This is a genomic window from Stappia sp. TSB10GB4 (assembly GCF_900185745.1).
GTDB lineage: Bacteria > Pseudomonadota > Alphaproteobacteria > Rhizobiales > Stappiaceae > Stappia.
Genome location: NZ_FYAV01000061.1, coordinates 1 through 55,954, shown reverse-complemented (window position 1 = coordinate 55,954; position 55,954 = coordinate 1). Strand labels below are relative to the sequence as shown.

The window sequence follows — 55,954 nt, the reverse complement described above, 5'->3', positions numbered from 1 at the left end:
CCGCGCGGCGATGTTCGCCGGCGAGCCGATCAACGCGACGGAGGCCCGCGCGGTCCTGCATATCGCCCTGCGCAGCCGGGGCGAGGCGCCCGTTCTCCTCGACGGCCGCGACGTCATGCCGAGCGTCCGCACGACGCTGGCGCAGATGGAGGCCTTCGCCCGCGGCATCCGCGACGGCTCGATTCTCTCCGCCGCCGGCCGGCCCTTCACCGACGTCGTCAACATCGGTATCGGCGGGTCAGATCTCGGCCCGGCGATGGTGACGGCGGCCCTCGCTCCCTTCGCCGACGGTCCGCGCCTGCATTACGTCTCGAATGTCGACGGCGCCCATATCGCCGACACGCTGAAGGGGCTCGATCCCCGCACCACCCTGGCCATCGTCGCGTCCAAGACCTTCACCACCATCGAGACGATGACCAACGCCCGCACCGCGCGGCAGTGGATCGTCAAGGCGCTGGGGGAAGACGCCGTCGGCGCGCATTTCGCCGCCGTCTCGACGGCTCTCGACAAGGTCGGCGCCTTCGGCATCGACGCGGCGCGGGTCTTCGGCTTCTGGGACTGGGTGGGCGGGCGCTATTCCGTGTGGTCGGCCATCGGCCTGCCGGTGATGATCGCCATCGGCGCGGAGAATTTCGCGAGCTTCCTGGAGGGCGCGCATGCGCTCGACCGCCATTTCCGCGAGGCGGAGGCGATGGAAAACCTGCCGGTGCTGCTCGCCCTTGCCGGCATCTGGCACCGCAATGTCTGCGGCTTTCCCGCCCGCGCCATCCTTCCCTACGACCAGCGCCTCGCCCGCCTGCCCGCCTATCTGCAACAGCTCGACATGGAGTCCAACGGCAAGCGCGTGACGCTGGCCGGCGAGCCGGTCGACTGCGCCACCGGGCCGCTGGTCTGGGGCGAGCCGGGCACCAACGGTCAGCACGCCTTCTACCAGCTCCTGCATCAGGGCACGGATGTGATTCCCTGCGAGTTCATCGTCGCCGCAAACGGGCACGAACCGGACCTTGCCCATCACCACGCCCTGCTGGTGGCAAACTGTCTCGCCCAGTCGGAAGCTTTGATGAACGGGCGCACGCGCGAAGAGGCCGAGGCGCTGCTGATCGCCGAGGGCAAGTCGGTGGCGGAAGTCGCCCGCCTTGCCCCGCACAAGGAGTTTCCCGGCAACCGGCCGTCGCTGACCATCGTCCACGACCGGCTGACGCCGCGCGCCCTCGGCCGGCTCATTGCCCTTTACGAGCACCGGGTCTTCGTCGAAGGCGCCGTCTGGAACATCAACTCCTTCGACCAGTGGGGCGTCGAACTCGGCAAGGTGCTGGCCAACGAGTTGCTGCCGATGCTGGACGGACGGGAGCCGGCGACGGGGCGCGACAGCTCGACCCTCGGCCTCCTTACCCGGCTGCGAAGGCAATGATGCCGCTCCGTTAACCGCAGGTGGAAAAGAACCGCCGTCCAATGATCTACGTCACAGCTTCGCCTCAGCCTGGCGCTAGACTGATCCCGGTTTTGATGCTCAGATAGGCAGCAACGCAAGGGAGACTCCGACCCTCCCTGCTGAAGGGCCTGTCGGGAGGCGACAGTCGCCGGAACCTTTGGACATGTGAGGAGTTGAAAAATGGTCAGGATTGTTCTCGTGGGTGCAACGGCCCTTCTGCTGGCGGCGTGCCAGTCCGACAGCCAGCGTGACCGCGCGCTGGTCGGTGGCGGCCTCGGTGCCGCGACCGGCGCGGTGATCGGCGCGGCGGCGACCGGCGATGTCGGCGGCGCACTGGTCGGCGGTGTCATCGGCGGTGTCGGCGGTGCCATGGTCGGCTCGGCCACCACGCCGAAGAACTGCATCGCGACCGACCGCTACGGCCGTCGCTACCGGGTTGCCTGCCCGTAAGAGGCGACCTCGCCCGCCCGAGAGGGACATGCCTGACCGCCGCAACGCAAGCTTCGGCCGACCGTTGCGGTGGTGCATGCGTTTCTCGCGAAACGCAGTCCGGCCAACCAATCGGAGGCGAATTTGATGAATAAGATCGTGATCGTTACGGCGGCGACCCTGCTGATTGCCGCCTGTCAGGCCGACAGCCAGCGTGACCGCGCGCTGGTCGGCGGCGGCCTCGGCGCCGCCACCGGCGCTGCCATCGGAGCCGCCGCAACGGGCGATGTCGGCGGTGCACTCGTGGGCGGTGCCATTGGCGGCGCCAGCGGCGCGGTGATCGGCTCGGCCACCACACCCCGCAACTGCGTCACCACCGACCGCTACGGCCGTCGCCACTATGTGGCCTGCCCCTAGGTCGCGGTTCCAAAAGTTCGCACACAAGCAAGGCCGGCCAGGGATCCTGGCCGGCCTTCAGACTGCTGACAAACCTCGGAGGCACTCCGAAACGCCTGAGATTCACGGAACGTCACAGATTCAGACCGTGAACATATCGGAATCAAAACCCCTCGTTTTCGAGTCTCATGAAAAAACGAGGGGTTTGTAAGCAAACTGAAGGCCGGCCAGGGATCCTGGCCGGCCTTGCTGCGTTCAGCCCTGCGGCCGCGATCAGGCGGCGGCGGAGATGCCGCTGGCCAGCGCCTTGGCCGGCGCGACATAGTCGTAGCCGAGCGCCGTCGCCACCGCCTCGCAGGTCACATGACCGGCGTGGACGTTCAGCCCGTTCATCAGATGCGGGTTGTCCGCCAGCGCCTTGGCGTAGCCGTTGTTGGCGAGCGCCAGGGTGAAGGGCAGCGTCGCGTTGTTGAGCGCATAGGTCGAGGTGCGCGGCACCGCGCCCGGCATGTTCGCGACACAGTAATGCACCACCCCGTCGACCACATAGGTCGGCTCGGCATGGGTGGTGGCATGCGAGGTCTCAAAGCAGCCGCCCTGGTCGATGGCGACATCCACCAGCACCGAACCGGCCTTCATCCGCCGCACATGGTCGGCGGTGACGAGCTTCGGCGCCGCCGCTCCCGGCACCAGCACCGCGCCGATCACCAGATCCGCCTCCAGCACATATTGCTCCACCGCCGAGCGGGTCGAATAGACCGTGCGCAGCGCAGCGCCGAAGCGCGCCGAGAGGCTGCCCAGCACGTCGATGGACCGGTCGAGGACGGTCACGTCGGCGCCAAGGCCGAGCGCCATGGTGATCGCATGGGCGCCGACGACGCCGCCGCCGATCACCACCACCTTGGCCGGCGCCACGCCCGGCACGCCGCCGAGTAGCACGCCGGCGCCGCCATGCGCCCGCTCCAGCGCGGTCGCGCCCGCCTGCACCGACAGCCGGCCGGCGACCTGCGACATCGGCGCCAGCAGCGGCAGCCCGCCGCGCCCGTCGGTGACGGTCTCATAGGCGATGCAGGTGGCGCCCGACTTGACGAGATCGGCGGTCTGCGCCGCATCCGGCGCCAGATGCAGATAGGTGAAGAGCAGGTGGTCCGGCCGCAGCATCGCCCGCTCGGCCGCCTGCGGCTCCTTCACCTTGACGATCATCGTCGAGGCCTCGAAGACCTCGGCCGCGGTCGCGGCGATCCCCGCGCCGGCGGCCTGATAATCGGCATCGTCCGCGCCGATGCCCTGCCCCGCCCCGGTCTCGACCAGCACCTCATGGCCATTGGCCACCAGTTCCCGGACGCTGTCAGGGGTCAGGCCGACGCGATATTCGTGGTTCTTGATTTCCTTCGGCACACCGATGCGCATTGTTGTACCTCCTCCGTGCTCGACCGCGCGGCGGTCGGGATGATCGGGAATGTTACGCGAAAACGCCTCGAATTTGCTTGCGTTGTCGGCCTTGCCTTCGCAATCTGCGCAAGATCGCAGCGTGAAAGTCAGTATTGATGAAACATTATTCGAAGGAAGTCGCAAAGCTGGATCGGATCGACCGGCATATCCTTGCCCTGCTGCAGCTCGACGGGCGCATCGCCAATGCCGACCTTGCGGACGCTGTCGGCCTGTCCGCCTCCGCCTGCCTGCGCCGGGTAAGGATGCTGGAGGACAGCGGCGTCATCGACCGCTATGTCGCCCTGCTCGACCAGACCCGCATCGGGCGGCGGATGAACATCTTCGTGGAAATCTCGCTCACCTCACAGTCGAACGAGGTGCTGACCCGCTTCGAGCAGGCCGTCGCCCGCTCGCCGGAAATCATGGAATGCCACCTGATGGCGGGCGACGCCGACTATCTGCTACGCATCACCGCCGCCGATCCGATCGACTTCGAGCGCATCCACCGCGACCATCTCGCCCGCCTGCCGGGCGTCTCGCGCATGCGCTCCTCCTTCGCGATTCGCACCATTTCCCGCAGCACCGCCTATCCGCTGCCGGAAGACGACGACAGGTAACGCCGCCGCCCGACCGCCGACCCGGCCAGAAGGTCGCAGGCCGACCTTCTGGTACCCTGTCTAATTTACTGATAGACTGATTAAGCGCTCGGGATTTTTCGCGAGGCCCAGCCTTGGCGGTCCAGGTATGAAGGCAGCAGGTATATCCAGGGGCCTATCCGGCTTGACGCTCCTGATCGTCGACGACGATCCGGACGACCTGTGGATGTTCGGCCATCTGCTGCAGCGCGCCTGTCCCGAACCCGAAACGCTCTCGCTCGTCACCGCCGCCGACGGCGCTACCGCCCTTGCCGAGATCGACCGGACGATCTCGGCCGGCCTTCCCCTGCCCGACGCCATCCTGCTCGACATGAACATGCCGGGCCTGACCGGGCTCGACGTGCTCGCCGCCCTGCGCGCCCGGCGCTGCCTCGATGCCACGCCGATCATCATCCTGTCGACGACCGAAAGTGCCCGCACCGCCGAACTGGCCCTGCGCGCCGGCGCCGACGCGGTCGTCACCAAGCCCGACAGCATGGCCAGCATCCAGCGGCTTGCGGCCGATCTTCTCCGCGACACCCTGGCCACCCGCCATCCGCCGCGCGCCTGCGCCAGGGCGCGCGCCTGAGGCCGCGCTTTTCCCCGGCCCCAATCCTTTTGCCGCAAGACGCTTGATCGCGCGCCCGCCTCGTCCGACAACGGGGGACCGTTTTCAGGACGATCCCCGAGGAGGACTCATGGCCCACACGATTTCCCGTCTCAGCGACACCCGCTGCGAGCTTGCCGAGGGCCCGACCTGGGACGAGCGCACCGGGCGCCTCTACTGGTGCGACATCCTCGGCAAGCGCATCCACGCGCGCGACTGGCAGAGCCGGGCAGAGCGCCACTGGGACCTGCCGGACGTGGTCGGTTCGCTCGGCCTGACTGAGGACGACGACCGCCTCATTGTCGCCCTGCGCAACCGCGTCGTGCTCTTCACCCTGTCGACCGGCGCCATCGAGACCCTGGCCGAGATCGAGGCCGGCGATCCGCGCACCCGCCTCAATGACGGCAAGGTCGGCCCGGACGGCGCCTTCTATGTCGGCACCATGGACGACCGACCCGACCGCCAGCCGATCGGCGCGCTCTACCGGATCGCCCGCGACGGCACCACCGCCCGCCTCGTCGAGGGCGTGACCGTCTCCAACGGTCTTGCCTGGTCGCCCGACGGGACGGTGCTCTATCATGCCGACAGCCGGCCGGGGCACATCGAGGCCTGGGATTTCGACGCGGCAACCGGCGCGATCTCCGGGCGGCGCCTCTTCGCCCAGCTCACCAACGAGACCGGACGTCCGGACGGCGGCACGGTGGACGCCAAGGGGCGCTACTGGTCGGCGGGCGTCTCCGCCGGCCTGCTCAACTGGTTCGCCCCCGACGGCACGCTTATCGAGGCGATCCCGATGCCGGTGCCGCGCCCGACCATGCCCTGCTTCTGCGGCCCCGCGCTGGACGAGATGGTGGTGACCAGCCTGCGCCCGCCCAACGCCCCCGACCTGTTGGCGGCGTTTCCGGACTCCGGCTGCCTGTTCCTGCTGAAGCCCGGCGCGACCGGCCTGCCGGCCTGCCGCTTCAGCCTTTAGCCGCATCCTCGCGCGCCGCAACCGCGATGTCGCGCGGCAGCACGGGCAGCGCCTCGTCCGGGGCGTTGCGGCCCCAGGTCGGGCGCAGATCGTGGTCGACGGCGATCCGCTCGTCGAAGACGAAACAGTCGCCGCGCCACAGGCTCTCCGCCTGCGGCACCTTTTCCAGATAGTTCAGGACGCCGCCTTCGAGGTGATAGACCTCCTCGAAGCCTTGCGAGAGCAGCAGCGCGCTCGCCTTCTCGCAGCGGATGCCGCCGGTGCAGAACATCGCCACCTTGCGCGGCCCCGACGCCTGCTCCTGTTGCTGCCGCCGCCGCAGCCATTCGGGGAAGGTGCGGAACGAGCGGGTATCGGGCGAACAGGCGCCCTCGAACGTGCCGAAGGCCACCTCGTAGTCGTTGCGCGTATCCACGACGAGCACATCCGGATCGCTGATCAGCGCGTTCCAGTCCTGCGGCGGCACATAGGTACCGACCTCGCGGGTCGGGTCGATGCCGGCAACGCCGAGGCTGACGATCTCCCGCTTCAGCCGCACCTTCAGCCGGGCGAAGGGAAGGCGCTCGGCCCAGGAGGCCTTTTCCTGGAGGCCGGAAAGACGGCAATCGCTTCGCAGCCAGGCCAGCACCTGCGCAACGCCCTCCTCGCTTCCGGCGATCGTGCCGTTGACGCCCTCACTCGCCAGCAGGATCGACCCGCGTATGCCGGCCGCCTCGGCTGTCTCCAGCAGCGGCTGGCGCAGGGCCTCGAAGTCCGGCAGGGACGCGAAGTGATAGAAGGCGGAAATCCGGATGTCGGTCATGTCTGCGTTGGGGCTCGTCGGCTAAGGTGTCGGCCTGCCGAGCCTTCTACACGTCCCCCTTCCCCGCTGGCAACAGGTGGCCGACGGCCCTACCAGGGCAGCCTTTCGCCGTCATGGGAGAAAAACGCGCCGCTGTCCTCGCGCCCCGCACCGTCGATCACCGACAGCAGCCGGCGTGCCGCCTCGTCCGGCGTGCGCACCGTCAGCCCGGCGCGGGCGAAGGGGCGAGACAGTCCCGTATCCACGGTGCCCGGATGCAGCGCCAGCAGCACCAGCTCCGGCTGGCGCCGGGCAAGCTCGATCGACGCGGTGCGCAGGATCTGGTTCAGCGCCGCCTTGGAGGCCCGGTAGCTGATCCAGCCGCCGAGGCGGTTGTCGCTGATGCTGCCGACCTTGGCCGACAGGGTCGCCAGCACGCCCCTGCCCTCTCGCGGAAACAGCGGCGCGAAATGCTTGATGAGCAGCGCCGGCCCGATGGCGTTGATGCGGAACGAGCGCTCCATGGCCACCGGGTCGATCTGGCGCAGCGCCTTTTCCGGTTGCATCTGCGCATCGCTCAAGAGGCCGGTCGCATCGACGAACAAGCGCAGCGGCCCCATCGCGCCGATCCGCCGGGCCGCGGCGGCGATGCTGTCCTCGTCCTCCAGGTCGAAGCCCGGCGCAAGGCTGCGCGCGAGCCGCTCCACGGCATCGAAGCGCCCGCTTGCCTCGATCCGGCGGGCCAAGGCGGAGCCGATGCCGCCTGTTGCGCCGGCAACCACGGCAATGCCGCCCCGGGTGAAACTGGTGAGATCCTCGGTCATGCCGGGTCATACGCTGCGGCAGGGTCGGCGGTTTTGTCGAAACCCGAGCAGTTAACGAAGCGTTAGCCTGGCAACGAGCCCCGCCCCACTGGCCGGTTGGCAAGCGGCGCCCGACCATGCCACAGTCTCGCCCGTCGTCGGCTCCGTCGGCGCAACCCGAAGTCCGGCAAGGCGAAACGCCGCCGCCGCCCAGCAGGGAACCTCACGATGCCCCGACGCTTCTTTGTCCTCGACGTGTTCACCAATCAGGCGCTTGCGGGCAATCCCCTGGCTGTCGTGCTGGACGCGGAAGGGCTGTCGGATGCCCGCATGCAGGCCATCGCCCGCGAATTCAACCTCTCGGAAACGGTCTTCGTGCTGCCGCCGGACAATCCGGCCCATTCGGCCAGGCTGCGCATCTTCACCCCGGCGCGCGAACTGCCCTTTGCCGGCCACCCGACCGTCGGCACCGCGATCCTGCTTGCCAAGGAGCGGTTCGGCGACATCGAGTCCGATGCCGATCACAATGCCATGGTGGTGCTGGAGGAAGGTGTCGGCAACGTGCGCTGCGGCGTCGTGCTGAAGAACGGGGCGGCGGGCTTTGCGGAATTCGATGTGCCGCGCCTGTCCCGGCCCTGCGATCCCCTGGGCGACCGGGAGATCATTGCCGCCGCCGTCGGCCTGGAGCCGAGCGAGATCGGCTTCGAGAACCACCGGCCCTGCGCCTTCGAGGCGGGCGTCCCCTTCGCTTTCGTTCCGGTGGCGAACCTTGCCGCCCTGTCGCGGGTCACCCCGGTGCATCGCTATTGGGTGGACGCCTTCGGCCATGGCGGCGAGATCGGCGCCTATCTCTATTGCCGCCAGACCAATTCCCAAGACAGCACCTTCTCCGCCCGCATGTTCGCCCCCCATATGGGCATCGGCGAGGATCCGGCGACCGGCGCCGCCGCGGCCGCCTTCGCCGGGGTCGTGCGCCATTTCGACAGGTTGACGGACGGAACCCACTACCTGCGCATCGAGCAGGGCTGCGACATGGGCCGCCCCTCCCTGATCGATCTGGAAGTGGACATATCGGCCGGGGCGCTCAACGCCGTGCGCATCGGCGGCCAGGCCGTCATCGTCTCGAGCGGCGAACTCTTCCTCTGACGCCAGGCCGGGAAGGCCCGCAAGGCGCGGCTGCGGTCAGTGCAGCCGTTCCCGTTCCCGCTCGCGGTCGAGAATGCGCGGACTGTCGAGCGAGGAGATCGGTGTCGAAAGATCGCGCGGAATGTCGCCGCTCAGTTGCAGCGCCAGATAGCGCCCGCAGCAGACCCGCAGGAACGAGGCGAAATTGCCGAGATCATGGCCCGCCTCGATGGATTCGTGATGGAGCCTTGTGATCAGTTGCACCAGGGTCATGCCGTCGCGGGTGGCGATCTCCTCCAGCACCGTCCAGAAGAAGGCTTCCAGCCGCACGCTGGTCGCCATCCTGTCGATCCTCAGCGACTTCGTAGCGCTTTCCCACAAGGCCGGATCGGCCTCGATGAACAATTTGCACATGCGCATCCTCCCTGCGGCAGTCGTTCGAGAGCTTGCGGCCGTCCGTCGGCGGCCGCAAGCCTTGTCCGAGCAAGCGAGGGAGCGGCTCAGGCCGCGAGCACGGTCATGAACTGCGACAGCCAGGCCGGATGCGCCGGCCAGGCGGGTGCGGTGACCAGATTGCCGTCGGTGACGGCGCCGTCGATGGCGATCTCCGCATAGGTGCCGCCGGCCAGTTCCACCTCCGGGCGGCAGGCCGGATAGGCCGAGACCGTGCGCCCCTCGATCACCCGCGCCGCCGCCAGCAGTTGCGCCCCGTGGCAGATCGCGGCGACCGGTTTCCCGGCCTCGAAGAAATGCTTCACGGCGGCGATCACATCCGCGTCGAGCCGCAGATATTCGGGCGCCCGTCCGCCGGGGATCACCAGCGCGTCGTAATCGGCGGGATCGACCTCGGCGAAGGTGGCGTTGAGCGCGAAATTGTGGCCGCGCTTTTCGCTATAGGTCTGGTCGCCCTCGAAATCATGGATGGACGTGGCCACCGTCTGCCCCGCCTTCTTGCCCGGACACACCGCATGCACCTGGTGCCCGACCGCAAGCAGGGTCTGGAACGGAACCATCGTCTCGTAGTCCTCGGTGAAGTCACCGGTGATCATCAGGATCTTCTTCGCGGCCATGCTGCTGTCCTCCCTGGCAGTGTGACGACCGGTCCGCGGCACCCGTGAAGGCACTGCCCGCCGGTCTTTCGACCGCCACAACCCTAGCAAGCCGGCCCGCAGCGCGGGTATTAGCGCGCTACTACAGACCCCCGATCTGCAAGCCCCGATCGGCAAGTCCCCGATCGCCAAGCCCCCGCACGACGAACGGGCCACGCCCCGGCGCGGCCCGTCCCGCCCTCACCGATCACTGGACCGATCGCCAAACCATCGATCACTGTGCCGTGCTCGGAGGATTGGCCGGATCGACCGTCATCGGCCGGTCTGCCCCCATCTCCCGCTGGGCGCGGATGGCTTCCTCTTCCTGCCGCTTCTGCACCAGCGTCTTGAAGTCCGGCGCCGCCTCGATCTCCTCGGCGGTGGTCGCCAGGATCAACTGGTGGTCCCCCGGCTCGCTGGTGATGTGCTCGACCGCCTCGAACGGCACGGCGATCTGCCTTGCGCCAAGGCCGAGGAAGCCGCCCACGGTCATCACCAGCGAGGTCACCTGGCCCTCGGGGCCGATTTCCAGAGCCGCGACCTGGCCGATGGAGTCGCCGTCCGGAGTGAGCACGTTCCGGCCGATCAGGTTGCTGGTCAGCCAGTGGCCTTCCTGCTGCTCGGCGAGGAAACTCGCGGCGCCCGCCTGCGGCAGGCCGGCCTGCGGAACAACGGTCTCCGGCACCTGGTCGGCAGGCATGGCCGCGCCCGGCGTCGTTTCCTCGATGAGAGGTTCATCGACCTGCGGCTCCGTCGCCGACTGGGCCCAGGCCGCCCCCATCGAAAGAACTGCGAGCGTTGCGGTCGTGGCAAGTAGCGTCTTCATCGTCGTCTCCCTGGTCGCGTCCTCTGGCCGCGCCGCCGGAATGGCGCCGGGCGGGACAGTCAGACATAGACTAAGGAACGATCGTGATCTTTTTCCGGCCCCTCACCGAGGCGGCAGGACCTTTGAAAACAGGCGTTTAATATTTTTGAAAAACGCGCTCATACACCACAATCCTGGCAAGAGGATGGCCCGTATCAGCGCGCGGGAGGACCATAAAGCCATTGCACGCCGGAAATGTCCGCCGCCTGAAGACCTTGGAAAATTTCACTATACTTGAAATGCATGATCGACGGCCCCTGCAAGTGATGGTCGAGGCCGATGGCATGGCCGATCTCATGCGCGAACGTGTAGCGCAGGTCATAGGCCGCAAGGTTGCCGTCGAATCCGATCTTCCAGTCGTGCCGGGGGTTCAGGCAGATGGCCGAGCGGGTGATCGAAGCCACCCAGGCAGCCACCGGCGCGGTCTTGCCCTCGCCCGTCTCACTCGCGACCGGCAGGCTCAGCCCGCGCCCGTCCGAGCCACCGGCCTCGATCAGGCCGGACCCATCCTGCCGGGCGAAATCGACATTGGTGAAGGCGTATCCCCTCGGCATCGCCTGGGCGCCGAGCAGAATGTTCGCCGCCTCCTCGCTCGCCGCTTCCTCGAAGACGAGGCCGCTCGCCTCGCCCCACATGCGGAAGGCGGCAACGGCTTCGGCGCGCACGGCCGCGGGCGCCTCGCCGGAGGCATCCGCCAGAGTGTCGAAGTCCTGCATCTGCCGGCAGTTGCGCGCCTCCGGCCGGTTCACCGGACCGCTGGCGAAGGCATAGGTCACCCGCGCCGGCGTGCCGACCTGCGGCGCGCCCCATTTGAGGATCGCTCCCTCCAGCCGCAACGGCGTGAACAGCCGCGCCAGCGGCAGGCGGGCCCTGTCCGGCGAGGCCGGCTGCAATGCCCTGGCGCCAACGGCAGGCGCCTGCGGGGCCGCCGCCACGGCAACGCTCCCCGGCAGGGCCAGGGCCGATGCGAGCATCAGGACACGGAGCGAAGAGGAGAAAGCGACGTAGGTCAACGCAAGGCGTATCCGCTAACCGGAGTTTTACCGAAGATCATGCGGGTCCTCGCTCTCGCTGGCCGGCCTCATGCCGGTCGCCATCCAATGCCGGATGTCGGGACCCCCCATCTGCGGTTGGGGACCCTAGCGCAAAACCGCTGCGCCTCGAAGCCCGCTTTCGCGAGGACTCCCAAAACACCCATGTCAGGACTACCAGCCTGCGCCCGATTCCCCTGCGTCGGCAAGGACAAGTCGTCACCCCTGCGGCAGATCGTCCGGCCCGCGTGTTTTCCGTGCAACGCCGGACGGCAGCCAACCTCGGCGACGGCGCGTCTTGGGTCGCCGTGCCCATCCCCTCCCGCCGCCGCCGACCGCCACCGCGCGACGACAGCCGTTTTCCCCTTGACGCGTCCGCGCATCCGCGCGAGTGTGCCCGCCGAACCGTACCGTACGGTACCAAGCTTTTCTCACACCGGATCCGCCAGGCGTCCACCTGAACGGTCCACTCCCGAAGCCTGGTCCCGAAGCCCGGTCCCGAAGCCCACTTCCGAACCCCGGTCCCGACGCCTCGCTCTCCGCAACCGACGATCGCACAGCCGCCATGCCCCCCGTCCCCGACAGCGATTTCACGCCGCGCCAGAACGAGGTCCTCGCCTCGGCGCTGCGCCTTGTCGTCGACGGCGGCGAGAAGGCGCTGACCACGGCGGCGGTGGCGCGTGCGGCGAACTGCTCCAAGGAGAGCCTCTATCGCTGGTTCGGCGACCGCGACGGGTTGCTCGCCGCCATCGTCGCGCATCAGGCCGCCAAGGTCCGGGTGCCGAGCGAAAGCGCCGGCGCCCTCGACCTTGCCGAGTTCCGCGGCCGGCTCGCCACCTTCGCCGAGGACCTGCTGACGGTGCTGGCCGGCGACACCTCGCTGGCGCTCAACCGCATCGCCATCGCCCATGCCAGCCGCCACGGAGCGCCGCTCGGCCGCCTGCTGCTGGAGCGCGGCCGCGAGCGCATCGCCACCCGCGCCCGCACCCTGCTGGAGGCCGGCCGCGACCAGGGTCATGTCGATTTCGACGATGCGACGGAGGCCTATCGCACGCTGTATGGCCTCATCATTCGCGATGCCCATGGCCGCTGGCTGCTCGGCCAGCCGCCGCTCGGCGAGGATGCCGACTTCGCCGGTCAGGCGCGCCGCGCTGTCGACCAGTTCATTGCCCTTCATCCGCCCCTGCCGCGCAACAGCGCGCGGCAGGGGCGGAGCTGACCCCGGCCGGGAACGGTTCCCGGCCCAATCCAAACGCCAAACGGGAGACACCAGATGCGCGTTTATTATGATCGCGATGCCGACCTCAACCTGATCAAGTCCAAGAAGGTCGCCGTCATCGGCTATGGCAGCCAGGGCCGCGCCCATGCGCTGAACCTCAAGGATTCCGGCGTCAAGGAGATCGTCGTCGCCCTGCGTCCCGGCTCCACCACCGCCAAGAAGGTCGAGGCCGACGGCCTCACGGTCATGAGCGTCGCCGAGGCGGCCGGCTGGGCCGACCTGATGATGATGGCCACCCCGGACGAGCTGCAGGCCGACATCTATCGCGACCATATCGCCGGCAACATCCGCGACGGCGCGGCCATCGCCTTCGCCCACGGCCTCAACGTGCATTTCGGCCTGATCGAGGCCAAGCCCACCGTCGACGTCCTCATGGTCGCGCCGAAGGGCCCGGGCCACACCGTGCGCGGCGAATACGAGAAGGGCGGCGGCGTGCCGTGCCTCGTCGCCGTCCATCAGGACGCCTCGGGCAACGCCCTCGACCTCGGCCTGGCCTATGCCTGCGGCGTCGGCGGCGGCCGTTCGGGCATCATCGAGACCACCTTCAAGGAAGAGTGCGAGACCGACCTGTTCGGCGAGCAGGCGGTGCTCTGCGGCGGCCTGGTCGAGCTGATCCGCGCCGGCTTCGAGACGCTGGTCGAGGCCGGCTACGCCCCGGAAATGGCCTATTTCGAGTGCCTGCACGAGGTGAAGCTGATCGTCGACCTGATCTACGAGGGCGGCATCGCCAACATGAACTACTCGATCTCCAACACCGCTGAGTGGGGCGAGTACATGTCCGGCCCGCGCGTCATCACGCCGGAGACCAAGGCCGAGATGAAGCGCATCCTGACCGACATCCAGACCGGCAAGTTCACCTCGCAGTGGATGCAGGAATGCAAGGCCGGCCAGGCCCGCTTCAAGGCGACCCGCCGCCTCAACGACGCTCACCAGATCGAGGAAGTCGGCGAGAAGCTGCGCGGCATGATGCCGTGGATCAAGAAGGGCGCCCTGGTCGACAAGGAGCGCAACTGATCCGCACGCGCTTTCCCGCGCGTTCTGAGCAAAACGGAGACGGCCCGCACCCGCGGGCCGTTTTCATTTGAGGGCGAGGGCGCTACTACAGGCGCCGACGACCACCCGCCAGGAGCCGGACATGACCGCATCCGCAAGACCCGAGATCGTGCTCGTCGCCGCCGTCGGCGAGAACGACGTGATCGGCGCGGACGGCGACATGCCCTGGAAGCTCTCCACCGACCTGAAGCATTTCAAGCGCCTCACCCTCGGCCATCCCATGGTGATGGGCCGCAAGACTTTCGAGTCCATCGGCCGCCCGCTGCCCGGCCGCCGCACCATCGTCGTCACCCGCGATGCCGCCTGGGCGCATGAGGGTACGACCCGCGCCGGCTCGCTCGACGAGGCCTTCGCGCTTGCCGCAGATGCCGCCGCCGAGGCCGGCATCTCGGCCATCATGGTGGTCGGCGGCGGCACGATCTACGCCGCCGCCCTTCCCCTGGCGGACCGGCTGGAGATCACCCGCGTGCATGCGGCGCCCGAGGGCGACACGCTGTTCCCGAAGATCGATCCGCAGGCCTGGCGGGAAGTCACGCGCGAAACGCCGCCGCGCGGGGAAAAGGATACCGCGGACGTCACCTTCCTGACCTATCGCCGCTGTACACAGGCGCCGTGCTGAAACAACTGTTTGTCGCCTCGGGCCTTTCGTCCGCCGGCCCAATTTCCTAGGATCGCTGTCCAAAGCGGGGCGGAACCGGATTCCCCCTCTCCAATCGTCCCATAGCCGGAGGTTTTCCATGGACGTACGTGCCGCAGTCGCCTTCAAGGCCGGCCAGCCCCTGTCGATCGAAACGGTGCAGATCGAGGGCCCGCGCGCCTTCGAGGTGCTGGTCGAGATCAAGGCGACCGGCGTGTGCCACACCGATGCCTTCACCCTGTCGGGCGACGATCCGGAAGGGCTGTTCCCGGCCATTCTCGGTCATGAGGGCGCCGGCGTCGTCGTCGAGGTCGGCAAGGGCGTCACCTCGCTGAAGCCGGGCGACCATGTCATTCCGCTCTACACGCCCGAGTGTCGCGAGTGCGAATACTGCCTCAATCCGAAGACCAATCTCTGCCAGAAGATCCGCTCGACGCAGGGAGCCGGCGTGATGCCGGACGGGACCTCGCGCTTCTCCATCGGCGGCGAGAAGATCTTCCACTACATGGGCACCTCGACCTTCGCCAACTACACGGTGCTGCCGGAGATCGCGCTGGCCAAGGTCCGCCCCGACGCGCCCTTCGACAAGATCTGCTACATCGGCTGCGGCGTCACCACCGGCATCGGCGCGGTCGTCAACACCGCCAAGGTCGAGCCGGGCTCCAATGTCGTGGTCTTCGGCCTCGGCGGCATCGGCCTCAACGTCATCCAGGGTGCCCGCCTCGTCGGCGCCAACATGATCGTCGGCGTCGACATCAACCCCGACAAGAAGGCCATGGCCGAGCGCTATGGCATGACCCATTTCGTCAATCCGCTGGAGGTCGAGGGCGATCTCGTGCCCTATCTCGTCGACCTCACCAAGGGCGGCGCCGACTATTCCTTCGAATGCATCGGCCGCACCGACACCATGCGCCAGGCGCTGGAATGCGCCCACAAGGGCTGGGGCGAATCCATCATCATCGGCGTTGCCGGCGCCGGGCAGGAGATCTCCACCCGGCCGTTCCAGCTCGTCACCGGCCGCTCCTGGCGCGGCTCGGCCTTCGGCGGCGCGCGCGGGCGCACCGACGTGCCGAAGATCGTCGACTGGTACATGGACGGCAAGATCGAGATCGACAGCATGATCACCCACACCATGCCGCTCGAGGAGATCAACACGGCCTTCGACCTGATGCACGAGGGCAAGTCGATCCGCTCGGTCGTCACGTTCTGATCAAAGCGGGCCGGGAGCGGACGAAGCCTTCCGGCCCGCATCACGCCCCGCCTGCGGGGCCGGCCGTCTCCACGGCCACACAAGACCACTCGGGGGGAACGATGAGCGAAACCGGAACCATGTGGGCCGAGCCCCGTGACGGCGACAGCATCGGCGGGCGCATCCGCCGTGCACGCGAGGCGGCGAACTTCTCCTCCGCCCAGCTCGCCCGGCGCCTCGGCGTCAAGACCGCAACCGTCAGCGCCTGGGAAACCGGACGCTCCGAGCCCCGCGCCAACCGGCTGACCATGCTGGCCGGCTTTCTCGGCGTCAGCCCCACCTGGCTGCTCTACGGCCTCGGCGACGCGCCCGCCGAGACGCCGCTCGCCAGCGAAATGGCGCTGATCGCCTCGAGCCTCAAGCTGCTGCGCGAGACGCATGAGCGCACCGGCGAGGCGCTCGCCCGGCTGGAGGCGCAGGTCGAGCAGATCGGCCGGCTGATCGGCAAGGACACGCAGGGTCCCGGCGCGTGAGCGCAGCCATGACCAGCCCCACGTTCGAAGTCCCCGCCCTTCCGGCAATTGCCGGCCGGGCTCCCCTTACCGCCTTCTGGGCGGAGATGGACGCGCTCACGCCGCGCCAGCTCCATGACCTGCTGCGCCTGCGCGTCGATATCTTCGTGGTCGAACAGGCCTGCCCCTATCCGGAGATCGACGGCCGCGATCCGCACGCCCGTCATCTTCTGGTCACCGCTCCCGGCGAGGGCGGCGCTGGCGACACGGAGCTTGCCGCCTGCCTGCGCCTGCTGCGACCGGACGCGCCGGGAGCCCCGCTGCGCATCGGCCGCATCGTCGTTGCCCCGGCCTGGCGCGGCACCGGCCTTGGCGACTATCTGATGCGCGCCGCTCTTGCCGAAGCCCGGCGCATTGCACCAGGCCATCCGCAGGCGCTGTCGGCGCAGGCGCATCTGACCACCTTCTATGCCGCGCACGGTTTCGTGCCGGTATCCGAGACCTATCTGGAAGACGGGATCCCGCATGTCGACATGCTGCGCGATCCCGCTTGCCACGACACCTGATCCCCTCACGCGAGAGCCGATATCCATGACCCTCGACCTCATCTCCTCCGCCCGCGCCTTCGGCGGCGAGCAGCGCGTCTACCGCCATGCCTCCGCCGCCACCGGCACGGACATGGAATTCGCCGCCTTCCTGCCGGCCGAGGCGCTGCGCGGCGAGGCCTGCCCGACGCTCTTCTATCTCTCCGGCCTCACCTGCACCTGGGAGAACGCCACCACCAAGGCCGGCTACCAGCGCCTTGCCGCCGAATACGGATTGATCCTCGTCGCCCCGGACACCAGCCCGCGCGGCGAGGGCGTCGCCAATGACGCCGCCTACGACCTCGGCCAGGGCGCCGGCTTCTATATCGACGCGACTGAGGCGCCCTGGGCGCCGCATTTCGCGATGGAAAGCTATGTTGCGCGCGAGCTCTTCGACCTCGTCTCGGCCGAGCTGCCGGTGTGGGAGGGCGCCGTCGGCGTCACCGGCCATTCGATGGGCGGCCACGGCGCCTTGACCCTTGCGATGAAGCATCCCGACCGCTTCCGCTCGGTCTCGGCCTTCGCTCCGATCGTCAATCCGCTCGACTGCCCCTGGGGCGAAAAGGCCTTCACCGCCTATCTCGGCGCGGACCGCACGGCCTGGGCCGCGCACGACGCCTGCCACCTCGTCGAGCATACCGGCTGGTCCGGCGACATCCTGATCGACCAGGGCAGCGCCGACGGCTTCCTCGAAGAGCAGCTCAAGCCCTGGGCGTTCGAGCGGGCCTGCCACAAGGCCGGCGTCGACCTCACCCTGCGCATGCAGGGCGGCTACGACCACTCCTATTATTTCATCTCCACCTTCCTTGCCGATCACGTCGCCTGGCATGCCGCGCGCCTGACCGGCTGAGGCGGGAGGGTTCCTTGTTCCAGGCGGCGGCCTTCGCCGCCCGGAGGCGTCGGACGGCTGCGCCAATTCGTCACCGCCTCGTGCGAACGGCGGTTTCCCGCCGGTCGCACATTGACATCGCGCCCTGCCATCGCCAATTCCACGAGGTGATGTATCCGCCGGCTTTCGTTGAAAGCCGGGGCCAATCTCCCTATAACCCGACTAGGCCCGTGTGGCGTGTCGACGAACAACCGGAAACGGTACGGTGCCGTTTCCCCAGTGTAAGGATGTCTTGATGCCTTGGAGCAACCAGAACGGTGGCGGCGGCTGGAAGGGCGGCGGGGGCGGTGGCCCCTGGGGCGGTTCCGGCGGTGGCGGTCCCTGGGGGGGCGGTCCGCAGCGCGGCGGTGGCGGCGGTGGCAACCCGCCGGATCTGGAAGAGCTGCTCAAACGCAGCCAGAACACCCTGAAGACGGTGCTGCCCGGCGGCGGCAATCTCGGCTTCAAGGGCATCCTTCTCGCGGTGATCATCGCCGCCGGCGTCTGGCTCGCCACCGGCTTCTACCGGGTCGAGCAGGGCCAGGTCGGTGTCGAGCTGGTCTTCGGCGAGGTCACCAACCAGACCGCTCCCGGCCTGAACTACAACTGGCCCTATCCGGTCGGCGCCGTCTACACGCCGGAAGTCCTGCGCATCCGCGAACTGACCGTCGGCATGCGCGAGACCGTCAGCGGCAACCGCGTCACCACGCAGGATGTCGCCGAGGAAAGCCTGATGCTGACCGGCGACGAGAACATCGTCGATGTCGACTTCAAGGTGCAGTGGCGCATCCGGAACACGCCGGAGGGCGTCTCCAACTTCCTGTTCAACATCCAGGACCCGGATGGAACGGTGAAGGCGGTCGCCGAAAGCGCCATGCGCGAAGTGGTCGGCGAGAGCAACATCGACGCCATTCTCGGCGAGAACCGCACGCCCATCCAGGTCGCGGTGCAGAGCCTGATGCAGACCGCGCTCGACACTTACGGCGCCGGCGTCGAGGTCACCCAGGTCCAGATGCAGAAGGTCGACCCGCCGCAGCAGGTCATCGAGGCCTTCCGCGACGTGCAGGCCGCGCGCGCCGACCAGGAGCGCATCCAGAACGAGGCCCAGGCCTATGCCAACCGCGTCGTGCCGGAGGCCCGAGGCGAGGCGGCCCGCCTGCTTGAAGCAGCCAACGCCTATCGCGACCAGACGGTCGCCGAGGCCAACGGTCAGGCGCAGCGCTTCGTCAAGATCCTGGACGAGTACCAGAAGGCTCCGTCCGTGACCCGCGAGCGTCTCTATCTGGAGACGATCGAGCAGGTTCTCGGCCGCAACGCCAAGATCATCATCGACGAGGGCACCAGCGGCTCGGGCGTCGTGCCCTATCTGCCGCTCGACCAGCTCAACCGAAACCAGGGCGCCGCCCGCAGCGGAGGCAACCAGTGATGAAGAACGGTATTTTCGGGATCGGCGGCATTATCGTCGCCGTCGCAGCGCTCGCCTTCTACCTGTCCGTGTTCATCGTCAACCCGGCCCAGCAGGCCTTGGTGCTGCAGTTCGGCGAGATCAAGCGGGCCGAGCAGGAGCCGGGCCTGAAGTTCAAGATCCCCTTCGTCCAGAACGTGGTCTATTTCGACAAGCGCGTGCTCGACCTGAACATGCCGCTGATCGAGCCGATCCTGTTCGACAAGAAGCGGCTGGTGGTGGACGCCTTCGCGCGCTACCGCATCACCGATCCGGTCCTGTTCTTCCAGACGGTGAACAACACCAGCGAGGCCAATCAGCGCCTGTCCACCTTCCTGCAGTCGAGCCTGCGTTCGGTGCTCGCCCGCGCCACCTTCGTGCAGATGGTGCGTGACGACCGCGCCGGGCTGATGGACCAGATCCGTCAGGACGTCGCCGCCCGCGCCGCGCCGATCGGCATCGAGGTGGTGGATGTGAAGATCCGCCGCGCCGACCTGCCGCAGACCAACTCCGATGCGGTGTTCCGCCGCATGCAGACGGAGCGTCAGCGGGAGGCGACGGAGATCCGTGCGCAGGGCGCCGAGCAGGCGCAGCGTATCCGCTCGCGCGCCGACCGCGACTCCACCGTCATCGTCGCCGAAGCCAATCGCGACGCCGAGGTGATCCGCGGTGACGGCGATGCGGAGCGGAACCGCATCTTCGCCGAGGCCTTCAACCGCGATCCGGAGTTCTTCAGCTTCTATCGCTCGATGCAGGCCTATTCGGAAGGCCTCAAGACCGGCGACACCTCGATGGTGCTGTCGCCGACCTCGGAGTTCTTCCGCTACTTCCGCGATCCCAGCGGACGCAACCAGCCGCAGCCGCCCGCCGCCACCGGCGAGGCGCCGGTGGCCCGGGGTCCGCTCGCCCAGTGAGCGACCTGTGGGTTGCGCTTGGCCTCGTCCTGGCTCTCGAGGGGGCGCTTTATGCGCTCGCCCCGGGAGCCATGAAACAGGCGATCCGGCAGATGCTGGAACTGCCGGACGGGGTCTTGCGGACGGGCGGACTGATTGCCGCCATAATCGGCGTCTTCATCGTCTGGCTCGTCCGCGGATAGCCTTGCGCGGAAATCGGACGTAGGTTTGCCGGGGGTCGGCCGGGGCGCATTGCGCTCCGTCCGGCTGCAAGAGACAGCGGGGCACCGGACCCCGAACCCAGATGGAGGACAACGGCCTATGGCCCTGTTGAACACCGACCCGCGTCAGGCCGGCCCGTCCGGCAAGGCCGGCACCCGCCGCATCGCGCAGCGTCTCGCCGCGGCCGCCCTTGCCCTTGCCCTCGCCGTTCCCGCCGCCGTGGTCGACCACCGCGCCGCACGCGCCCAGGCGCCCGAATCGATCCCGGACCTCGCCGAGTCCCTGCTCGATGCGGTGGTCAACATCTCGACCGCACAGAACGTCACCGCGCAGCGCTCCGTGCCGCTGCCGCAGGTGCCGGAAGGCTCGCCCTTCCAGGAGTTCTTCGACGAGTTCTTCAACCGTCAGAACCGCGACAATGCCCGCCCGCGCCGGGTGCAGTCGCTCGGCTCGGGCTTCGTCATCGACGGCGAACAGGGCATCATCGTCACCAACAATCACGTGATCGAGGGGGCCGACGAGATCACCGCCAACTTCAACGACGGCAGCAAGCTTGTCGCCGAGGTGATCGGCCGCGACAGCAAGACCGACATCGCCGTGCTGAAGGTGACCTCGCCGACACCGCTGAAAGCCGTGTCCTTCGGCGATTCGCGCGCCCTGCGCGTCGGCGAATGGGTGATGGCGATCGGCAACCCCTTCGGCCTCGGCGGCACGGTCACCACCGGCATCGTCTCGGCCCGCAACCGCAACATCAATTCCGGCCCTTACGACAACTACATCCAGACCGACGCCTCCATCAACCGGGGCAATTCCGGCGGCCCGCTGTTCAACCGCAACGGCGAGGTGATCGGCATCAACACCGCGATCATCTCCCCCTCCGGCGGCTCCATCGGCATCGGCTTCTCGATTCCCTCCGAGATCGCCACCAGGGTCATCGCCCAGTTGCGCGAGTTCGGCGAGACCCGCCGCGGCTGGCTCGGCGTGCGCATCCAGGAAGTCACCGACGAGATCGCCGAGAGCCTCGGCATGGACAAGGCCGAAGGCGCGCTGATCGCCGGCATCACCGAGGGCGGACCGGCCGAGGAGGCCGGTTTCGAGGCCGGCGACGTGGTGATCGAGTTCAACGGCGCCCGCGTTCCGGCCATGCATGACCTGCCGCGCATGGTCGCCGACACGCCGGTCGGCGAGGAAGTCTCGGTCGTCGTCCTGCGCAAGGGCGAGGAGGTCACGCTCCAGGTCAAGCTCGGCCGCCTCGAGGAGGCCGACGCCTCCGCTGCCGCCGACAGCACGGCTCCCTCCGACCAGGCCCCGGCCACCGACACCCCGACCGTGCTCGGGATGACGCTGTCCACCCTCACCGACGAGTTGCGCAGCCAGTATTCGATCGCCGCCGACGTCAAGGGCGTCGTCGTCACCGCCGTCGAAGATGGCTCGGGCGCTGCCGAAAAGCGCATCGCTGCCGGCGACGTGATCGTCGAGGTGGCGCAGGAGACCGTTACCGACCCGGCCGATATCATCGCCCGCATCGAGGCCCTGAAGGGCGAGAGCCGCCGCCTGGCGCTGTTCCTCATTGCCAATGCGCAAGGCGAGGTCCGCTTCATCCCGCTCTCCATCGAGCAGTAGGACCGCGACCCCGCCCCGAAGACACGAAGGCCGCGGGTTCGCCCGCGGCCTTTTTTCCGGTCCCTCGAAAAGCGCGATTCAGCCGGCGGCGAACTCGCCGGCCCGGTAACCCTGGAAGTAGAGCAGCGCGGTCAGGTCGCCATGGTCGACCCTCGCGTCGGCCGCCGCCGCCACTGCCGGCTTGGCCCGATAGGCAACGCCCAGCCCGGCACGCTCGATCATCGCCAGGTCGTTGGCCCCGTCGCCGACGGCCACCGACGCCTCCGCCTCGATCCCCTTCTCCACGAGCAGTTCCTCCAGCCGCTGCCGCTTGGCCTCGCGCCCGAGGATCGGCTCGCCCACCTTGCCGGTCAGCCGTCCCTCGGCAATACCCAGCGTGTTGGCCCGGTTCTCGTGGAAGCCGAGCTGCGCCGCGATCTGCGACGTGAAGGCCGTGAAGCCGCCGGAGACCAGCGCGCAATAGGCGCCATGCGCCCGCATCGTCCCGACCAGTTCGCGCGCGCCGGGCGTCAGGGTGATCTGCGACTTCAGCACCTCGCCGATCACCTCTTCCCCGAGGCCGGCCAGCATCGCCGCGCGCTCGCGCAGGGCCGGCTCGAACTCCAGCTCGCCCCGCATCGCCCGTTCGGTGATCGCCGCGATCACGTCCTTCTTGCCGACGGCGGCGGCCAGTTCGTCGATGCATTCCTGGCCGATCATGGTGGAATCCATGTCGGCGATCAGCAGGCGCTTGCGTCGGCCCTCGCGCTTCTGCACAAGGACGTCGACGGGCGCGTCCGCCAGCACCTGGCGCAAGGCCGCGTCGAACTCGCCGGCATGCGCCGGATCGCCGTCGACGGCAAGGTCGCAGGCGATGCCGGCGGCGAGCCAGTCGGCGGCAGCGGCGCCCACGGGCAGCACATGCAGCGCCCGCGCGACGAGCGTCTCGTCGAGGACCGGGCGCAAGGGATTGGCGACAAGGGTTGCGACGAGCGACATCGTGAGGCGCCTTGAAAGGGAATGAGGAAGACGTGGCGAAACCGGTGACGTTGATAGCCGGACCCACGGCAAGCGGCAAGTCGGCGCTGGCCCTGGACCTGGCGGAGCGCGATGGCGGCTGGATCGTCAACGCCGACAGCATGCAGGTCTATGCCGATCTCGACGTGCTCACCGCCCGCCCCTCGCCGGCGGATCTCGCCCGGGCACCGCACCGCCTCTACGGCCATGTCGATGCCGCCGAGCCCTGGTCCGTCGCCCGCTGGCTGCAGGACATCGCCAAGGTGCTGGACGAGGCGCGCACCGCCGGGCGGCCGCTGATCATCGTCGGCGGCACCGGCCTCTATTTCCGCGCCCTTGCCGGCGGCCTGTCCGCCGTGCCGCCGATCCCGGAGGAGATCCGCACCCGCCTGCGTGCCGAGGCGGCAGGCACGCCCGCCGGCGCGCTGCACCAAAGGCTGGCCGAGGTGGATCCGCCGATGGCCGCGCGGCTCGAGCCCGGCGACACCCAGCGCCTCCTGCGCGCCCTGGAAGTGGTGGAGGCGACCGGCCGTTCGCTCGCCTATTGGCAGCGGCAGCAGGGGCCGGTTCTGGTCGGACCGGAGGCTGCCCGTGTCGTTCTCGCCCCGCCGCGTCCCTGGCTGCACGCGCGCATCGCCGACCGCTTCCGCGCCATGGTCGATCAGGGCGCCATGGAGGAAGCCCGCCGCCTGCTGGCCCGCGAGCTCGACCCGGACCTGCCGGCGATGAAGGCCATCGGCCTGCGCGAGCTTGGCCGCCTTGCGCCCGACCTTGCCGGGCTGGACCCGGCCATCGACAAGGCGACCACCGAGACCCGCCGCTATGCCAAGCGACAGGAGACCTTCTTCAGAGGCCAGCTCGGCGACTGGCCCCGCCTCGATCCGGCGGACGCCGCCGCCTGGCACCGCTTTCTGCGTGGAGAATAGCGGGCGCCACAGCCTTTGATTGCAATGTCATCATTTGCCCATAAACTCCATCTATGGAGTTCCCGCTCGCCACGCCCCGGTGCATTCCGGCCACGGTTCGGCGGGCTCTGTCCGGCGCATCCCATCATGCGCCACCCCGCCCGACGCGGCGCAGATCGCGCGGGTTGTCTTCCGGAGGAAGGGCCGACAGGTCCCGATCCCGCCAGACCGTCTTTTACGGACACCACGCCCTCCACGGGCGCTGGACCGCAAGGAGAGAGACATGGCGGACACTGCGATACTCGAGACACCACGCCTGCGGCTTGCCGCCTTCACGCCAGCCGACGTGGGCGATCTCCATACCCTGCACAGCGATGAGAACGTCAACCGCTTCCTCGCCTCCCACGAGGCGATCCGCTCGCGCGAGGACGCCGAGCAGCACCTGCGCGACTATATCGAGGGTCAGGACCACCGCGGCTTCAGCCAGTGGAAGGCGACCCTGCGCGATGGCGGCTTTGCCGGCCGGGCGGGCTTCTCCGTCTTCCCCGAAACCTCGGAAGTGGCGCTGAGCATCTGCCTGAAGCCGCAGTTCTGGGGCAAGGGCTATGCCTCGGAACTGGCCGGCGCCCTGGTGACCTGGTTCTTCGAACGCACCTATTTCACCCACCTCATCGCCTTCGTCGCCGCCGGCAACGATCCGGCCCGCCGCATGGTGGAAAGCATCGGCTTTTCGATACGCCAGCGCATGGTGGTCGACGGCAACGTCTTCGACTGCCTGCAGGTGCTCTCGCCCGCCCTTGCCCGCTACGCCCGCGCCTGACAGCGCGGGTCGGAGAGGCAATCCGGCCACCAACGAAATGCAAAAGCCCCCGGCGGATCGCTCCGCCGGGGGCTTTGTCATGGGGCAAGTCCGGTCAGGCCGGCGGCTCAGACGGCGCGCAATTCCTGATGGTCCGGCTTGCTCTGGCGGGCGATCAGCCGGTTGAGCGCCGAGATATAGGCGCGGGCCGAGGCCACCAGCGTGTCGGTGTCCGCGCCCTTGCCGGTCGCCATGCGGCCGTTCGACTCGAGCCGGACGGACACCTCCGCCTGCGCGTCGGTCCCTTCCGTCACCGCATGCACCTGGTAGAGCGACAGGCGCGCGTCATGCGGCACGATGGCCTTGATCGCGTTGAAGGTGGCGTCGATCGGGCCGTCGCCGGTGCATTCGCGGGTCTCGTGGCGGCCGTTGACGTCGAGCGTCAGGATCGCCTTGCCGGCGGCGCCGGTGCCGGCGATGACGGTCAGCGCGATGACCTTGATCTGCTCGCCCTGGGTCGCGATCTCGTTCTCGACCAGCGCTTCGATGTCCTCGTCATAGACATGCTTCTTGCGGTCGGCGAGGTCCTTGAACCGGCGGAAGGCATCCTCGAAGGCGTTGTCGCCGATCTCGTAGCCCAGTTCCTCCAGCTTCTGGCGGAAGGCGTGGCGGCCGGAATGCTTGCCCATCACCAGCGAGGTGGCCTTCACGCCGACATCCTCGGGTCGCATGATCTCGTAGGTCTCGGCATTCTTCAGCATGCCGTCCTGGTGGATGCCGCTTTCATGCGCGAAGGCGTTCTTGCCGACGATCGCCTTGTTGAACTGGACCGGGAAGCCGGAAACGGCCGAGACCAGCTTGGAGGCGCGGGTGAGGTAGCGCGGCTCGACGGCGCAGCCATAGGGCAGCACGTCGGAGCGGGTGCGGATCGCCATGACGATCTCTTCCAGCGCCGCATTGCCGGCACGCTCGCCGAGGCCGTTGATCGTGCATTCGATCTGCCGCGCGCCGCCGGCGACACCGGCCAGCGAGTTGGCGACGGCGAGGCCCAGGTCATTGTGGCAATGCACGGAGAAGATCGCCTTGTCCGCATCCGGCACCCGGGCGCGGATCTGCTCGAACATCGACTTGTACTCGTCCGGCGTCGCATAGCCGACCGTGTCCGGCAGGTTGATCGTGCTGGCGCCGGCGCGGATCGCCGCCTCGACGCAGCGGCACAAATATTCGATCGGCGTGCGGGTGGCGTCCATCGCCGACCATTCCACGTCGTCGATCAGGTTGCGCGCCCGGCCGACCGTATCGGTGATGATGTCGAGCACCTGCGCCTCGGTCTTCTTCATCTGGTGCTCCAGATGGATCGGCGAGGTGGAGACGAAGGTGTGGATGCGGCCGCGCTCGGCATGGCGCACGGCCTCGCCGGCCCGGTCGATATCGGCATGGATGGCACGGGCAAGGCCCGCGATCACCGAACGCTTGGTGCGCTTGGCGATCTCGGAGACCGCCTCGAAGTCGCCGTTGGAGGCGATCGGAAAGCCCGCCTCGATGATGTCGACGCCCATGTCGTCGAGGATCTCGGCCACCTGCAGCTTCTCCTCCAGCGTCATGGAGGCGCCGGGCGACTGCTCGCCGTCGCGCAAGGTGGTGTCGAAAATGAAGATCTGGTCCTGGGCAGACATTATCCGTTTCCCTTCGGGTCGGGCCCTGCGCCGCTCGCGTGTCCATGGGGCGCGGGCCGAAAATGCATCGGTCGGTGAAGGTTTCGTCCCCTGAGCGCCCGCCTCCGTTCCGCTGGGAGGCAGCCGGTGCTCAGGGGCAGATAAGGAGAAGGAGGCCGCCGCGACGCAGGGCTCCGCCGCGCGTCATGCGCGCGTCGATCGCAAAAGCGGCAGATGTGCCAGCGGCGATCATGCGGTTCGTCCAGTCCTTGCGTCTCGCCCGTCCGTTGCGGGCCGGTGGCACGGGAAGCTGCGCCAAGCTTGCGCAAGATGTCCCGAAAGAAGCGTTAATGCACCAAGGTGGTATCCGATCGTCCGCGCGCTTGCAAGATCCTTGCGCGGACTTTCATGGATCTCGCGCGGCAGGTGTGCCCACGGGACGGAACAGGGTGGGGTCAGGGCGGGATCGCTCCCGCCCTCTCCGCACTGTCAGATGCCTTCCGGGCCGCGCTGCAGCGCCGCGACGCCGGAGCGCGAGACTTCCACCAGGCCGAGCGGCTTCAGGATGGCGATGAACTGCTCCACCTTGTTGGTCCGCCCGGTGATCTCGAAGACGAAATGCTCCGCCGTCGCGTCGATCACGGTGGCGCGGAACGCATCCGCCAGCCGCAGCGCCTCCAGCCGCTTCTCGCCGATGCCGGCCACCTTGATCAGGGCCAGCTCCCGCTCCAGCGGCTTCTCGAAATTGCGCCGCCGCGCCTCCACCGTCAGATTGGTCACCCGGTGCACCGGCACCAGCCGCTCGAGCTGGTGGTGGATCTGCTCGATCACCATCGGCGTGCCGGTGGTGACGATGGTGATCCGCGACAGGTGCTTCTCGTGCTCGGTCTCCGAGACGGTCAGGCTGTCGATGTTGTAGCCCCGGCCCGAGAACAGGCCGATGACGCGGGCAAGCACGCCCGGCTCGTTGTCGACCAGCACCGAAAGCGTGTGGCTCTCGACCGGCTCGACCACCTCGGCCATGAAATAGGCGGAGGGCGCATTGAGGTTCTGTGCGTTCATCTCGTTCGTCTCCGCGATCTCAGACCAGCGCCTTGCCGGCCGCGCCGATGGCTTTCGCCACCGCCTCGTCATTGGCCTCGTCGGGCAGCAGCATCTCGTTATGCGCCTTGCCCGAGGGGATCATCGGGAAGCAGTTGGCAAGGTTGGCCACCCGGCAGTCGAAGATCACCGGCTTCGGCGTCTCGATCATCTCCTGGATGGCGCCGTCGAGATCGCCCGGCTTGTCGACGATGATGCCGTGGCCGCCGAAGGCCTCCGCCAGCTTCACGAAGTCCGGCAGGCTGTCCATGTAGGAATGCGACAGCCGGTTGCCATGCAGCAACTGCTGCCACTGGCGCACCATGCCCATGTACTGGTTGTTGAGGATGAAGACCTTCACCGGCAAGCCGAACTGCACCGCCGTCGACATCTCCTGGATGTTCATCAGGATCGAGGCGTCGCCCGCGATGTCGATGCACAGCGCGTCCGGATGCGCCACCTGCGCGCCGATCGCCGCCGGCAGGCCGTAGCCCATCGTGCCGAGCCCGCCCGAGGTCAGCCAGCGGTTCGGCGCCTCGAAGCCGAAGAACTGGGCCGCCCACATCTGGTGCTGGCCGACCTCCGTGGACACGAAGGTCTTTCGCCCCTTGGTCGCCTCGTAGAGCCGCTGGATGGCGTATTGCGGCATGATGATGTCGTCCGACGGCCGGTAGGCGAGCGAGTTGCGCCCGCGCCAGCGGTCGATCTGCTCCCACCACGCCTTCAGGCCGGCGGCGTCGAGCTTGTGCCCGCCGGTCCGCCACAGCCGCACCATGTCCTCCAGCACATGGGCGACGTCGCCGATGATCGGAATGTCGACCTTGACCGTCTTGTTGATCGAGGACGGGTCGATGTCGATATGCACCTTCAGCGACTTCGGCGAGAAGGCGTCGAGCCGGCCGGTGATGCGGTCGTCGAAGCGCGCGCCGATGCAGATCATGACGTCGCAGTCGTGCATCGCCATGTTGGCTTCATAGGTGCCGTGCATGCCGAGCATGCCCAGCCACTGCTTGCCGGAGGCCGGATAGGCGCCGAGCCCCATCAGCGTCGAGGTGATCGGCGCGCCGGTCAGTTGCACCAGCTCGCGCAGGAGCTGGGTCGCCGCCGGGCCGGAATTGACGACGCCGCCGCCGGTATAGAGGATCGGCTTCTTCGCCCGCGCCAGCAGCTCGACCGCATGGCGGATCGCCTCGATGTCGCCCTTGACCTTCGGCCGGTACGACTTGTGGGCGATGTTGGTCGGCGGCTCGTAGATGCCGGTGGCGAACTGGATGTCCTTCGGCACGTCGATGACGACCGGCCCCGGACGGCCGGTGGTCGCGACATAGAAGGCCTCGTGCAGGATGCGCGGCAGGTCCTCGATCCGCTTCACCAGCCAGTTGTGCTTGGTGCAGGGGCGGGTGATGCCGACCGTGTCGCATTCCTGGAAGGCGTCGCTGCCGATCAGATGCGTCGGCACCTGGCCGGTGATGCAGACGAGCGGGATGGAATCGAGCAGCGCGTCGGTCAGCGCGGTGACCATGTTGGTCGCGCCCGGGCCGGAGGTGACCAGCACGACGCCCGGCTTGCCGGTCGAGCGGGCATAGCCCTCGGCGGCGTGGCCGGCGCCCTGCTCGTGGCGCACGAGAACGTGCTCGATGTCGTCCTGCTGGATGATCTCGTCATAGATCGGAAGCACGGCACCGCCGGGATACCCGAACACATGCTTGACCCCCTGGTCCTTGAGTGCCTGCAGCACCATTTCGGCGCCGGTCATCTCGCGCTTCATCGTTCCTGTCCTCGATCGTCGCGGCGTCCTCGCCCCGACCGCTTCGTTTCCGTCATCCGCCACGTCGTCCCGCGCAAGTCAGGTCCGGGCGCCCTCCGGCATGCGGCCAATAAAAAAGGCCTCCGGTGGAGGCCTTGCGCGCGCTGAGCTGTCTGGGAACCCGAGTGTTACCTCGTCCCGGCCGCGCGCGCCCCGCATACAAGAATGAGCCCGATGCTCTTCGTCACGTCAAATCCGTCCTGTCCGGCGGTGTTGCCAAAACCCGTCCTGAACCCGGCCCGTGGCCTGTCCGTCTGGGCAATCGGTCGGCGGACGCTGATGACAGGGTCATCTGGCGACTTACCCGATCCGACGCCGCGCAACCTAGACGCAGCGTCTGGCCCGGTCAAGCGCATTATCCGGAAATTTCGCAAAGCATCCTGCGGACTTGCCGAATCTTGCCAGCGCCCCGCGCGCCCGCCGATCACCCCGCGCGAGGTCGGCGCGCCCTCCCCGTTCCGCCGGCCTGCGCCCAGGTTCGCCCCCTCGCCCTCCCTGGTCAAAAGATATCCCCAGGGGCAAAGCCGCGGTTTTGCGCGCCAAAGGCCGCTTCCCCACCCCGTTTCAACGGCCAGTTCCACGACCGCCGAAAAGAAACTTGCATCTCCCGGCAAGCCTCTGTATACACCCGTCTCACAGCGGTCGGCGACACACGCTTTCCGCTGCGGGATGCTGTTGCAGCAAAGCCTGATCATCAGGATCGCATGCAGGGCAGTCCCGAACGGCCGCAAGGCTTGTGGGTGTATAGCTCAGTTGGTAGAGCAGCTGACTCTTAATCAGCCGGTCCTGGGTTCGAATCCCCGTGCACCCACCACTTCCTTCTCTCTGAAATCGCCGGAAAATTCGCCGGAAGGCGCGCGGGCTTCTCCCGTCAGCCGATCCGCGCGCGCGCCCTGGCGCATCGGGATGCGCGGCCCCGCGAGCCTCCCCGCCCCAATCTTTTTCCCCGCACGGGTTGGTTGAACCACCCGATCGTTCCTATATGGGTCGCAACCCCGGTTCGAGACGGCCTCCCCAACGCCGGTCGAGCCCGCATTGCCCCGCGCGTTCCCTTTCCCTCTCTCATCCGGCCCTGTTCATGGCACCCATCCTTTCCATTTCCGATCTGTCGAAGACCTATGACACCGGCTTTCAGGCGCTGAAAACCGTGTCGCTCGAGATCGAGAAGGGCGAGATCTTTGCCCTTCTCGGCCCCAACGGCGCCGGCAAGACGACGCTCATCAGCATCGTCTGCGGCATCGTCAATGCCTCGTCGGGCACCGTCACGGTGGATGGCAACGACATCGTCCGCGACTACCGCGCCGCCCGCTCCCTGATCGGCCTCGTGCCGCAGGAACTCACCACCGACGCCTTCGAGTCGGTCTGGGCGACCGTCTCCTTCAGCCGCGGCCTGTTCGGCAAGCCCAAGGCCCCGGAGATCGTGGAAAAGGTGCTGCGCGACCTCTCCTTGTGGGACAAGAAGGACAGCAAGCTCGTCACCCTGTCGGGCGGCATGAAGCGCCGCGTGCTGATCGCCAAGGCGCTCGCCCACGAGCCGCGCGTGCTGTTCCTCGACGAGCCGACCGCCGGCGTCGATGTGGAGCTGCGCCGCGACATGTGGCGGGTGATCCGCGAATTGCGCGACACCGGCGTCACCATCATCCTCACCACCCATTACATCGAGGAGGCGGAGGAGATGGCCGACCGGGTCGGCGTCATCAACAAGGGCGAGATCGTCCTTGTCGAGGAAAAGGCCGAACTGATGCGCAAGCTCGGCCGCAAGCAACTGGCCCTGCACCTCGCCGTCCCTCTCGCCGCCGTGCCGGGCGGGCTTTCGGCGCACAATCTCGAACTCTCCGAGGGCGGGGAGGAGCTGATCTATACCTACGACACGACGGGCGAGCGCACCGGCATCACCACCCTGCTGCAGGACCTCAACGCCGCCGGCATCCGCTTCCGCGACCTGCAGACCCGGCAGAGTTCGCTGGAGGAGATCTTCGTCAACCTGGTGAGGACGCCGTCATGAACATCCATGCCATCAAGGCGATCTACAGGTTCGAGATGGCCCGCACCGGCCGCACCCTGTTCCAGAGCATCGTCTCCCCGGTCATCTCCACCTCGCTCTATTTCGTGGTCTTCGGCGCGGCCATCGGCTCGCGCATCGCTGAGGTCGACGGCGTCAGCTACGGCGCCTTCATCGTGCCCGGCCTGATCATGCTGTCGCTGCTGACCCAGAGCGTGTCGAACGCCTCGTTCGGCATCTATTTCCCGCGCTTCACCGGCACGATCTACGAGGTGCTCTCCGCCCCGGTCTCCTATCTGGAGATCGTCATCGCCTATGTCGGGGCGGCGGCGACGAAGGCGATCATCGTCGGGCTGATCATCCTGGCGACGGCCGCGCTCTTCGTGCCGCTGGAGATCCAGCATCCGGGCTGGATGCTGCTGTTCCTGCTGCTGACGGCGGTCACCTTCTCGCTGCTCGGCTTCATCATCGGCATCTGGGCGGACAATTTCGAGAAGCTGCAATTCGTGCCGATGCTGATCATCACGCCGCTCGCCTTTCTCGGCGGCAGCTTCTATTCGATCTCGATGCTGCCGCCCTTCTGGCAGAAGGTGACCCTGTTCAACCCGGTGGTCTATCTGATCAGCGGCTTCCGCTGGAGCTTCTACGGACAGGCCGATGTCGGCGTCGGCGTCAGCCTCGCCATGACGCTGCTGTTCCTCGGGCTCTGCCTTGCGGTGATCTGGTGGATCTTCCGCACCGGTTACCGGCTGAAGTCCTGACCTTCGAAAGTGGTGCGGGCCGCAAGGCGGCCCGCCCGTCGGCGCCTTGCGCTCAGACGGCGACCGCCGCCTTGATATGCGGGTGCGGGTCGTAGCCGGTGAGCTCGAAGTCCTCGTAGCGGAAGGCGAAGAGGTCGGTCACCGCCTCGTTGATCTTCATCTGCGGCAGCGGCCTTGGCGCGCGCGACAGTTGCTCCTTCGCCTGCTCCAGGTGGTTCAGGTACAGATGCGCATCGCCGAACGTGTGGATGAACTCGCCCGGCGCGTAGCCCGTCACCTTGGCCACCATCATCGTCAGCAGCGCATAGGAGGCGATGTTGAACGGCACGCCGAGGAAGACATCGGCCGAGCGCTGGTAGAGCTGGCAGGACAGCCGCCCCTCGGCGACATAGAACTGGAACAAGGCGTGGCAGGGCGGCAGCGCCATCTCGTCGACCAGCGCCGGGTTCCAGGCCGAGACGATCAGCCGGCGGCTGTCCGGCGTCTTGCGGATCTGCTCCAGCAGCTTGGCGATCTGGTCGATGGACGAGCCGTCCGGCGCCGGCCAGGAGCGCCACTGATAGCCATAGACCGGGCCGAGATCGCCGGTCTCGTCGGCCCATTCGTCCCAGATCCGCACGCCGTGGTCGTTGAGGTAGCGGATATTGGTGTCGCCGGCCAGGAACCACAGCAATTCGTGGATGATCGACTTCAGGTGCAGCTTCTTGGTCGTCACCATCGGGAAGCCGTCGGCAAGGTCGAAGCGCATCTGGTGGCCGAACACGGAGAGGGTTCCCGTGCCGGTCCGGTCGGTCTTCTTCACGCCCTCGTCGAGGATGCGCTGCATCAGCTCGTGATAGTTCCGCACGCTGCCGTCCGCCTGCCGATTCTGTTCCGCGCCATCGTCGCCCGGCCGCAAGCCGAGGGCAAGCACGCCGGCGCCCCCGTCCCTGCAATCCACCGGCCGGCGCGTCGGCAGGGTTCAGTTCCCGGCGGTGAGCCCCGGCCAATGGGTCTCGGCCTTGCCGATGAACCCGGCCGCGTCCTTGCGCCAGCGCGCCTGGATATTGCCGTTGTAGTTGAGGTAGAGCCGGCCATCGACGATGTCCCAGTTGTTCGGGTCGCCCTTGGAGAGCTTGCCCTGCGCGATCGCCCAGGCGCAGTAACCACCATAGGCGGGAGCATATTTCTCCGGCTCGGCCAGGAACGTCTCGCGGTTTGCCGCGCTGGCAAAGCGCCATGTCGCGCCGCGATACGCGGCCGCGATCTCGGCCCTCCCCTTTACCGGGCGGCCTTGCGTGAAATAGGCGACAGGATCGTAGCCGCCCACGGCCACACCCTCGACCAAGCCGGTATAGACGGGGCCGGTATCGCTGCTGCCGCCGAGGCCGAACCAGCCGGCACTGGCCGTTCCCGTCGCAAGCAGCACGGCGGCAGCCGCCAGCATCGCACGCCTGCGCGAAACGCCGCCCGAACGCTTCCGTGTCATCTGCCTGTCCTCCGCGCTGCCCCGCACCTTGACCGGGTCGATGCTTTTTAGCGCAGGTACCGGCTCCCCTGCCAATGACGTCGCCTCACAAGCCCGCGATGGCGCGCGCGCCCCAGCGCATACGACAAGTTTTCCAAGGGGACAGACGAGTTGGCGCAGGCCCCTTTTCAGCCGCCCTCCCTGCCCCTATATTCGGAGTGCCGGCGCAAGCCGGCTATGGCGATAAACGGACTTCGGAATAAGCCTATCGGACCCGGGGGCGGTACCCGGCGCCTCCACCCAAGCCCGCCGCACGATCTGTTGGTCGGCGGGTTTCGGCGGGGGCGAAATAGGATCGACGAGGGTGTAAAGGTCGTTCTTTTGCTCGGCATGGTTCCGCCGTTATCGGGCCGTCTCAATAGTTGCAAATGACAACTATGCTATGGACAACGCTGTCGCCGCGTAATGCGGTGCCGGTAGTCCTTTAAGCCCTGGCGGTTAGCCCCGTCAGGCGGGGTCCGGAGGCACCTGGCAACAGAAGCCTCCACTCGATTTCCGCCTGGCCTCGGCCCGCCTGACCCGCGCCCCGCCTGGCTCGCGCATGGGCAAGCGGCGGCGCCTTGAGGCCGGCGATGGCGGCGTCCAGCGGCTCGCCCTCGCGAAAAAAAGCGGGGCAAGGGGCAAAAGGCCGGTGCAAGCACCGATCGGCGCTTTTCATTCTCCCCTGCGCAAGCCATGTTGGGCGCGACCTGATTCACACTTTCAGATTCTCACGCTCAGTTAAGTGCGATGGCCGAAGACCTGATCCGCTACGATATCGTCATTCAGGACGCCCTGCGCGGTGCCGTCCGCAAGATCCTCTCCGAGGTCGGCCGCGTCGGCCTGCCGGGCGAGCATCATTTCTATATCGCCTTCGACACCACCGCTCCGGGCGTGCGCATCTCCTCGCGGCTGCATGAGCGCTATCCGAAGGAGATGACCATCGTCCTGCAGCATCAGTTCTGGGACCTTGCCATCGGCGAGCACGCCTTCGAGGTCGGCCTCTCCTTCGGCGGCATCCCCGAAAAGCTGTTCGTCCCCTTCTCCGCCATCAAGGGCTTCTTCGACCCGTCCGTCCAGTTCGCGCTCGAGTTCGAGCCTGGCAAGACGGCCGAGGAACTCCCCGAGGAACTGGTCGAGGCGGCCCGCGAACAGGAGCGGGCGGAGGCCACGCTCGCCAGCGTCGAGAAAACGACGGTTGACGCGAAATTGGACAAGGTTTCGCAAGTTCACAGCAAAAATTTGCAAAATTCTGATCAACCCGAAAAGCCGGTGTCCAAAGAGGACAAGTCCGGCGAGCCGGGCGGCGCCGATGTGGTCTCGCTCGACGCCTTTCGCAAGAAGACCTGAGGATCGGCCGGACCGCGCAAGCAGCTCCGACCGCGAAGGACGGATGATGAGCGGGGATATCGTCAATCTGAGGCAGGCGCGAAAAGCGCGCGCGCGGCGCGACAAGGACGAGAAGGCAGCGGCCAACCGCAGCCTGTTCGGCCGCACCAAAGCCGAGAAAACCCGCGATCGCACGCTTGCCGAGGCGGCCGCGCGCCACGTCGAGGGCCATCGCCGCGAGCTCTCTCCGGCGGACACGCCCGGCGGGGACAGTTCGGGCAAGGGAGAGAACGGCTAGCCCATGCTCGCCAAGCGCTCCCTGACCCTGCACGGCCACCGCACCAGTCTGGCGCTCGAGCCGGAGTTCTGGGAGGTGCTGGAGGAAATGGCCGAGGCCGGGAATATCAGCCTTCCTGCCCTGGTCGCCCGCATCGATGATGCGCGCGAAATTGAGACGGTGGGCGGCGGCGACCTGCCATCGTCCTTGTCCTCGGCCCTGCGGGTTGCCGCCCTCGCCCATTGCCGGGCCAAGGCCTGACTCACTGGTCCGGCGTTCTGCCAATGAAAACAGGGGGTTCGAGCGGCGGCAGCAGCGGCATCGGCTGACCCCTGCCCGGTTCCGCACCCGCCGTTCCCGTGCTTCCCGGATCGTCCAATGCCCGCCGGATGCGCTCGCCGAAGCTCGCGGCCGGCGTTGGCTCTGCTGCTGGCTGCCCGCCCTGTTGTCCCCGCCGCCGCTCGGCTGCGGCCCGTTCCGCCGCCTTGCGCGCCTCCTCGGCTTTCCGGGCCGCCCCGGCTTTCCTTGCCTCCTCGGCTTTCCTCGCCTCCTCGGCCTTGCGGGCGTCGTTCGCCTTGCGCGCCTCCTCGGCCTTGCGAGCCTCTTCGGCCTTGCGCGCCTCTTCGGCTTTCCGCGCCTCCTCGGCCCTGCGGGCTTCGTCCGCCTTGCGCGCCTCCTCGTCCAGCAACTGCCGCTCCTGCCGGCGCTTTTCCTCGCGCTGCCGCCGCATTTCCCGCATCAATCGGTCGCGCTCGGTGATCTCGGCCTGCAGTTCCTCCACCCGGCGCACCTCCTGTTCGAAGGCGCGCAGGGTCAGGAAGGCGGTGAAGGGGGCGATGTCGATGGTGCGCTGCGGCTCGGCCAGCGGCCCGGCGAAGACGAGGCCCACCTGCGCCTCCGCTCCGGTCACCGCCTCCTCGCCCGGATCGACCCGCAGCGAGAAATCGCTCTGCAGGCTCAAGGCCTTGAGGTCGATCTGGGCATTCCCGAACACCCGTGCCTCGCGGTTGTCGACCCGCGCATTGCTGATCCGCGCGACCCCGCCCGCGATCGAGGCGCTCGCCTCCAGTTCCGCGAAGGGCAGCACGCCGGCGTCGAGATGGCTGGCGAAGGCGGTGCGGATCGCTGCGTCGTTGAGATCGAGCCCGGCATCCACCGCGCGGATCACCAGCGCGAAGGCCTCCGGGTTGAGGCCGCGGATTTCCCCGTTCTCGACGCGAAGCGTGCCCCCGCCCGAAAGGCTGGAGACGATGCCGGCGAGCGAGCGGCCGCTGCCCTCGATGTCGAGATTGATGTTCGCCGCGCCCGTCGCCACCGGACGCCCAGCGCGCCGCCAGACCAGTTCCTCCAGCCGCGCCCCGTCGAGATGCAGCGAGGCGGTCATCCCCGCCTGCCCGCCCGAGCGCTTCAGCGTGTAGGCGCCCGTCAATCCTCCGCCGGCAAAGCCGGCCTTGCTGACATCGAGCGACAGCGCATCGTCCTTCAGCGACAGCCGCGCGGCGACATCGCTGGCCGGCGGCAGCGGCGCCAGACCCATCCGCCGCGCCGTGACGTCGAGCGACAAATCCACGCCCGAGACGACCGGCGGTCCGAAGGCCGCTTCCGACCACGTGCCCCCGGTGGAGGCTGCGAGTTGGTCGGAGCCGAGCAGCAGGTCGCTGAGCTCGGAAATATCGAGTTCCGACAAGGAGATGGTGCCTCTGACCTGCGGGTCGAGGCTGGCCATGGCGCGGCGCAGGTCGACGCGCAGATCCGCATCGAGCCGCAGGCCCGCGACATCGCCGGACAGGCCCGACAGGGTGAACCTGTCCCCCTCGCCCTCCAGCGTCGCCGCCAGGTCGACGGCCGCGGTCGAGGCATCGAGCGAGGGCAGCCGCCCGGTCAACAGCGCCACGGGCACCAGGTCCGGCGCGCGCACGGCAAGGTCGGCCGTATAGCGGCTATCCCCGCTCGCCGGCAGGGCGAGCCGGCCGACCCCGCTCAGCACCGCTTCGCCAAGATAGAGCCGGGCATGCCCCTCCAGTCCGTCCTCGGCAATCCCCGCCGCGCCGATCTCCACCCGCGCCTCGCCGAGACTGCCGACCGGCAGCAACGTCGCACCGACTTGCTCCAGCAGGTCGCCCGCCTCCGGCGCCGCAAAGCTCGCCTCGAAATCCACCGTCGCGGCGCGCCAGTCGTCGAGCCGGCCATCGAGACCAAGGTTCACATCGATTGCGGTACCACCGATCGTGCCGCGCGCCACAAGGCTCGCCAGCGTACCGGCCGCCGCGCCGCCGCGGTTCGCCTCGCCCTCGAAGCTCAGCTTCAGATCCGCCGGCGCAAAGGCTCCCGGCCGGGCGGCGAAGCTCCGCACCGCGCGATTGTCCGGCGCCAGAGCCAGCAGCAGCGCCGCGACGCCGTCGAGCCGCTCGGCGTCGACATCCAGTTCCAGCGCACCCGACGGCGCCGTCGACAGCCGCTCGATCCGCCCGTTGGCGCCGAGGCGCGCGCCGGACAGGTCGGCGACCTGCGCCTCGTCGATCACCAGCGTGTCGTCGCGATAGGACGCCCGCAGCCGCGTTGCAGCGGCCGACAGCGTGCCGAAATCGACCCGTTCGGCGAACAGGCGCAGCACCAGTTCGGTGCCGGTGCCGGCGATGCCGGCCGCCAGTCCCTGCTCCCGGCCGAGGAACAGACGGGCAAGCTGGGCCACCTGATTGCCGTCGATGCGCTTGGCATCGAGATCCGCCTCGAAGACCGGCGTGCCGCCCTCCGGCGCCGACCAGGAGAGCGCGCCCTGGCCGCTGTCCTCGCCGATCTCGAACAGCAGGTCGGTCAGCGCAACATGGCCCGGCGCGGCGTCGAGCCGGCTTTCCAGGGCAAAGGGCATCGCCGCGATCCCGCTTGCCCCGTTCTTGCGCCACCAGTCGGCAAAGGCGACCGGCTGCGCCACCGAGGCCGCGAAGCTGCCCCGGAACGCCGGCTCCGGCTGCAGGCCGAGATCGCCGCGCACGAGGAACTCGGTCCGGCCGGGCATCCGCCCCGAAAGCTCGGCAATCCGCCAGCCGCTGGCCAGGCGATCCGCCTTGAGCAACACGTCCTGGGTCAGCCCGCCGCCGGACAGGAAGCTGGGCACGGACAGTTCGACATGGCCGTCGAGGGGCGGGTGCGGCAGCCCGCGCAGTGCCGCCAGCAGCGTCGCTCCCGTCTCCGCCGCCGCCAGCGGATCCGTCGGCCCGCGGCCGGAAATGCGATCGAGGTCGATCTGCCGGGCCGTCGCCTTGACGTCGAAGCGATAGGGCTCGGCGAGCGTGATCTCCGCCCCGCCCTCCAGCGTCACCGGCCGTTCCTCGAGACCGTAGCGGAAACTGGCCTCGCTCAGGGCCAGCCGGACGATGTCGAGGGCGAACCGCCCCTCGCTGCGCCAGGCCTGCCGAGCCTCCTCGGCGGGCGTCACGGAGGCGAGCGTGTAGGCACCCTCATAGCCCGGGCGGCTGTCCGACAGGGTCAGCGTGCCGTCCATCACCAGGTCGACAGGCACGGAAACCGGCGTCACTCCGGCGCGCAGGCGCAAGCCCCCGGCCGGATCGCGGCGGCCGGTCGCCAGCACGACGGTTGCCCGCTGGCCGTTCAGGCTCGCCATGCCGTCCAGCTTGAACGGCCCCAGCATCGAGCGGGCGGTGACCAGCAGGTCGATATTCTCGATCTTGTGGTTCTGCCCGTTTCGCGCGTCGATCACCGTCAGTTCGCCGTCGCGGATCGAGGCCTGCTCCAGCATCACCAGGTCCGGATCGACCTCGGAAATCAACCCGTTGCGGGAGCGGGCGGTGAACCAGTCGAGCCGCCCCTGCTCGTCGATCGACAGGCGCAGGCTCGGCCGCTCCATCGTCAGGTCGATGATCCGCACCTCGCCCTTCAGCAGCGGCGGCAGTTCGATGCGCATCTCGAAGCGGCGCACCGCCAGCAGCGGGTCTTCCGGCTCGCCGACCCGCACGTCCGAGAAGGTCAGGGTCGGCGTCGGCAGCAGGCGCATCTCCGCCTCGCCCATCACCGCGACGCGGTGACCGAGCAACTGCTCGCCATAGCGCTCGAACGTGGTGCGATAGGCCGTCCAGTCGATGAGGAACGGCCCGACCAGCGCTGCCAGCAGCACCGCGATCACGGCCACGCCGATCGTGATGTAGATCGAATTCAGCGCCCTGGTCTCCCGTTCACGCGATCCGCGGCAAGCCTCAGTCCAGCCTTACGATCTTGCCCGGATTGAGGATGTTGTCGGGATCGAGAGCCTTCTTGATCGCCGCCATCATGTCGAGGCCCGCGCCATGTTCGCGGGCCAGATACTTCATCTTGCCCTGGCCGACGCCATGCTCGCCGGTGCAGGTGCCGCCCATGTCGATGGCACGCCAGTTGAGCCGTTCGATGAAGGCTTCAGTCTTGGCGATCTCCTGCGGATTGTCGACATCTACCAGCACCAGGACGTGGAAATTGCCGTCGCCGACATGGCCGACCAGCGGCGCGAGCAGGCCGTTGGCTTCGACGTCCCTGTACGTCTCGCCGATGCATTCCGCCAGCCGCGAGATCGGCACGCAGACATCGGTGGACACCCCCTTGCAGCCGGGCCGGAGGCCGAGCGCGGCCCAATAGGCATTGTGCCGCGCCGCCCACAGGCGCGTGCGGTCCTCGGCCTTGGTGGCCCAGACGAACTCGCCCCCGCCGCTGTCGCGGGCGATCTCGCCGAAGATCTCGCTCTGCTCACGCACGCCCGCTTCCGTGCCGTGGAACTCCACGAACAGCGTCGGCGTCTCCTGCAGGTCCAGCTTGGAATAGGCGTTGCAGGCGCGGATCTGGTTGGCGTCGAGCAGTTCGATCCGCGCCACCGGCAGGCCGCACTGGATGGTGGTGATCACCGCGTTGCAGGCAGAGTCAAGATCCGGGAAGGGGCAGACGCCGCCGGACACCGCTTCCGGAATGCCGTAAAGGCGGAGCGTCACCTCGGTGATGATGCCGAGCGTGCCTTCCGAGCCGACCATCAGCCGGGTGAGATCGTAGCCGGCCGCCGTCTTCTTGGCCCGCCCACCGGTATGCACGATGCGCCCATCCGCCGTCACCACGGTCAGCGCCAGCACCACGTCCTTCATCGTGCCGTAGCGCACCGCATTGGTGCCGGACGCGCGCGTTGCCGCCATACCGCCAAGGCTCGCATCCGCGCCCGGATCGATGGGAAAGAACAGGCCCGTGTCGCGCAGATAGTCGTTGAGCTGGGTGCGGGTCACGCCGGCCTCGACCACGCAGTCGAGATCCTCCGCATTGACCTGCAGCACCCGGTTCATCTGCGACACGTCGACGGAAATGCCGCCGGCCGGCGCGTTGACATGCCCCTCCAGCGACGAGCCGGTGCCGAAGGGAATGATCGGCACCTTGTGCTGCGCACAGACCTGCACCACATCGGCGACCTCTTCGGTCGAGCGGGAGAAGACCACCCCGTCGGGCGCCTGATTCGGCAGCCAGGTGGTGGTGTGGCCGTGCTGCTCGCGCACCGCCGCGGAGGTCGAGAAGCGATCGCCGAAGCGTTGCGCCAGGATCTTCAGCGCCAGGTCTATCCCCTCGTCGTTGCGCTGAACCGCCGCCTGAAGGCTTGCAAGACTCATTACTCTCTCCCGCTCGAGCGACCGCCGGCATCTCCGCCCCGTGGCTGGGCGCCTTACGCGATTTGCGTTTCCTGCCGATCTCAGACTAGGTTTGGCGCACACTAGCAAAAACGGCAATCGCGGCCAAAGACTTCCGCCCGCTTCGCCCGCGACAGGAACGCCGCGGCCGATCGCAAGGAGCCAGAAGCGCCATGTCACAGCCGACCCGCACGCCGCCCCCCTTCACCGGCTCGATCCAGACGGTCCGCAGCGAGTGGCTCGACTATAACGGCCATCTCAACATGGCCTATTACAATGTCCTCTTCGACACCGCCCTGGACGAGGCCTTCATCCATCTCGGCCTTGGGCCGGACTATGCGCGCGAGCGCGACGCCTCTTTCTTCACCGCCGAAACGCATCTGTGCTACCTGCGCGAACTGAACGGGGGAGATCCGGTCCGCGCCACCGTGCAACTCGTTGATTTCGATGCAAAGCGCGCGCATCTCTATCAGGAGCTCCATCATGCGGACGACGGGTTCCTCTCGGCGACGTCCGAGCAGGTATCGCTGCATGTCGATCTTCAGGCGCGCAAGGTGATACCCTGGCCGCAGGATGTGCTGGAGCGGCTTGAGGAGATGAGGGAGAGCCACGCGGTGCTCGGCCGGCCCGAGCGCTGCGGGCGTCGGATCTCCCTCGAGAGGCGCTGACGGGAAACGCCTCGGCCCTTGCGGGCCCGGCGGACGGCTGGACGAGCGATGACCGGTCTGCTGACGCAATTGCAACGCCTTGCCGTGCTGGCGGCCGGTTGGATCAAGCCCAACCTCCGGCTGTTCCGTTCAACACGCCTGCCGCTGGTCTGGCTGCTGGCCATCGTCATCGGCGTGCTGACGGCCATCGCCGCGATCCTCTTCCGTGTCGCCATCGGCGCCGTCCAGTGGCTGTGGCTCGGCACCGCGGAGGAAACCGTCATCACCGCCGCCGCCGGCGTCCCCTGGTGGGTGATCCTGCTGGCGCCGGCCACCGGCGGCCTGTTCGTCGGCCTCTACCTGCAGGCGATCCAGCCCAAGCAGCGCGCCGGCGGCGTGCCGGACGTGATCGAGGCACGGGCTCAAGGGGGGCGCGGCCTGCCGTTCTGGCCGGGCATTTCCTCGGCGTTCCTGACCTCCGTCTCTCTCGGCTGCGGCGCCAGCGCCGGCCGCGAAGGGCCTGTGGTGCATCTCGGCGCCACCATCGGCACCGCGCTCTGCCAGACCTTCCGCCTGCCCGACGCCGCCCGCCGCATTCTGCTCGCTTGCGGCGTCGCCAGCGCGGTCTCCGCCTCGTTCAACGCGCCGATCGCCGGTGTGCTCTTCGCTCACGAGGTCATTCTCGGCCATTATGCCATGTCCGCCTTCGTGCCGATCGTCATCGCCTCGGTGCTCGGCACGCTGCTGTCGCGCCTGTGGTTCGGCGATGTCGCCGCCTTTTCGATCCCCGAATACCAGATCACCTCGATGCTGGAGATGCCGGCCTTCGCCCTGCTCGGCCTGACCTGCGCCGCCGTGGCGGTGATCTTCCAGTTCTCGCTGATCGGCACCGACTGGGTGGCGCGCAACATCGCCATGCCGCTGTGGCTGCGCCCGGTGATCGGCGGGCTGGCGGTGGGGGCCATCGGCATCGTCTTCCCCGGCGTACTCGGCGTCGGCTACGAGGCGACAGACCTTGCGCTGCGCCAGGAACTGCCGCTGATGACGATGCTGGCGCTGCTGGTCGCAAAGACGGCGGCAACCTCCATCACCCTGGCCTCACGGTTTGGCGGCGGTATCTTCTCGCCGACGCTCTATCTTGGGGCGATGACCGGCGGCGCCTTCGGCCTCATCGCGGCGGCGGCATTCCCCGAGTTCGCCTCCTCGCACGGGCTCTATGCCATCCTTGGCATGGGCGCCGTTGCGGCCGCGGTGCTCGGCGCCCCCTTTTCCACCACCATGATCGTGTTCGAACTGACCGGCGGCTATGCGCTGTCCATCGCGCTGCTGGTCGCCGTCTCCATCGCCACCGGCCTGACCCAGGCGGTGCACGGCCGCTCTTTCTTCCACTGGCAGTTGGAAATGCGCGGCGTGATGCTCCACGAGGGCGCGCATCGCTGGGTGGTGCGCATCGTCCAGGTCTCCGACTTCGTCGAGCGGCTGCCGCGGGACGCCGAGCCGCAAACCCACGACCCGCAGACGGACGGCCCCAGCCTGACGCTCGACGACACGCTGGAAACCGCCCTGCAGCTCTTCGACGACAGCGGCGCGAGCCGGCTGCCGGTGGTCGACCGGGCCGATCCGACGAAAGTCGTCGGCCATGCCAGCCATGTGCGGGCGCTGCGCTTCTTCAATGCCGAACTGATCAGCAACCAGGTCGAGGAGCACCGCTGAGCGGCGCTCCCCCACCCGTTTCAGCGGCCCCCTTTATAACGGCGCCGTCGCCCGCTCCAGCCACGCCCGCGTCGCCTCGTCGACGAGCGGCCCGATCTCGCGCAGGACGCGCGCGTGATAGGCGTCGACCCAGGCCCGCTCCTCGGCGCTCAGCATCTCCACAACCACCGCCCGCCGGTCGATCGGCGCCAGCGTCAGCGTCTCGAAGCCGAGCATCGGCCGCTCGCCGCCTTCGATGGCCGTCGCCGGCGTCACCAGTTCCAGGTTCTCGATGCGGATGCCGTGGCTGCCGTCGCGATAGTAGCCCGGCTCGTTGGAGACGATCATCCCCGGCTCCAGCGGCGCATGGCCGGTCTTGGCGATGCGCTGCGGCCCCTCATGCACGGAGAGATAGGAGCCGACCCCATGCCCTGTGCCGTGATCGAAGTCGAGCCCGGCCTTCCACAGGGCGATACGGGCGAGCGCGTCGATCTGCGCCCCGCTGGTGCCAACGGGAAAACGCGCCGTGGCAATCGCGATATGGCCCTTCAGCACCAGCGTGAAATGGCGCTTGTGCTCCTGCGACACCGCGCCGACGGCAATGGTGCGGGTGATGTCGGTGGTGCCGTCCTCATACTGGGCGCCGGAATCGATCAGGAACAGGCTGTTTGCCGGGATCGGCAGGTTGCTGCCCCGATCGACCCGATAGTGGCAGATCGCGGCATTGGGACCGGCCGCGGAAATGCTGTCGAAGCAGATTTCCTTCAGCTTGCCGGTCTCGGCCCGGAACGCCTCCAGCCGCTCGGCAACCGCGATCTCGTCGAGCCCGCCGGCCGCCGCCGCCCCGTCGAGCCAGCACAGGAACCGGGCGAACGCTGCCCCGTCGCGCAGATGTGCGGCCCGCGCCCCGGCGATCTCGGCCGCGTTCTTCACCGCCTTGGCCTTGGTCACCGGATCCGCGCCGTGCTTCACCGTGCCGCCGGCGGCAAGCACCGCGCTCGCCAGCGCATCGCCCGCCCAGTCGGGATCGACCAGCACCGTCGCGCCCGCAGCTCCAAGCGCGCTCAGCGCATCCGTCAGCCCGCCCGGCTCGGCAATGTCGGCCAGCGCCTCCAGATGGTCGCGCGAGGCATTGGTGAGCTTGCGGGCGTCGATGAAGATCTGCGGGCGCCCTTCGCGCGGCAGAATGGCGAAGGACAGCGGCAGCGGCGTGTGCGACACGTCGCTGCCGCGGATGTTGAACAGCCAGGCGATCGAGTCTGGCTGGGTCAGGACGAAGGCATCGCCGCCGGCGCGGCGCACCTCGGCGGCCATGCGGGCGATCTTCTCCTCGGCCGCCTCGCCGGCGAAATCCAGCGGATGCACCCGCACCTGGCCGAGCGGCGGCTGCGGCCGGTCCTCCCACACCGCATCAAGCGGGTTGCCCTCGACCGCGACGAGTTCCGCCCCGGCCCGGGCGCAGGCCTCGGCCAGCCGCTTGACGCCATTGACCGTGTGCAGCATCGGATCGTAACCGAGCTTCTGGCCCGGTTGTAGCGTCTCGGCCAGCCACTCGGACGGCGGCGTCTCGATCAGGTGCATCGGCCGGAACACGGTGGTGTCGACCTGCTCGCGCACCTGGATCGTGTAGCGCCCGTCGACGAAGATCGCCGCCGCATCCGCCAGCACCACCGCCATTCCCGCGGATCCGGCAAAGCCGGTCAGCCAGAAAAGCCGCGCGTCGCTGGGCGGCACATATTCGCCCTGATGCGCGTCGGCGCGCGGAATGAGGAAACCGTCGAGGCCCCTGCGGGCCAGCTCGCGCCGCAGCGCCGCGCAACGCGCGGAACCGACGGACGGGTCGATGACATTATCGAAGGACTGGAACATGCGACGACGCTAGCGCCAATGCAGCCGTCGCGAAAGGGCATTGCACAGGAGTCGCGGCGGCTTTTGCACACCCGGCGGGCACCGGAGCGCCACGGAATTCGGCATGTGCTGCACCGCATTGCAAAATCACGCATTCGCACATGCAGCAATCGCAGCGCAGCCATGCACTTATCGACCTTTTCTCATGCGCCGGCGATCCCCATACTCTGTCTCGAGAGTTTGAGGGAGGAAGCTCTAGACAGAGACCTCGAACTGGAGACTTAAGATCATGGCCATTGCCACCACGACCACCACCGCCATCTCGAGCGTATCGCGCAGCTCTTCCAAGAGCGTGTTCCGCAAGGCGCTCGACTCGATGATCGCCGCCCGTGAGCGTCAGGCTCGCCGCTATGTCAACGGCTACCTTCTGTCGCTCGACGACGCCACGCTCGCCGCCTACGGCTACGACCGGGCGGAGCTGGAGCGCAACAGCTCGCTGACCTCCGCGTTCTGATACGGCGGTCGCTGACTGGACAGAAACGGGCTCGGCGGTTCCTCCGCCGGGCCCGTTCCTTTTGGGGCAGGCTGTTTCCGCGGTTTCAGCCCTCGTGGCGACCGCGCACCAGCGTCAGCGTCAGCCAGCCATCACGGTTCTGCCGGCGCACCAGGTGGAACCCTTGCGTGCCATAGGCGAAGAGGATGCGCGGTCCGTCCTCCTCGCGCAGGCCGGACAGGACCAGCGTCGCCGAGCGGGTCATGCGCGCCGACAGACCGGCGGCCATGCGCATCAGGGGTCGGGCGAGGATGTTCGCCACCACCAGGTCGAAGGGGCCGGCTTGCGCGAAGATGCGGCTGTCGACGCCAGCCGCCGTCGCCGTGCGCACCAGCGTACCGGCAAGATTGTGGACCGCGTTGTCGCGCGCCGTGACGGTCGCCACCGGGTCGATGTCCGTCGCCAGCACCGGCCGGCGGGACAGCCGCGCCATGGCGATCGCCAGAACGCCCGTGCCCGTACCAAGGTCCAGCATCCGCGCATAGGAACGGCGGGTCAGCAGCCGGTCGATCTCGATCAGGCAGCCCGCGGTCGTCCCGTGATGGCCGGTGCCGAAGGCGAGCGCTGCCTCGATCTCGATGGAAATGCCGGCGAGCGGGCGCTTCGCCCGGTCATGCGAGCCGTGGATGAAGAAGCGGCCCGCCTGCACCGGCGACAGGCCTTCAAGGCTCTTCTCCACCCAATTGATATCTTCCAGCTCGACCGCCTCGACCGGCGCGGCGAAGGCATCCGCGCCCAGCCGGTCCTTGACCAGATCGGCGGCCTCGCTCGCGTTCATGTCGAACAGCAAGATCTCGGCCGTCCACTCGCGCCCGTCCGCCGAGGCCTCGAACACCGTCACCGGGTTGCCGTCATCCTCGAAGTCGCGCGACAGCAGCTCGTAGATGCGCTTCGCCTCGATCTCGAGGGCGGTGATGCGGACACGGATGGTGGACATGATCTCTCCGGAGACAGGAAACGGCGCCCGCCCTATAGCGCCCGCAAGCGGGCCGCATCAATCGCATTCGCACCGGATAGCGAAACGAGCGCCGCTCAGTGCCTCTCGACGAAACTGTCGAGCACCTTCTTGCGGCCCGCCTTGTCGAACTGCACGGTCAGCTTGTTGCCCTCGATGCCGACGATCTCGCCATAGCCGAACTTGAGGTGGAACACCCGCTCGCCCATCGCGAATGCCGAAGGCGTGTCGGACACCGACTTGGCGACCAGCTCGCCCTCGATCATCCGCGGCCCGCCCGACTGCCTGCCCGACTGCCGGCCACTGGTCGACCCCATCCGCCCGGCGAACCCGCCACCACCAGCGCCGCCCTGCGCTTGCGAACGCTGCGCCCGCTGCCAGCCCGGCGTCGAATAGCTCGACTTGAAGGGATCGCGCGTGTCGAAGCGGCTGGCGCCGTATCCCCCGCCGCCATAGCCGCCGTAATTGCTGGACTGCTCCACCACCTCGACATGATCGGCCGGCAATTCGTCGAGGAAGCGCGAGGGGATCGAGCTCTGCCACATGCCGTGGATGCGCCGGTTGGAGGCGAACCAGATCTTCGCCCGCCGCCGCGCCCTCGTGATGCCGACATAGGCGAGCCGGCGCTCTTCCTCCAGCCCGGCGCGGCCGCTCTCGTCGAGCGCGCGCTGGTGCGGAAACAGCCCTTCCTCCCAGCCGGGCAGGAACACCGTATCGAATTCCAGCCCTTTGGCCGAATGCAGCGTCATGATCGACACCGCCTCGTTGCTGCCGCCCGCGTCCCGGTCCATCACCAGCGCGACATGCTCCAGGAAGCCGGCGAGCGATTCGAACTCGTCCATCGAGCGGACGAGCTCCTTCAGGTTGTCGAGCCGGCCCGGCGCCTCTGCCGAGCGATCATTGCGCCACATCTCGGTATAGCCGCTCTCGTCGAGGATGATCTCGGCCAGCTCCGTATGCGACATGGCCGGCACCAGGTCGCGCCAGCGGTCGAAATCGGCCAGCAGCATGCGCAGCGTCGTGCGCGCCTTCGGCTTCAGTTCCTCGGTCTGGCACAGGTCCGAGGCCGCCTGCATGAGCGGGATGCGGTTCGCCCGCGCATAGGCATGGACCAGCTTCAGGCTGGCCTCGCCGAGACCGCGCTTCGGCGTATTGACGATGCGCTCGAAGGCGAGATCGTCGGCCGGCTGCACGACGCAGCGGAAATAGGCCATCGCGTCGCGGATCTCCATGCGCTCGTAGAAGCGCGGGCCGCCGACCACCCGGTAGTTGACGCCGAGCGTGACGAACCGGTCCTCGAACTCGCGCATCTGGAACGACGCGCGCACCAGGATCGCCATGCTCTCAAGGCTGTGCCCCTTGGATTGCAGCGCCTCGATCTCGTCGCCGATGGCGCGGGCCTCTTCCTCGGAGTCCCAGGCGGCGGCGACGCTGACGCGCACTTCCTCGCCGTCCGGGTCGACGACGTCGGTGAACAGCGTCTTGCCCAGGCGCCCCTCGTTATGGGCGATCAGATGCGAGGCGGCGGCCAGGATATGGCTGGTCGAGCGGTAATTGCGCTCCAGCCGGATCACCTTGGCACCGGGGAAGTCGTGCTCGAACCGCAGGATGTTGTCGACCTCGGCCCCGCGCCAGCCATAGATCGACTGGTCGTCGTCGCCGACGCAGCAGATGTTGCGGTTGCCCTGCGCCAGCAGCCGCAGGAACAGGTACTGCGCGATGTTGGTGTCCTGATACTCGTCCACCAGCATGAAGCGGAAGCGGGCCTGATACTCGGCCAGCACGTCCGGATTGTTGCGGAACAGCGTGATGACATGCAGCAGCAGGTCGCCGAAATCGGCGGCATTGAGGATCGACAGCCGCTCCTGATACTGCTCGTAAAGCGCCCGGCCCTTGCCGTTGCCGAAGGAGCGCGCCTCGCCCTCCGGCACCTGGTCGGGCGTCAGGCCGCGGTTCTTCCAGCCATCGAGCTGGCTGGCGAAGGCCCGCGCCGTCCAGCGCTTGTCGTCCAGCCCCTCGGCCTGGATGATCTGCTTGATCAGGCGGATCTGGTCGTCGGTATCGAGGATCGAGAAACCGGATTTCAGGCCGATCAGTTCGGCATGCCGGCGCAGGATCTTGACGCAGATCGAGTGGAAGGTGCCGAGCCACGGCATCCCTTCCGCGCTCTCGCCGATCAGCCGCTCGATCCGCTCCTTCATCTCGCGAGCGGCCTTGTTGGTGAAGGTCACCGCCAGGATTTGGCTCGGGAAGGCCCGCCGCGTCGCCAGGATATGGCCGATGCGCGTGGTCAGGACGCGGGTCTTGCCGGTTCCCGCCCCCGCCAGCACCAGCACGGGCCCGTCCAGCGCTTCCACCGCCTCGCGCTGCTCCGGGTTCAGCCCGTCGAGATAGGAGCCGGGCTCAGGCGGCCGCGGCCCGAGCGCTGCCCGCGCGCGCGCGGCAATGCCGCTGCCGGAGGGAGTGGCGCTCCGCTGCAGGGCGGAAAGGTGGTCGCCTTGGGAATCGGGCATTGACTGTCGGATCTCGGGCTCGATGGGTTGGCTCGCGGAGCGTCTTCGCGAATCTGTTCGCTGTTTGGACCAATATAGCAAGTTTGCCGCCACTTGGCAGGGCCGAGCCCACGGAAGGCGTCCGACCGCCCGCGAAACCGCCCGTCAGCCCCCCGCCATCTCGATCCAGGCATCCTCGTCGATGACGTCGATACCTAGCTCCTCGGCTTTCTTCAGCTTGGAGCCGGCACCGGGCCCGGCGATCACCAGATCGGTCTTCTTCGACACCGAACCGGAGACTTTCGCCCCCATCGCCTCGGCGCGCGCCTTGGCCTCGTCGCGGCTCATCTTCTCCAGCGTGCCGGTGAAGACCAGCGTCTTGCCGGCGACCGGGCTGGCGCTCGCCTCCACCCGCTCCATCGCCTGCGGCCGGATCTGCGCCAGCAGCGCGTCGAGCGCCTCGCGGTTGTGGTTCTCGGCGAAGAACTCGACCACCGCCCGGGCCACGGTCTCGCCGATGCCGTCGATGGCCATCAGCTCGGCGAAGGCATCGGACGCCGGGTCCGCCGCCGCCTGCATCGCCGCGCCGAAGCTCTCCCAGTCGAGATAGTGGCGGGCCAGCAGCTTGGCATTGCCCTCGCCGACATGGCGGATGCCGAGCGCGAAGATCACCCGGTTGAGCGGCATCTCGCGACGTGCGTCGATGGCGGCGAAGAGGTTGGCAGCGCTCGTCTCGCCCCAGCCGTCGCGGTTCTTCAGCTTGATCAGCGGCGAGGCCGCATCCCGTTCCGCCAGCGTGAAGATGTCGGCCGGCTGGCGGATACCCCCCTCCTCCATCGCCAGGTCGAAGAAGAACTCCACCTGCTTGTCGCCCAGCCCCTCGATGTCGAGCGCGTGGCGCGAGACGAAATGCTTCAGCTTTTCCTTGGCCTGCGCCGGACAGATCAGCCCGCCGGTGCAGCGGCGCACGGCATCGATCCGTCCGCTCGAGGCATTGACGTCGCGCACCGCGTGGCTGCCGCAGGCCGGGCATGTGGTCGGGAAGGCGAAGGGCTCGGCATCCGCGGGTCGCTTGTCGAGATCGACATCGACGATCTGCGGAATGACGTCGCCGGCGCGCTGGATCTGCACCGTGTCGCCGACCCGGATATCCTTGCCGCCGCGGATCGGCTCGCCGGTCTGGCCGATGCCCTTGATATAGTCCTCATTGTGCAGCGTCGCGTTGGAGATGACGACGCCGCCCACCGTCACCGGCTCCAGCTTGGCGACCGGGGTCAGCGCGCCGGTGCGCCCGACCTGGATCTCGATGCCGCGCAGCACGGTGAAGGCCTTCTCGGCCGGGAACTTGTGGGCGATGGCCCAGCGGGGGGCGCGCGAGACGAAGCCGAGGCGGGCCTGCAGGTCGAGCCGGTCGACCTTGTAGACCATGCCGTCGATGTCGTAGCCGAGCAGCGCCCGCTCTTCCTCGATGCCGTGATAGGCCGCAAGGATCTCCTCGACGCTCTCGCAGCGGACCATGCGGTCGTTGATCGAAAAGCCCCACTCGCCGAGCAGTTGCACCATCTCGTATTGGGTGGCGCGCGGCACCTCGCTCATCTCGCCCCAGGCATAGGCGAAAAAGCGCAGCGGCCGCGCCTTCGTCACCTCCGGATTGAGCTGGCGCAGGGAGCCCGCCGCCGCATTGCGCGGATTGGCGAAGACCTTGCCGCCCTGCGTCTCCATCCGCGCGTTCAGCGAACGGAAGTCCTCGTGGCGCATATAGACCTCGCCGCGCACCTCGACGATGTCGGGCGCAGTATCCGGCAGGCGCTGGGGGATGTCCTCGATGGTCAGGGCGTTCTGCGTCACGTTCTCGCCGACCGTGCCGTCGCCGCGCGTTGCCGCGCTGACCAGCCGCCGCTTCTCGTAGCGCAGCGACAGCGACAGCCCGTCGATCTTCGGCTCGGCCGTCACCGCAATCGCCCCCATCAGCGGATCGAGCTTCAGGAAGCGGCGGATGCGGCCGAAGAAGTCGCGCACGTCCTCGTCGGCAAAGGCATTGTCCAGCGACAGCATCGGGATCGCATGGGTGACCTTGCCGAAGCCTTCGGCCGGTGCAGATCCGACGCGCAGCGACGGGCTGTCGGAGCGCACAAGGTCCGGGAACCGCTTTTCGATTTCGTCGTTGCGCCGCTTCAGCGCGTCATAGTCGGCATCGGAAATGACCGGCGCGTCCTCGCCGTGATAGCGCCGGTCGTGAACCGCGATCTCCTGCGCCAGCCGTTCCAGCTCCAGCGCGGCCTCTTCCAGGGTCAGGTCTTCGACGGCGCGGGACGAAAGATCGTTGTCGGACATGGGGGATCGCATCTTGCTGGCATCGGATCGTGCGGCTCGGGACCGGACGTTCGCCGCCCGGCTCGCGACAGGAAGTATGGCGCCGGGATCGGGCAAGGCAAAGGGCGGCGGCGCGCTTTTCCAGCCTTGGTTCGGCCGCTTAAGCGCGCGGCGCGTCGGCCAGCAGCCGGTCGGCCGCCGCGCGGGCCTCGTCGGTGATCGTGGCGCCGGCCAGCATCCGCGCGATCTCCTCGCGCCGGTGATCGACATCGATCCGCCGCACCCTGGTCGCCACCCGGTCCTTACCGGCATCTTCCTTGAGAATCAGGAAGTGCCCGCCCGCCTTCGCCGCCACTTGCGGCGCATGGGTGACGGTCAGCACCTGCACCTTGCCGGCAAGCCGCGCCAGCCGACTGCCGATGGCCTCCGCCACCGCGCCGCCGACGCCCGTGTCGATCTCGTCGAAGACCAGCGTCGGCGCCGAGCCCTTGTCGGCCAGCGACACTTTCAGCGCCAGCAGGAAGCGCGACAGCTCGCCGCCGGAAGCGACTTTCATCATCGGCCCCGGCCGCGTGCCCGGGTTGGTCTGCACCCAGAATTCGGCCGTGTCGATGCCCTCGCGGGATCGGGCGTCCGGGTCGCTCTCCAGGTTGACGAGGAAGCGCGCCCGCTCCAGCTTCAGGTCCGGCAACTCGCGGGAAACGGCCTCTTCCAGCGACTTGGCCGCCGCCCGCCGCCGCTCGCTCAGGGCCGCCGCCTTCGCGTCATAGTCGGCGCGCGCCGCCTCGGCCGCGGCGGCCAGGCCGGCCAGCGCCTCCTCGCCGGCATCGAGCGCGGCAAGATCGGCCTCGAACCGCTCGCGCAGGGCCGGAAGGTCGTCGACCTGCACCTGGAACTTGCGCGCCGCCCCGCGTAAGGCGAACAGCCGCTCCTCGGTCGCCTCCAGCGCGCGCGGATCGAACTCCGTCTCGCGCACCGCGGCTTCCAGGCCCGCACGCGCATCCTCCAGCCGGTCCAGCGCCTCGGCGAGGAAACCGACCGGCCCGGACAAGAGGCCGGGCGCCTGCTCGGCCTTGCGCTCCAGCCGCCGCCACAGCGCGGCGATCTCGGTAATGGGCGAGGCCGTGCCGTTCAGCAGGTCGAAGGAGTCGCCGAGATCGCCTGCGATCTTCTCCACCTGCATCATCGACTGGCGGCGATCGGCAAGCTCGGTTTCCTCGCCGGCGACCGGCGCAAGCTTCGACAGCTCCTCGGCGGAGGCGCGCAGGTAGTCGGCCTCGCGCCGCGCCGCCGCGATCCGCTCCTCCTGCTCGGCCAGCGCGCGCGCCGCCTTGCGCATCGCCGCATGGGCGCTGGCGACCGCCGCGCACTCCGCCTCGCAGCCGCCGAAGGAATCCAGCAGCCGGCGGTGCTCCGCCGGATCGGTATAGGCCCGCGCCTCGTTCTGTCCGTGGATCTCGACCAGCAGCCCGCCCGCCTGCCGCAGCAGGGCAACGCTCACCGGCGCGTCGTTGATGAAGGCGCGGCTGCGGCCGTCTTCCGCCTGCACCCGGCGCAGGATGACGTCGCCATCGGCCTCAAGATCGTTCTCGCGCAGCATCGCGCGCACCGGATGCGCCATCGGCACGTCGAAGGCGGCCGTCACCTGGCCCTGCGCCTGGCCGTGGCGCACCAGGCCGGCATCGCCGCGCCCGCCAAGGGCAAGGCTCAGGGCATCGAGCAGGATGGATTTGCCCGCGCCCGTCTCGCCGGTCAGCACCGACATGCCGGTACCGAAGGTGAGATCGAGCCGGTCGATCAGGACGATATCTCGAATGGCAAGCGCAGCGAGCATGCGAGCGGGTGACCGGGCCGGACTGGACATGTGCGGCGACGCGCACGGGAAACCGCATCAGGTGTAGCTGGTGGTGCCCCGCCCCCGCAATGCCAAACTGGCCACGCAGCGGCAAGCCATTACCGACGTGGATGCTAGTGTGGTGAATTTGAAATACGCCTCATTTTTGCAGCGTGCCGGTGAGCGTATTTCAAATTGGAAAACCACACTAGAAACATAGATTTGCTAGAGCGATTTCCGATCAGGTGGAGTCACCTGATCGATAAGAAATCGCTCCAGATTCAATACCTGGAGCATATTCTCGTCATTCAGATCGGTTCGATCTGAACGGAATATGCTCTGGTCACCCTTTGAATCTGAAGTTCGTTCAGAGCATGCCGAGACATGTGACGAACTTCAGAGTCGGGTGATTAGAGCGAGATGCCCTTGAACGCGCGGCTGATCCAGCTTCCCGAATCCTCGCTCGGGGAATAGCCGCCGGTCTTCAGCAGGCTGAAGGCGTCCTTGTACCACTGGCTGTCGGGATAGTTGTGGCCGAGCACGGCGGCCGCGGTCTGCGCCTCGTTGACGACGCCGAGCGCATAATAGCTCTCGGTGAGGCGGAACAGTGCCTCCTCGATATGGCGGGTCGTCTGGTAGTTGGTGACCACCACCTTGAAGCGGTTGATCGCGGCGATCTGGTGCTTGCGCTTCAGATAGTAGCGGCCGACTTCCATTTCCTTGCCGGCGAGTTGATCCTGGGCCGCCCGCACCTTGGCGGCGGCGTCGCTGGCATATTCGGAGTCCGGGAAGCGCTGGATGAGCTCGCCATAGGCGGCAAGCGCCCGCTGCGTCATCTCCTGGTCGCGCGTCACGTCCGGGATCTGCTTGTGGTAGGACTGGCCGATGATGTAGAGCGCGTAGGCGCTGTCCTCGCTGCCCGGATAGAGCGTCGTGAAGCGCTTGGCGGCGGTGATCGCCTCCGGATACTTGCCGGACGAGTAGTTCAGGAAGGCAAGGTTGATCAGCGCCTTGCGGGAATACTCGGAATAGGGATGGAGCTTGTCGACTTCCTGGAACTTCAGCCGGGCATCCGACAGGCGCCCCTCGTTGCGCAGCGACAGGCCCTCGTTGAACAGCACTTCCGGCGGCGTGTCGTTGGTGGAGAAGTCGTCGTCGTCCTTGGTCGAGGAACAGGCGGCAAGGGTGATCGCAAGCAGGGCGACAGAGGCGATCCGGGCCTTGCGCAGACCGCTGGACACGGTTTCCCTCGCCTTGGAACTCGACACTGCCACCATCACGTCAACTCACTCCTCGAACTCGGACCTGTTCGGCCCGCCCGGACAATCCGGAGTGACCGGCGGGGGCACCGTGATGGCGCGCCCTCGGGTCCGATCTGCGCGTGTTCTAACGGAAAACACCCGACCACGTCACGCCATGTGAGGGACATTTGTCGCTTTTTTGTGGCCTGTCGTTTTCGGCGATGTCGTTTTCGCCATGCCGACGCGGCCCGCTCGCCCAGGATCGCTCAGGAGGCGCCCTGCGCCATCGCCAGCATCGGCATTTCCAGGACCGGCGCCATCACCGGCCGCTCGAACGTGCCCTCGACGATCTCGAAGGCGTCCTTGCCGGCATTCTCGAACAGCTCGACCAGGATGGCATAGTTCATCCGGTGGCCGCCCTTGTAGGAGCGATAGAGCCCCAGGAACGGCAGGCCGGCCAAGGCCAGGTCGCCGACCGCGTCCAGCATCTTGTGGCGCACGAACTCGTCGCGCCAGCGGGTGCCTTCCGGGTTCATCACCTTGCCGTCGGAGATCGCCACGGAATTGTCCAGCGACGAGCCGAGGGCAAAGCCCATCGACCACAGCTTCTTCACGTCCTGCACCGATCCGAAGGTGCGGGCGCGCGACAGCTCGGTGCGGAAGTTGCCCGGCGTCAGGTCCAGCACCATCGACTGGCGGCCGATCACCTCGGCATCGAAATCGATGGTCACGTCGAAGCGGCAGCCCTCATGCGGGCGCAGCTCGCACCAGGCGCTGCCCTGGTCGACGCGAACGGCCTTCTTGACGCGGATGTAGCGGCGCACGGCCGTCAGCCGGCGAAGCCCGACCGAGTCGATCGCCTCGACGAACGCATCGGAGCTGCCGTCCATGATCGGCATCTCGGGTCCGTCCATCTCGACGATGGCATTGTCGACGCCAAGACCGCGCAGCGCCGCCATCAAATGCTCGACCGTCGAGACCCCGCCGGTGGCCGGATCGCCGAGGACGGTGCAAAGGGCGGTGGCGGAGACGGCGCGCCAATGCGCCGGAAACTCGATCTCGGCGCCGGTCTGCGGATTGCGGTTGGTGAAGACGATGCCCGTGCCGGGATCCGCCGGATGCAGCGTCACCTCCGCCCGGTTGCCGGAGTGAACGCCGATTCCCTGCAGAGAGACGGAACCGGCCAGTGTCGTCTGCCGGTCGGAAGATACCTTCATCACCAGATCGCCCTGTCTGCGAGATCCTGAAACTGCGGGACCCTGAAACGCGTCCGCGATGGCGAGGCCGATTGGCCCCGAAACCGCCGAAGGACCGGCTGCCGGAAGGCCACGCGCGATTCGCGAACCCCGTCAATCGCAGGGTGACCATACGGGTTGTGGTGAGGGATCAGAAATAAAGCTTTGTTACGATATGTAACGTTTTACAGAAAAAGAGAGCATTGAAATATCTAAGAAAATTCTGATGCGCGCACGAGGGCGGGCGATCCGGTGAGGAGCCGGATCGCCCGTTGAGGGAGTGTCGCGAGCCTCGCCGTCAGGTGGCCTGACGGCGCAGGAACGCCGGGATCTCCAACTGGTCCTCTTCCGACAGGTTGCGCGGCTGCGGCGCCGGGCGACCGGTCAGATCAAGCTGGCCGGCGGCACCCTGGGCGGCCGGGCGCGCCGGGGCCGGACGCATCACCGGCTGGGCCTGCGGCTGGGCCGGGCGCTGCGGCATGGCGGCGCGCGGCTGGGCGGC

General features: G+C 67.9%; 50 protein-coding genes, 1 tRNA gene, 1 other RNA gene and 1 pseudogene (1 of these 53 cut by a window edge). 30 read left to right on the top strand and 23 right to left on the bottom strand.

Going from position 1 to position 55,954, the window contains the following annotated elements; all coding sequences use genetic code 11:
- From pgi to TSB10GB4_RS18280, 3 genes are all read left to right on the top strand, one after another.
- A protein-coding gene (pgi, locus tag TSB10GB4_RS18290) for a glucose-6-phosphate isomerase (RefSeq protein WP_186396926.1) crosses the window boundary here: on the top strand, positions 1-1,411 show its 3' portion. It extends 215 nt beyond the left edge of the window; the window shows 1,411 of its 1,626 coding nt (coding positions 216-1,626); its start codon lies beyond the left edge, outside the window; the stop codon is at positions 1,409-1,411.
- Between the two features lie 201 nt (positions 1,412-1,612).
- On the top strand, positions 1,613-1,882 hold the full coding sequence (locus TSB10GB4_RS18285; protein WP_186386193.1) for a glycine zipper domain-containing protein: 270 nt from the start codon (positions 1,613-1,615) through the stop codon (positions 1,880-1,882).
- Positions 1,883-2,008: 126 nt separating this feature from the next.
- Positions 2,009-2,278 (top strand): glycine zipper domain-containing protein, encoded by a 270-nt coding sequence (locus TSB10GB4_RS18280; RefSeq protein ID WP_186386194.1) that lies wholly within the window; start codon positions 2,009-2,011, stop codon positions 2,276-2,278.
- Positions 2,279-2,530: 252 nt separating this feature from the next.
- On the opposite strand, the gene ald is transcribed toward TSB10GB4_RS18280, so the two are convergent.
- Positions 2,531-3,667: an alanine dehydrogenase gene (gene ald, locus TSB10GB4_RS18275; RefSeq protein ID WP_186396925.1), complete on the bottom strand. Its 1,137-nt coding sequence runs from the start codon at positions 3,665-3,667 to the stop codon at positions 2,531-2,533.
- A gap of 137 nt (positions 3,668-3,804) precedes the next feature.
- Here ald and TSB10GB4_RS18270 point away from each other — a divergent pair, with 137 nt between their 5' ends.
- The 3 genes from TSB10GB4_RS18270 (at position 3,805) to TSB10GB4_RS18260 (ending at position 5,903) form a co-directional block, all read left to right on the top strand.
- Positions 3,805-4,305, top strand: coding sequence for an Lrp/AsnC family transcriptional regulator (locus tag TSB10GB4_RS18270; protein ID WP_186396924.1), 501 nt, complete (start codon positions 3,805-3,807; stop codon positions 4,303-4,305).
- A gap of 163 nt (positions 4,306-4,468) precedes the next feature.
- On the top strand, positions 4,469-4,912 hold the full coding sequence (locus TSB10GB4_RS18265; RefSeq protein WP_186396923.1) for a response regulator: 444 nt from the start codon (positions 4,469-4,471) through the stop codon (positions 4,910-4,912).
- Positions 4,913-5,021: 109 nt separating this feature from the next.
- A complete protein-coding gene (locus tag TSB10GB4_RS18260; protein ID WP_186396922.1) occupies positions 5,022-5,903 on the top strand; it encodes an SMP-30/gluconolactonase/LRE family protein in 882 nt (293 codons plus the stop codon).
- On the opposite strand, the gene TSB10GB4_RS18255 is transcribed toward TSB10GB4_RS18260, so the two are convergent.
- Positions 5,893-6,705 (bottom strand): rhodanese-related sulfurtransferase, encoded by an 813-nt coding sequence (locus TSB10GB4_RS18255; RefSeq protein WP_186396921.1) that lies wholly within the window; start codon positions 6,703-6,705, stop codon positions 5,893-5,895. The two genes, TSB10GB4_RS18260 and TSB10GB4_RS18255, sit on opposite strands and share 11 nt — an antisense overlap.
- Positions 6,706-6,794: 89 nt before the next feature.
- A complete protein-coding gene (locus tag TSB10GB4_RS18250) occupies positions 6,795-7,508 on the bottom strand; it encodes an SDR family NAD(P)-dependent oxidoreductase (protein ID WP_186396920.1) in 714 nt (237 codons plus the stop codon).
- A gap of 207 nt (positions 7,509-7,715) precedes the next feature.
- Here TSB10GB4_RS18250 and TSB10GB4_RS18245 point away from each other — a divergent pair, with 207 nt between their 5' ends.
- Positions 7,716-8,633 carry a PhzF family phenazine biosynthesis protein gene (locus TSB10GB4_RS18245; protein ID WP_186386201.1) on the top strand — a complete coding sequence of 306 codons (918 nt, stop codon included), beginning with the start codon at positions 7,716-7,718 and terminating at the stop codon, positions 8,631-8,633.
- 36 nt (positions 8,634-8,669) lie between these two features.
- Here the strand turns inward: TSB10GB4_RS18245 and TSB10GB4_RS18240 are convergent, their stop codons facing one another.
- The 4 genes from TSB10GB4_RS18240 to TSB10GB4_RS18225 all read right to left on the bottom strand — a co-directional run bounded on the left by TSB10GB4_RS18240 (position 8,670) and on the right by TSB10GB4_RS18225 (position 11,578).
- Positions 8,670-9,026, bottom strand: coding sequence for a ribbon-helix-helix domain-containing protein (locus TSB10GB4_RS18240; protein WP_186386202.1), 357 nt, complete (start codon positions 9,024-9,026; stop codon positions 8,670-8,672).
- A gap of 86 nt (positions 9,027-9,112) precedes the next feature.
- Positions 9,113-9,682, bottom strand: a complete 570-nt coding sequence (locus TSB10GB4_RS18235; RefSeq protein ID WP_186386203.1) for a DJ-1/PfpI family protein — start codon at positions 9,680-9,682, stop codon at positions 9,113-9,115.
- 253 nt (positions 9,683-9,935) lie between these two features.
- A complete protein-coding gene (locus TSB10GB4_RS18230) occupies positions 9,936-10,526 on the bottom strand; it encodes a PRC-barrel domain-containing protein (RefSeq protein WP_186396919.1) in 591 nt (196 codons plus the stop codon).
- Between the two features lie 194 nt (positions 10,527-10,720).
- Positions 10,721-11,578 carry a matrixin family metalloprotease gene (locus TSB10GB4_RS18225; protein ID WP_186396918.1) on the bottom strand — a complete coding sequence of 286 codons (858 nt, stop codon included), beginning with the start codon at positions 11,576-11,578 and terminating at the stop codon, positions 10,721-10,723.
- A gap of 583 nt (positions 11,579-12,161) precedes the next feature.
- On the opposite strand from TSB10GB4_RS18225, the gene TSB10GB4_RS18220 reads away from it, so the two are divergent.
- From TSB10GB4_RS18220 to TSB10GB4_RS18170, 11 genes are all read left to right on the top strand, one after another.
- Complete coding sequence (locus TSB10GB4_RS18220) at positions 12,162-12,815, top strand: TetR/AcrR family transcriptional regulator (protein WP_186396917.1); 654 nt, start codon at positions 12,162-12,164, stop codon at positions 12,813-12,815.
- Positions 12,816-12,869: 54 nt separating this feature from the next.
- Positions 12,870-13,889 (top strand): ketol-acid reductoisomerase, encoded by a 1,020-nt coding sequence (gene ilvC / locus TSB10GB4_RS18215; RefSeq protein WP_186396916.1) that lies wholly within the window; start codon positions 12,870-12,872, stop codon positions 13,887-13,889.
- 121 nt (positions 13,890-14,010) lie between these two features.
- Positions 14,011-14,547: a dihydrofolate reductase gene (locus TSB10GB4_RS18210; RefSeq protein ID WP_186396915.1), complete on the top strand. Its 537-nt coding sequence runs from the start codon at positions 14,011-14,013 to the stop codon at positions 14,545-14,547.
- A gap of 118 nt (positions 14,548-14,665) precedes the next feature.
- Positions 14,666-15,775, top strand: coding sequence for an S-(hydroxymethyl)glutathione dehydrogenase/class III alcohol dehydrogenase (locus tag TSB10GB4_RS18205; RefSeq protein ID WP_186396914.1), 1,110 nt, complete (start codon positions 14,666-14,668; stop codon positions 15,773-15,775).
- Positions 15,776-15,876: 101 nt separating this feature from the next.
- Positions 15,877-16,287 carry a helix-turn-helix domain-containing protein gene (locus TSB10GB4_RS18200; RefSeq protein ID WP_186396913.1) on the top strand — a complete coding sequence of 137 codons (411 nt, stop codon included), beginning with the start codon at positions 15,877-15,879 and terminating at the stop codon, positions 16,285-16,287.
- An 8-nt stretch (positions 16,288-16,295) separates the two neighbouring features.
- On the top strand, positions 16,296-16,832 hold the full coding sequence (locus TSB10GB4_RS18195) for a GNAT family N-acetyltransferase (RefSeq protein WP_186396912.1): 537 nt from the start codon (positions 16,296-16,298) through the stop codon (positions 16,830-16,832).
- 25 nt (positions 16,833-16,857) lie between these two features.
- Complete coding sequence (gene fghA, locus TSB10GB4_RS18190; protein WP_186396911.1) at positions 16,858-17,700, top strand: S-formylglutathione hydrolase; 843 nt, start codon at positions 16,858-16,860, stop codon at positions 17,698-17,700.
- A 274-nt stretch (positions 17,701-17,974) separates the two neighbouring features.
- Positions 17,975-19,144, top strand: coding sequence for an FtsH protease activity modulator HflK (hflK, locus tag TSB10GB4_RS18185; RefSeq protein ID WP_186386213.1), 1,170 nt, complete (start codon positions 17,975-17,977; stop codon positions 19,142-19,144).
- Positions 19,144-20,076, top strand: coding sequence for a protease modulator HflC (gene hflC, locus TSB10GB4_RS18180; protein WP_186386214.1), 933 nt, complete (start codon positions 19,144-19,146; stop codon positions 20,074-20,076). The genes hflK and hflC overlap by 1 nt, the downstream gene beginning before the upstream one ends.
- Positions 20,073-20,258, top strand: coding sequence for a DUF2065 domain-containing protein (locus TSB10GB4_RS18175; protein ID WP_186386215.1), 186 nt, complete (start codon positions 20,073-20,075; stop codon positions 20,256-20,258). The genes hflC and TSB10GB4_RS18175 overlap by 4 nt, the downstream gene beginning before the upstream one ends.
- 118 nt (positions 20,259-20,376) lie before the next feature.
- Complete coding sequence (locus tag TSB10GB4_RS18170; RefSeq protein WP_186386216.1) at positions 20,377-21,900, top strand: DegQ family serine endoprotease; 1,524 nt, start codon at positions 20,377-20,379, stop codon at positions 21,898-21,900.
- Between the two features lie 78 nt (positions 21,901-21,978).
- Here TSB10GB4_RS18170 and serB read toward each other — a convergent pair whose 3' ends face one another.
- The gene (gene serB, locus TSB10GB4_RS18165) at positions 21,979-22,878 is read right to left on the bottom strand and encodes a phosphoserine phosphatase SerB (protein WP_186396910.1); all 900 of its coding nucleotides are present in this window, start codon (positions 22,876-22,878) and stop codon (positions 21,979-21,981) included.
- 32 nt (positions 22,879-22,910) lie between these two features.
- On the opposite strand from serB, the gene miaA reads away from it, so the two are divergent.
- Together miaA and TSB10GB4_RS18155 are read left to right on the top strand one after the other, a co-directional pair.
- Positions 22,911-23,822 (top strand): tRNA (adenosine(37)-N6)-dimethylallyltransferase MiaA, encoded by a 912-nt coding sequence (gene miaA / locus TSB10GB4_RS18160; protein ID WP_186396909.1) that lies wholly within the window; start codon positions 22,911-22,913, stop codon positions 23,820-23,822.
- A gap of 262 nt (positions 23,823-24,084) precedes the next feature.
- A complete protein-coding gene (locus TSB10GB4_RS18155; RefSeq protein ID WP_186396908.1) occupies positions 24,085-24,621 on the top strand; it encodes a GNAT family N-acetyltransferase in 537 nt (178 codons plus the stop codon).
- A 107-nt stretch (positions 24,622-24,728) separates the two neighbouring features.
- On the opposite strand, the gene TSB10GB4_RS18150 is transcribed toward TSB10GB4_RS18155, so the two are convergent.
- From TSB10GB4_RS18150 to TSB10GB4_RS18140, 3 genes are all read right to left on the bottom strand, one after another.
- Entirely contained in the window at positions 24,729-26,276 is a 1,548-nt protein-coding gene (locus tag TSB10GB4_RS18150) for a 2-isopropylmalate synthase (RefSeq protein WP_186396907.1), read from the bottom strand.
- 468 nt (positions 26,277-26,744) lie between these two features.
- Positions 26,745-27,317: an acetolactate synthase small subunit gene (gene ilvN / locus TSB10GB4_RS18145; protein WP_186386223.1), complete on the bottom strand. Its 573-nt coding sequence runs from the start codon at positions 27,315-27,317 to the stop codon at positions 26,745-26,747.
- A 19-nt stretch (positions 27,318-27,336) separates the two neighbouring features.
- Complete coding sequence (locus tag TSB10GB4_RS18140; protein WP_186396906.1) at positions 27,337-29,103, bottom strand: acetolactate synthase 3 large subunit; 1,767 nt, start codon at positions 29,101-29,103, stop codon at positions 27,337-27,339.
- A 777-nt stretch (positions 29,104-29,880) separates the two neighbouring features.
- Between TSB10GB4_RS18140 and TSB10GB4_RS18135 the strand changes: the two genes are divergently transcribed.
- From TSB10GB4_RS18135 to TSB10GB4_RS18125, 3 genes are all read left to right on the top strand, one after another.
- Positions 29,881-29,956: transfer RNA gene (locus TSB10GB4_RS18135), tRNA-Lys, on the top strand.
- Between the two features lie 264 nt (positions 29,957-30,220).
- Positions 30,221-31,147 (top strand): ABC transporter ATP-binding protein, encoded by a 927-nt coding sequence (locus TSB10GB4_RS18130; RefSeq protein ID WP_186396905.1) that lies wholly within the window; start codon positions 30,221-30,223, stop codon positions 31,145-31,147.
- Positions 31,144-31,905 carry an ABC transporter permease gene (locus tag TSB10GB4_RS18125; RefSeq protein ID WP_186386226.1) on the top strand — a complete coding sequence of 254 codons (762 nt, stop codon included), beginning with the start codon at positions 31,144-31,146 and terminating at the stop codon, positions 31,903-31,905. The genes TSB10GB4_RS18130 and TSB10GB4_RS18125 overlap by 4 nt, the downstream gene beginning before the upstream one ends.
- Before the next feature lie 52 nt (positions 31,906-31,957).
- Here the strand turns inward: TSB10GB4_RS18125 and TSB10GB4_RS18120 are convergent, their stop codons facing one another.
- Entirely contained in the window at positions 31,958-32,752 is a 795-nt protein-coding gene (locus TSB10GB4_RS18120) for a thymidylate synthase (RefSeq protein ID WP_186396904.1), read from the bottom strand.
- A gap of 114 nt (positions 32,753-32,866) precedes the next feature.
- Positions 32,867-33,373 (bottom strand): YHS domain-containing (seleno)protein, encoded by a 507-nt coding sequence (locus TSB10GB4_RS18115; protein WP_208984865.1) that lies wholly within the window; start codon positions 33,371-33,373, stop codon positions 32,867-32,869.
- Positions 33,374-33,533: 160 nt separating this feature from the next.
- Between TSB10GB4_RS18115 and ssrA the strand changes: the two genes are divergently transcribed.
- From ssrA to TSB10GB4_RS18095, 4 genes are all read left to right on the top strand, one after another.
- Positions 33,534-33,901: a transfer-messenger RNA gene (gene ssrA / locus TSB10GB4_RS18110) on the top strand.
- A gap of 240 nt (positions 33,902-34,141) precedes the next feature.
- Positions 34,142-34,741, top strand: coding sequence for an SspB family protein (locus TSB10GB4_RS18105; protein WP_186386227.1), 600 nt, complete (start codon positions 34,142-34,144; stop codon positions 34,739-34,741).
- Positions 34,742-34,787: 46 nt separating this feature from the next.
- The gene (locus TSB10GB4_RS18100) at positions 34,788-35,018 is read left to right on the top strand and encodes a DUF4169 family protein (RefSeq protein ID WP_186396903.1); all 231 of its coding nucleotides are present in this window, start codon (positions 34,788-34,790) and stop codon (positions 35,016-35,018) included.
- A 3-nt stretch (positions 35,019-35,021) separates the two neighbouring features.
- Positions 35,022-35,258 (top strand): ribbon-helix-helix domain-containing protein, encoded by a 237-nt coding sequence (locus tag TSB10GB4_RS18095; RefSeq protein ID WP_186386229.1) that lies wholly within the window; start codon positions 35,022-35,024, stop codon positions 35,256-35,258.
- Between the two features lies 1 nt (position 35,259).
- Here the strand turns inward: TSB10GB4_RS18095 and TSB10GB4_RS18090 are convergent, their stop codons facing one another.
- Both TSB10GB4_RS18090 and TSB10GB4_RS18085 read right to left on the bottom strand, forming a co-directional pair.
- On the bottom strand, positions 35,260-39,144 hold the full coding sequence (locus TSB10GB4_RS18090; RefSeq protein ID WP_186396902.1) for an AsmA family protein: 3,885 nt from the start codon (positions 39,142-39,144) through the stop codon (positions 35,260-35,262).
- A 64-nt stretch (positions 39,145-39,208) separates the two neighbouring features.
- Positions 39,209-40,624 (bottom strand): FAD-binding oxidoreductase, encoded by a 1,416-nt coding sequence (locus TSB10GB4_RS18085; protein ID WP_186396901.1) that lies wholly within the window; start codon positions 40,622-40,624, stop codon positions 39,209-39,211.
- A 191-nt stretch (positions 40,625-40,815) separates the two neighbouring features.
- On the opposite strand from TSB10GB4_RS18085, the gene TSB10GB4_RS18080 reads away from it, so the two are divergent.
- Together TSB10GB4_RS18080 and TSB10GB4_RS18075 are read left to right on the top strand one after the other, a co-directional pair.
- A complete protein-coding gene (locus TSB10GB4_RS18080; protein ID WP_186396900.1) occupies positions 40,816-41,310 on the top strand; it encodes a thioesterase family protein in 495 nt (164 codons plus the stop codon).
- A 48-nt stretch (positions 41,311-41,358) separates the two neighbouring features.
- Complete coding sequence (locus tag TSB10GB4_RS18075) at positions 41,359-43,002, top strand: chloride channel protein (protein ID WP_186396899.1); 1,644 nt, start codon at positions 41,359-41,361, stop codon at positions 43,000-43,002.
- Between the two features lie 33 nt (positions 43,003-43,035).
- Here TSB10GB4_RS18075 and TSB10GB4_RS18070 read toward each other — a convergent pair whose 3' ends face one another.
- On the bottom strand, positions 43,036-44,850 hold the full coding sequence (locus TSB10GB4_RS18070) for an aminopeptidase P family protein (protein ID WP_186396898.1): 1,815 nt from the start codon (positions 44,848-44,850) through the stop codon (positions 43,036-43,038).
- Positions 44,851-45,118: 268 nt separating this feature from the next.
- Between TSB10GB4_RS18070 and TSB10GB4_RS18065 the strand changes: the two genes are divergently transcribed.
- Positions 45,119-45,343 (top strand): hypothetical protein, encoded by a 225-nt coding sequence (locus tag TSB10GB4_RS18065; protein ID WP_186396897.1) that lies wholly within the window; start codon positions 45,119-45,121, stop codon positions 45,341-45,343.
- 85 nt (positions 45,344-45,428) lie between these two features.
- Here TSB10GB4_RS18065 and TSB10GB4_RS18060 read toward each other — a convergent pair whose 3' ends face one another.
- The 7 genes and pseudogenes from TSB10GB4_RS18060 to TSB10GB4_RS18030 form a co-directional block, all read right to left on the bottom strand.
- Positions 45,429-46,319 (bottom strand): 50S ribosomal protein L11 methyltransferase, encoded by an 891-nt coding sequence (locus TSB10GB4_RS18060; RefSeq protein ID WP_186396896.1) that lies wholly within the window; start codon positions 46,317-46,319, stop codon positions 45,429-45,431.
- A 95-nt stretch (positions 46,320-46,414) separates the two neighbouring features.
- Positions 46,415-48,850, bottom strand: coding sequence for an ATP-dependent helicase (locus tag TSB10GB4_RS18055; RefSeq protein ID WP_186396895.1), 2,436 nt, complete (start codon positions 48,848-48,850; stop codon positions 46,415-46,417).
- Positions 48,851-48,994: 144 nt separating this feature from the next.
- Positions 48,995-51,163 (bottom strand): NAD-dependent DNA ligase LigA, encoded by a 2,169-nt coding sequence (gene ligA / locus TSB10GB4_RS18050; RefSeq protein WP_186396894.1) that lies wholly within the window; start codon positions 51,161-51,163, stop codon positions 48,995-48,997.
- Positions 51,164-51,302: 139 nt separating this feature from the next.
- Entirely contained in the window at positions 51,303-52,976 is a 1,674-nt protein-coding gene (gene recN / locus TSB10GB4_RS18045; RefSeq protein ID WP_186396893.1) for a DNA repair protein RecN, read from the bottom strand.
- Positions 52,977-53,386: 410 nt separating this feature from the next.
- Positions 53,387-54,253, bottom strand: coding sequence for an outer membrane protein assembly factor BamD (locus TSB10GB4_RS18040; protein ID WP_186396946.1), 867 nt, complete (start codon positions 54,251-54,253; stop codon positions 53,387-53,389).
- Positions 54,254-54,483: 230 nt separating this feature from the next.
- Positions 54,484-55,434: a UDP-3-O-acyl-N-acetylglucosamine deacetylase gene (lpxC, locus tag TSB10GB4_RS18035; protein WP_186396892.1), complete on the bottom strand. Its 951-nt coding sequence runs from the start codon at positions 55,432-55,434 to the stop codon at positions 54,484-54,486.
- A 316-nt stretch (positions 55,435-55,750) separates the two neighbouring features.
- Positions 55,751-55,954, bottom strand: a pseudogene (locus TSB10GB4_RS18030) (cell division protein FtsZ); the annotation flags it as partial.

Bases quoted from the DNA above. Each gene is read 5' to 3' on its own strand.
- TSB10GB4_RS18095 (WP_186386229.1), top strand. From the start codon at position 35,022: ATGCTCGCCAAGCGCTCCCTGACCCTGCACGGCCACCGCACCAGTCTG.
- TSB10GB4_RS18100 (WP_186396903.1), top strand. From the start codon at position 34,788: ATGAGCGGGGATATCGTCAATCTGAGGCAGGCGCGAAAAGCGCGCGCG.
- TSB10GB4_RS18285 (WP_186386193.1), top strand. From the start codon at position 1,613: ATGGTCAGGATTGTTCTCGTGGGTGCAACGGCCCTTCTGCTGGCGGCG.
- TSB10GB4_RS18195 (WP_186396912.1), top strand. From the start codon at position 16,296: ATGACCAGCCCCACGTTCGAAGTCCCCGCCCTTCCGGCAATTGCCGGC.
- TSB10GB4_RS18250 (WP_186396920.1), bottom strand. From the start codon at position 7,508: ATGACCGAGGATCTCACCAGTTTCACCCGGGGCGGCATTGCCGTGGTT.
- ilvN (WP_186386223.1), bottom strand. From the start codon at position 27,317: ATGAACGCACAGAACCTCAATGCGCCCTCCGCCTATTTCATGGCCGAG.
- TSB10GB4_RS18040 (WP_186396946.1), bottom strand. From the start codon at position 54,253: ATGGTGGCAGTGTCGAGTTCCAAGGCGAGGGAAACCGTGTCCAGCGGT.
- serB (WP_186396910.1), bottom strand. From the start codon at position 22,878: ATGTCGCTCGTCGCAACCCTTGTCGCCAATCCCTTGCGCCCGGTCCTC.
- TSB10GB4_RS18060 (WP_186396896.1), bottom strand. From the start codon at position 46,319: ATGTCCACCATCCGTGTCCGCATCACCGCCCTCGAGATCGAGGCGAAG.
- TSB10GB4_RS18280 (WP_186386194.1), top strand. From the start codon at position 2,009: ATGAATAAGATCGTGATCGTTACGGCGGCGACCCTGCTGATTGCCGCC.
- TSB10GB4_RS18125 (WP_186386226.1), top strand. From the start codon at position 31,144: ATGAACATCCATGCCATCAAGGCGATCTACAGGTTCGAGATGGCCCGC.
- ligA (WP_186396894.1), bottom strand. From the start codon at position 51,163: ATGTCCGACAACGATCTTTCGTCCCGCGCCGTCGAAGACCTGACCCTG.
- TSB10GB4_RS18065 (WP_186396897.1), top strand. From the start codon at position 45,119: ATGGCCATTGCCACCACGACCACCACCGCCATCTCGAGCGTATCGCGC.
- lpxC (WP_186396892.1), bottom strand. From the start codon at position 55,434: ATGAAGGTATCTTCCGACCGGCAGACGACACTGGCCGGTTCCGTCTCT.
- TSB10GB4_RS18260 (WP_186396922.1), top strand. From the start codon at position 5,022: ATGGCCCACACGATTTCCCGTCTCAGCGACACCCGCTGCGAGCTTGCC.
- TSB10GB4_RS18255 (WP_186396921.1), bottom strand. From the start codon at position 6,705: ATGACCGACATCCGGATTTCCGCCTTCTATCACTTCGCGTCCCTGCCG.
- recN (WP_186396893.1), bottom strand. From the start codon at position 52,976: ATGCTCGCTGCGCTTGCCATTCGAGATATCGTCCTGATCGACCGGCTC.
- TSB10GB4_RS18210 (WP_186396915.1), top strand. From the start codon at position 14,011: ATGACCGCATCCGCAAGACCCGAGATCGTGCTCGTCGCCGCCGTCGGC.
- TSB10GB4_RS18140 (WP_186396906.1), bottom strand. From the start codon at position 29,103: ATGAAGCGCGAGATGACCGGCGCCGAAATGGTGCTGCAGGCACTCAAG.
- TSB10GB4_RS18270 (WP_186396924.1), top strand. From the start codon at position 3,805: ATGAAACATTATTCGAAGGAAGTCGCAAAGCTGGATCGGATCGACCGG.
- TSB10GB4_RS18245 (WP_186386201.1), top strand. From the start codon at position 7,716: ATGCCCCGACGCTTCTTTGTCCTCGACGTGTTCACCAATCAGGCGCTT.
- TSB10GB4_RS18115 (WP_208984865.1), bottom strand. From the start codon at position 33,373: ATGACACGGAAGCGTTCGGGCGGCGTTTCGCGCAGGCGTGCGATGCTG.
- ald (WP_186396925.1), bottom strand. From the start codon at position 3,667: ATGCGCATCGGTGTGCCGAAGGAAATCAAGAACCACGAATATCGCGTC.
- TSB10GB4_RS18150 (WP_186396907.1), bottom strand. From the start codon at position 26,276: ATGTCTGCCCAGGACCAGATCTTCATTTTCGACACCACCTTGCGCGAC.
- fghA (WP_186396911.1), top strand. From the start codon at position 16,858: ATGACCCTCGACCTCATCTCCTCCGCCCGCGCCTTCGGCGGCGAGCAG.
- TSB10GB4_RS18170 (WP_186386216.1), top strand. From the start codon at position 20,377: ATGGCCCTGTTGAACACCGACCCGCGTCAGGCCGGCCCGTCCGGCAAG.
- TSB10GB4_RS18220 (WP_186396917.1), top strand. From the start codon at position 12,162: ATGCCCCCCGTCCCCGACAGCGATTTCACGCCGCGCCAGAACGAGGTC.
- TSB10GB4_RS18075 (WP_186396899.1), top strand. From the start codon at position 41,359: ATGACCGGTCTGCTGACGCAATTGCAACGCCTTGCCGTGCTGGCGGCC.
- TSB10GB4_RS18105 (WP_186386227.1), top strand. From the start codon at position 34,142: ATGGCCGAAGACCTGATCCGCTACGATATCGTCATTCAGGACGCCCTG.
- TSB10GB4_RS18230 (WP_186396919.1), bottom strand. From the start codon at position 10,526: ATGAAGACGCTACTTGCCACGACCGCAACGCTCGCAGTTCTTTCGATG.
- TSB10GB4_RS18055 (WP_186396895.1), bottom strand. From the start codon at position 48,850: ATGCCCGATTCCCAAGGCGACCACCTTTCCGCCCTGCAGCGGAGCGCC.
- TSB10GB4_RS18240 (WP_186386202.1), bottom strand. From the start codon at position 9,026: ATGTGCAAATTGTTCATCGAGGCCGATCCGGCCTTGTGGGAAAGCGCT.
- TSB10GB4_RS18200 (WP_186396913.1), top strand. From the start codon at position 15,877: ATGAGCGAAACCGGAACCATGTGGGCCGAGCCCCGTGACGGCGACAGC.
- TSB10GB4_RS18130 (WP_186396905.1), top strand. From the start codon at position 30,221: ATGGCACCCATCCTTTCCATTTCCGATCTGTCGAAGACCTATGACACC.
- TSB10GB4_RS18070 (WP_186396898.1), bottom strand. From the start codon at position 44,850: ATGTTCCAGTCCTTCGATAATGTCATCGACCCGTCCGTCGGTTCCGCG.
- TSB10GB4_RS18155 (WP_186396908.1), top strand. From the start codon at position 24,085: ATGGCGGACACTGCGATACTCGAGACACCACGCCTGCGGCTTGCCGCC.
- TSB10GB4_RS18085 (WP_186396901.1), bottom strand. From the start codon at position 40,624: ATGAGTCTTGCAAGCCTTCAGGCGGCGGTTCAGCGCAACGACGAGGGG.
- TSB10GB4_RS18080 (WP_186396900.1), top strand. From the start codon at position 40,816: ATGTCACAGCCGACCCGCACGCCGCCCCCCTTCACCGGCTCGATCCAG.
- TSB10GB4_RS18235 (WP_186386203.1), bottom strand. From the start codon at position 9,682: ATGGCCGCGAAGAAGATCCTGATGATCACCGGTGACTTCACCGAGGAC.
- hflC (WP_186386214.1), top strand. From the start codon at position 19,144: ATGAAGAACGGTATTTTCGGGATCGGCGGCATTATCGTCGCCGTCGCA.
- TSB10GB4_RS18205 (WP_186396914.1), top strand. From the start codon at position 14,666: ATGGACGTACGTGCCGCAGTCGCCTTCAAGGCCGGCCAGCCCCTGTCG.
- hflK (WP_186386213.1), top strand. From the start codon at position 17,975: ATGCCTTGGAGCAACCAGAACGGTGGCGGCGGCTGGAAGGGCGGCGGG.
- ilvC (WP_186396916.1), top strand. From the start codon at position 12,870: ATGCGCGTTTATTATGATCGCGATGCCGACCTCAACCTGATCAAGTCC.